This window comes from Candidatus Nitrosocosmicus agrestis, assembly GCF_008389435.1.
Classification (GTDB): domain Archaea; phylum Thermoproteota; class Nitrososphaeria; order Nitrososphaerales; family Nitrososphaeraceae; genus Nitrosocosmicus; species Nitrosocosmicus agrestis.
In genome coordinates, this window is sequence record NZ_VUYS01000019.1 from 13,352 (window position 1) to 71,022 (window position 57,671).

Annotated in this window: 61 protein-coding genes and 2 tRNA genes (1 of these 63 cut by a window edge); 27 read left to right on the forward strand and 36 right to left on the reverse strand. The window is 34.7% G+C overall.

All coding sequences use genetic code 11. From position 1 onward, the window contains the following. The 4 genes from F1Z66_RS15890 to purD all read left to right on the forward strand — a co-directional run. Positions 1–301 (forward strand): hypothetical protein (locus tag F1Z66_RS15890; RefSeq protein ID WP_230207536.1); only part of this gene is annotated, 301 nt, incomplete at its 5' end. 25 nt (positions 302–326) lie between these two features. Beyond that, complete coding sequence (locus F1Z66_RS11815) at positions 327–668, forward strand: methionine--tRNA ligase (RefSeq protein WP_149863833.1); 342 nt, start codon at positions 327–329, stop codon at positions 666–668. Between the two features lie 189 nt (positions 669–857). After that, on the forward strand, positions 858–1,169 hold the full coding sequence (locus tag F1Z66_RS11820) for a hypothetical protein (RefSeq protein ID WP_149863834.1): 312 nt from the start codon (positions 858–860) through the stop codon (positions 1,167–1,169). A 21-nt stretch (positions 1,170–1,190) separates the two neighbouring features. Further along, positions 1,191–2,471 carry a phosphoribosylamine--glycine ligase gene (gene purD / locus F1Z66_RS11825; RefSeq protein ID WP_149863835.1) on the forward strand — a complete coding sequence of 427 codons (1,281 nt, stop codon included), beginning with the start codon at positions 1,191–1,193 and terminating at the stop codon, positions 2,469–2,471. A gap of 19 nt (positions 2,472–2,490) precedes the next feature. Here purD and F1Z66_RS11830 read toward each other — a convergent pair whose 3' ends face one another. The 7 genes from F1Z66_RS11830 to F1Z66_RS11860 form a co-directional block, all read right to left on the reverse strand. After that, a complete protein-coding gene (locus F1Z66_RS11830; protein WP_149863836.1) occupies positions 2,491–3,057 on the reverse strand; it encodes a 5-formyltetrahydrofolate cyclo-ligase in 567 nt (188 codons plus the stop codon). Positions 3,058–3,073: 16 nt separating this feature from the next. After that, positions 3,074–3,919: a bifunctional 5,10-methylenetetrahydrofolate dehydrogenase/5,10-methenyltetrahydrofolate cyclohydrolase gene (locus F1Z66_RS11835; RefSeq protein WP_201448624.1), complete on the reverse strand. Its 846-nt coding sequence runs from the start codon at positions 3,917–3,919 to the stop codon at positions 3,074–3,076. Positions 3,920–4,032: 113 nt separating this feature from the next. Further along, entirely contained in the window at positions 4,033–4,854 is an 822-nt protein-coding gene (locus F1Z66_RS11840; protein ID WP_149863837.1) for a sulfide-dependent adenosine diphosphate thiazole synthase, read from the reverse strand. Between the two features lie 253 nt (positions 4,855–5,107). Continuing rightward, positions 5,108–5,731 (reverse strand): DedA family protein, encoded by a 624-nt coding sequence (locus F1Z66_RS11845; protein ID WP_230207537.1) that lies wholly within the window; start codon positions 5,729–5,731, stop codon positions 5,108–5,110. 222 nt (positions 5,732–5,953) lie between these two features. Next, positions 5,954–6,514: a CBS domain-containing protein gene (locus tag F1Z66_RS11850; RefSeq protein WP_149863838.1), complete on the reverse strand. Its 561-nt coding sequence runs from the start codon at positions 6,512–6,514 to the stop codon at positions 5,954–5,956. Positions 6,515–6,599: 85 nt separating this feature from the next. Then, positions 6,600–6,674, reverse strand: a tRNA-Gly gene (locus tag F1Z66_RS11855). 176 nt (positions 6,675–6,850) lie between these two features. Next, positions 6,851–7,111, reverse strand: a complete 261-nt coding sequence (locus tag F1Z66_RS11860) for a hypothetical protein (protein ID WP_149863839.1) — start codon at positions 7,109–7,111, stop codon at positions 6,851–6,853. Positions 7,112–7,256: 145 nt separating this feature from the next. Here F1Z66_RS11860 and F1Z66_RS11865 point away from each other — a divergent pair, with 145 nt between their 5' ends. Continuing rightward, positions 7,257–7,670 (forward strand): hypothetical protein, encoded by a 414-nt coding sequence (locus F1Z66_RS11865; RefSeq protein WP_149863840.1) that lies wholly within the window; start codon positions 7,257–7,259, stop codon positions 7,668–7,670. Between the two features lie 48 nt (positions 7,671–7,718). Continuing rightward, on the forward strand, positions 7,719–8,684 hold the full coding sequence (locus tag F1Z66_RS11870) for a DHH family phosphoesterase (protein WP_149863841.1): 966 nt from the start codon (positions 7,719–7,721) through the stop codon (positions 8,682–8,684). Between the two features lie 52 nt (positions 8,685–8,736). Here the strand turns inward: F1Z66_RS11870 and rpsJ are convergent, their stop codons facing one another. From rpsJ to ileS, 5 genes are all read right to left on the reverse strand, one after another. After that, positions 8,737–9,048, reverse strand: a complete 312-nt coding sequence (gene rpsJ / locus F1Z66_RS11875; protein ID WP_148686504.1) for a 30S ribosomal protein S10 — start codon at positions 9,046–9,048, stop codon at positions 8,737–8,739. 10 nt (positions 9,049–9,058) lie between these two features. Then, on the reverse strand, positions 9,059–10,372 hold the full coding sequence (gene tuf / locus F1Z66_RS11880; RefSeq protein ID WP_149863842.1) for a translation elongation factor EF-1 subunit alpha: 1,314 nt from the start codon (positions 10,370–10,372) through the stop codon (positions 9,059–9,061). A 229-nt stretch (positions 10,373–10,601) separates the two neighbouring features. Next, positions 10,602–10,946 carry a phosphomannose isomerase type II C-terminal cupin domain gene (locus tag F1Z66_RS11885; RefSeq protein ID WP_230207538.1) on the reverse strand — a complete coding sequence of 115 codons (345 nt, stop codon included), beginning with the start codon at positions 10,944–10,946 and terminating at the stop codon, positions 10,602–10,604. A 183-nt stretch (positions 10,947–11,129) separates the two neighbouring features. After that, a complete protein-coding gene (locus F1Z66_RS11890) occupies positions 11,130–11,492 on the reverse strand; it encodes a hypothetical protein (RefSeq protein ID WP_149863843.1) in 363 nt (120 codons plus the stop codon). Positions 11,493–11,976: 484 nt separating this feature from the next. Beyond that, a complete protein-coding gene (gene ileS / locus F1Z66_RS11895) occupies positions 11,977–15,231 on the reverse strand; it encodes an isoleucine--tRNA ligase (protein ID WP_201448623.1) in 3,255 nt (1,084 codons plus the stop codon). 236 nt (positions 15,232–15,467) lie between these two features. On the opposite strand from ileS, the gene ppa reads away from it, so the two are divergent. After that, positions 15,468–16,004: an inorganic diphosphatase gene (gene ppa / locus F1Z66_RS11900; protein WP_149863844.1), complete on the forward strand. Its 537-nt coding sequence runs from the start codon at positions 15,468–15,470 to the stop codon at positions 16,002–16,004. On the opposite strand, the gene F1Z66_RS11905 is transcribed toward ppa, so the two are convergent. Continuing rightward, positions 15,999–17,309, reverse strand: coding sequence for an AAA family ATPase (locus F1Z66_RS11905; RefSeq protein ID WP_149863845.1), 1,311 nt, complete (start codon positions 17,307–17,309; stop codon positions 15,999–16,001). The two genes, ppa and F1Z66_RS11905, sit on opposite strands and share 6 nt — an antisense overlap. A gap of 202 nt (positions 17,310–17,511) precedes the next feature. Here F1Z66_RS11905 and F1Z66_RS11910 point away from each other — a divergent pair, with 202 nt between their 5' ends. Beyond that, on the forward strand, positions 17,512–18,300 hold the full coding sequence (locus F1Z66_RS11910; protein WP_159357582.1) for a TrmB family transcriptional regulator: 789 nt from the start codon (positions 17,512–17,514) through the stop codon (positions 18,298–18,300). Positions 18,301–18,309: 9 nt separating this feature from the next. On the opposite strand, the gene F1Z66_RS11915 is transcribed toward F1Z66_RS11910, so the two are convergent. Further along, complete coding sequence (locus tag F1Z66_RS11915; RefSeq protein WP_149863847.1) at positions 18,310–19,173, reverse strand: NAD(P)H-hydrate dehydratase; 864 nt, start codon at positions 19,171–19,173, stop codon at positions 18,310–18,312. 150 nt (positions 19,174–19,323) lie between these two features. Here F1Z66_RS11915 and F1Z66_RS15635 point away from each other — a divergent pair, with 150 nt between their 5' ends. The 3 genes from F1Z66_RS15635 (at position 19,324) to F1Z66_RS11925 (ending at position 21,176) form a co-directional block, all read left to right on the forward strand. After that, positions 19,324–19,461: a hypothetical protein gene (locus tag F1Z66_RS15635; RefSeq protein WP_154670561.1), complete on the forward strand. Its 138-nt coding sequence runs from the start codon at positions 19,324–19,326 to the stop codon at positions 19,459–19,461. 106 nt (positions 19,462–19,567) lie between these two features. Beyond that, positions 19,568–19,732 (forward strand): RNA polymerase Rbp10, encoded by a 165-nt coding sequence (locus F1Z66_RS11920; RefSeq protein ID WP_149863848.1) that lies wholly within the window; start codon positions 19,568–19,570, stop codon positions 19,730–19,732. A gap of 235 nt (positions 19,733–19,967) precedes the next feature. Beyond that, on the forward strand, positions 19,968–21,176 hold the full coding sequence (locus F1Z66_RS11925) for an adenosylhomocysteinase (protein WP_255437923.1): 1,209 nt from the start codon (positions 19,968–19,970) through the stop codon (positions 21,174–21,176). A gap of 72 nt (positions 21,177–21,248) precedes the next feature. Here the strand turns inward: F1Z66_RS11925 and F1Z66_RS11930 are convergent, their stop codons facing one another. Together F1Z66_RS11930 and F1Z66_RS11935 are read right to left on the reverse strand one after the other, a co-directional pair. Then, entirely contained in the window at positions 21,249–21,740 is a 492-nt protein-coding gene (locus F1Z66_RS11930; protein WP_149863850.1) for a hypothetical protein, read from the reverse strand. Next, on the reverse strand, positions 21,724–22,533 hold the full coding sequence (locus tag F1Z66_RS11935; protein ID WP_159357581.1) for an NAD(+)/NADH kinase: 810 nt from the start codon (positions 22,531–22,533) through the stop codon (positions 21,724–21,726). The genes F1Z66_RS11930 and F1Z66_RS11935 overlap by 17 nt, the downstream gene beginning before the upstream one ends. A 595-nt stretch (positions 22,534–23,128) precedes the next feature. Here F1Z66_RS11935 and F1Z66_RS11940 point away from each other — a divergent pair. After that, positions 23,129–23,202, forward strand: a tRNA-Ile gene (locus tag F1Z66_RS11940). A gap of 943 nt (positions 23,203–24,145) precedes the next feature. After that, positions 24,146–26,023: a sensor histidine kinase gene (locus tag F1Z66_RS11945; protein ID WP_149863852.1), complete on the forward strand. Its 1,878-nt coding sequence runs from the start codon at positions 24,146–24,148 to the stop codon at positions 26,021–26,023. A gap of 764 nt (positions 26,024–26,787) precedes the next feature. Here the strand turns inward: F1Z66_RS11945 and F1Z66_RS11950 are convergent. From F1Z66_RS11950 to F1Z66_RS11965, 4 genes are all read right to left on the reverse strand, one after another. Next, positions 26,788–27,546 carry a DsbA family protein gene (locus tag F1Z66_RS11950; protein ID WP_159357580.1) on the reverse strand — a complete coding sequence of 253 codons (759 nt, stop codon included), beginning with the start codon at positions 27,544–27,546 and terminating at the stop codon, positions 26,788–26,790. A 71-nt stretch (positions 27,547–27,617) separates the two neighbouring features. Further along, complete coding sequence (locus tag F1Z66_RS11955) at positions 27,618–28,052, reverse strand: hypothetical protein (protein ID WP_149863854.1); 435 nt, start codon at positions 28,050–28,052, stop codon at positions 27,618–27,620. Between the two features lie 86 nt (positions 28,053–28,138). Further along, a complete protein-coding gene (locus F1Z66_RS11960; protein WP_149863855.1) occupies positions 28,139–29,764 on the reverse strand; it encodes a hypothetical protein in 1,626 nt (541 codons plus the stop codon). Beyond that, positions 29,764–30,423 carry a hypothetical protein gene (locus tag F1Z66_RS11965; RefSeq protein WP_149863856.1) on the reverse strand — a complete coding sequence of 220 codons (660 nt, stop codon included), beginning with the start codon at positions 30,421–30,423 and terminating at the stop codon, positions 29,764–29,766. The genes F1Z66_RS11960 and F1Z66_RS11965 overlap by 1 nt, the downstream gene beginning before the upstream one ends. Positions 30,424–30,635: 212 nt before the next feature. Here F1Z66_RS11965 and F1Z66_RS11970 point away from each other — a divergent pair, with 212 nt between their 5' ends. Beyond that, positions 30,636–30,971: a hypothetical protein gene (locus F1Z66_RS11970; RefSeq protein WP_149863857.1), complete on the forward strand. Its 336-nt coding sequence runs from the start codon at positions 30,636–30,638 to the stop codon at positions 30,969–30,971. Between the two features lie 75 nt (positions 30,972–31,046). After that, entirely contained in the window at positions 31,047–31,955 is a 909-nt protein-coding gene (gene cyoE / locus F1Z66_RS11975) for a heme o synthase (protein WP_230207540.1), read from the forward strand. A 36-nt stretch (positions 31,956–31,991) separates the two neighbouring features. On the opposite strand, the gene F1Z66_RS11980 is transcribed toward cyoE, so the two are convergent. From F1Z66_RS11980 to F1Z66_RS12010, 7 genes are all read right to left on the reverse strand, one after another. Beyond that, a complete protein-coding gene (locus F1Z66_RS11980) occupies positions 31,992–32,204 on the reverse strand; it encodes a hypothetical protein (RefSeq protein WP_149863858.1) in 213 nt (70 codons plus the stop codon). Between the two features lie 81 nt (positions 32,205–32,285). Beyond that, positions 32,286–34,493, reverse strand: a complete 2,208-nt coding sequence (locus F1Z66_RS11985) for a CDC48 family AAA ATPase (RefSeq protein ID WP_149863859.1) — start codon at positions 34,491–34,493, stop codon at positions 32,286–32,288. A 24-nt stretch (positions 34,494–34,517) separates the two neighbouring features. Next, positions 34,518–34,799, reverse strand: coding sequence for an elongation factor 1-beta (locus F1Z66_RS11990; RefSeq protein WP_149863860.1), 282 nt, complete (start codon positions 34,797–34,799; stop codon positions 34,518–34,520). A gap of 5 nt (positions 34,800–34,804) precedes the next feature. Continuing rightward, entirely contained in the window at positions 34,805–34,984 is a 180-nt protein-coding gene (locus F1Z66_RS11995; protein WP_134482821.1) for a zinc finger domain-containing protein, read from the reverse strand. A gap of 25 nt (positions 34,985–35,009) precedes the next feature. After that, positions 35,010–36,200, reverse strand: a complete 1,191-nt coding sequence (locus F1Z66_RS12000) for a geranylgeranyl reductase family protein (RefSeq protein WP_201448621.1) — start codon at positions 36,198–36,200, stop codon at positions 35,010–35,012. Between the two features lie 83 nt (positions 36,201–36,283). Beyond that, a complete protein-coding gene (locus F1Z66_RS12005) occupies positions 36,284–37,471 on the reverse strand; it encodes a phosphoglycerate kinase (RefSeq protein WP_159357579.1) in 1,188 nt (395 codons plus the stop codon). 469 nt (positions 37,472–37,940) lie between these two features. After that, positions 37,941–38,438: a 50S ribosomal protein L16 gene (locus F1Z66_RS12010; protein WP_149863862.1), complete on the reverse strand. Its 498-nt coding sequence runs from the start codon at positions 38,436–38,438 to the stop codon at positions 37,941–37,943. 50 nt (positions 38,439–38,488) lie between these two features. On the opposite strand from F1Z66_RS12010, the gene endA reads away from it, so the two are divergent. Both endA and F1Z66_RS12020 read left to right on the forward strand, forming a co-directional pair. Further along, a complete protein-coding gene (gene endA / locus F1Z66_RS12015; protein WP_149863906.1) occupies positions 38,489–39,175 on the forward strand; it encodes a tRNA-intron lyase in 687 nt (228 codons plus the stop codon). A gap of 53 nt (positions 39,176–39,228) precedes the next feature. Beyond that, the gene (locus F1Z66_RS12020) at positions 39,229–39,651 is read left to right on the forward strand and encodes a DUF6659 family protein (RefSeq protein WP_149863863.1); all 423 of its coding nucleotides are present in this window, start codon (positions 39,229–39,231) and stop codon (positions 39,649–39,651) included. A gap of 879 nt (positions 39,652–40,530) precedes the next feature. Here the strand turns inward: F1Z66_RS12020 and F1Z66_RS12025 are convergent. After that, complete coding sequence (locus F1Z66_RS12025; protein ID WP_149863864.1) at positions 40,531–41,883, reverse strand: hypothetical protein; 1,353 nt, start codon at positions 41,881–41,883, stop codon at positions 40,531–40,533. A 65-nt stretch (positions 41,884–41,948) separates the two neighbouring features. After that, positions 41,949–42,344, reverse strand: coding sequence for a peptide-methionine (R)-S-oxide reductase MsrB (gene msrB / locus F1Z66_RS12030; RefSeq protein WP_149863865.1), 396 nt, complete (start codon positions 42,342–42,344; stop codon positions 41,949–41,951). Between the two features lie 190 nt (positions 42,345–42,534). On the opposite strand from msrB, the gene F1Z66_RS12035 reads away from it, so the two are divergent. Continuing rightward, positions 42,535–42,846 carry a translation initiation factor eIF-1A gene (locus tag F1Z66_RS12035; protein ID WP_134482826.1) on the forward strand — a complete coding sequence of 104 codons (312 nt, stop codon included), beginning with the start codon at positions 42,535–42,537 and terminating at the stop codon, positions 42,844–42,846. A gap of 237 nt (positions 42,847–43,083) precedes the next feature. On the opposite strand, the gene pheT is transcribed toward F1Z66_RS12035, so the two are convergent. Beyond that, complete coding sequence (gene pheT, locus F1Z66_RS12040) at positions 43,084–44,781, reverse strand: phenylalanine--tRNA ligase subunit beta (RefSeq protein WP_149863866.1); 1,698 nt, start codon at positions 44,779–44,781, stop codon at positions 43,084–43,086. Continuing rightward, a complete protein-coding gene (gene pheS / locus F1Z66_RS12045; protein ID WP_159357578.1) occupies positions 44,769–46,334 on the reverse strand; it encodes a phenylalanine--tRNA ligase subunit alpha in 1,566 nt (521 codons plus the stop codon). Before pheS ends, pheT begins: the two co-directional genes overlap by 13 nt. Positions 46,335–46,402: 68 nt before the next feature. On the opposite strand from pheS, the gene F1Z66_RS12050 reads away from it, so the two are divergent. Both F1Z66_RS12050 and F1Z66_RS12055 read left to right on the forward strand, forming a co-directional pair. Next, positions 46,403–47,659 (forward strand): tryptophan--tRNA ligase, encoded by a 1,257-nt coding sequence (locus F1Z66_RS12050; RefSeq protein ID WP_149863868.1) that lies wholly within the window; start codon positions 46,403–46,405, stop codon positions 47,657–47,659. A gap of 10 nt (positions 47,660–47,669) precedes the next feature. Continuing rightward, a complete protein-coding gene (locus tag F1Z66_RS12055; RefSeq protein WP_149863869.1) occupies positions 47,670–47,960 on the forward strand; it encodes a hypothetical protein in 291 nt (96 codons plus the stop codon). A gap of 30 nt (positions 47,961–47,990) precedes the next feature. Here F1Z66_RS12055 and F1Z66_RS12060 read toward each other — a convergent pair whose 3' ends face one another. Both F1Z66_RS12060 and F1Z66_RS12065 read right to left on the reverse strand, forming a co-directional pair. Continuing rightward, the gene (locus F1Z66_RS12060; RefSeq protein WP_149863870.1) at positions 47,991–48,323 is read right to left on the reverse strand and encodes a hypothetical protein; all 333 of its coding nucleotides are present in this window, start codon (positions 48,321–48,323) and stop codon (positions 47,991–47,993) included. A 70-nt stretch (positions 48,324–48,393) separates the two neighbouring features. Further along, complete coding sequence (locus F1Z66_RS12065) at positions 48,394–48,876, reverse strand: phosphopantetheine adenylyltransferase (RefSeq protein WP_149863871.1); 483 nt, start codon at positions 48,874–48,876, stop codon at positions 48,394–48,396. A gap of 96 nt (positions 48,877–48,972) precedes the next feature. Here F1Z66_RS12065 and F1Z66_RS16105 point away from each other — a divergent pair, with 96 nt between their 5' ends. The 4 genes from F1Z66_RS16105 to nadX all read left to right on the forward strand — a co-directional run bounded on the left by F1Z66_RS16105 (position 48,973) and on the right by nadX (position 52,437). After that, positions 48,973–49,626 (forward strand): 4Fe-4S dicluster domain-containing protein, encoded by a 654-nt coding sequence (locus F1Z66_RS16105; protein WP_230207542.1) that lies wholly within the window; start codon positions 48,973–48,975, stop codon positions 49,624–49,626. A gap of 65 nt (positions 49,627–49,691) precedes the next feature. Further along, the gene (gene purK, locus F1Z66_RS12075) at positions 49,692–50,888 is read left to right on the forward strand and encodes a 5-(carboxyamino)imidazole ribonucleotide synthase (protein ID WP_230207543.1); all 1,197 of its coding nucleotides are present in this window, start codon (positions 49,692–49,694) and stop codon (positions 50,886–50,888) included. Between the two features lie 152 nt (positions 50,889–51,040). Continuing rightward, positions 51,041–51,544 (forward strand): 5-(carboxyamino)imidazole ribonucleotide mutase, encoded by a 504-nt coding sequence (gene purE / locus F1Z66_RS12080; RefSeq protein WP_438502946.1) that lies wholly within the window; start codon positions 51,041–51,043, stop codon positions 51,542–51,544. 53 nt (positions 51,545–51,597) lie between these two features. Then, positions 51,598–52,437 carry an aspartate dehydrogenase gene (gene nadX / locus F1Z66_RS12085; protein WP_149863873.1) on the forward strand — a complete coding sequence of 280 codons (840 nt, stop codon included), beginning with the start codon at positions 51,598–51,600 and terminating at the stop codon, positions 52,435–52,437. A 22-nt stretch (positions 52,438–52,459) separates the two neighbouring features. Here nadX and F1Z66_RS12090 read toward each other — a convergent pair whose 3' ends face one another. Further along, positions 52,460–53,080 carry a hypothetical protein gene (locus F1Z66_RS12090; RefSeq protein ID WP_149863874.1) on the reverse strand — a complete coding sequence of 207 codons (621 nt, stop codon included), beginning with the start codon at positions 53,078–53,080 and terminating at the stop codon, positions 52,460–52,462. A 56-nt stretch (positions 53,081–53,136) separates the two neighbouring features. On the opposite strand from F1Z66_RS12090, the gene F1Z66_RS12095 reads away from it, so the two are divergent. Beyond that, positions 53,137–53,634, forward strand: a complete 498-nt coding sequence (locus tag F1Z66_RS12095; RefSeq protein ID WP_149863875.1) for a hypothetical protein — start codon at positions 53,137–53,139, stop codon at positions 53,632–53,634. 21 nt (positions 53,635–53,655) lie between these two features. Here the strand turns inward: F1Z66_RS12095 and F1Z66_RS12100 are convergent, their stop codons facing one another. Then, positions 53,656–54,717: a hypothetical protein gene (locus F1Z66_RS12100; RefSeq protein ID WP_149863876.1), complete on the reverse strand. Its 1,062-nt coding sequence runs from the start codon at positions 54,715–54,717 to the stop codon at positions 53,656–53,658. 1,826 nt (positions 54,718–56,543) lie between these two features. Between F1Z66_RS12100 and F1Z66_RS12105 the strand changes: the two genes are divergently transcribed. Both F1Z66_RS12105 and F1Z66_RS12110 read left to right on the forward strand, forming a co-directional pair. Further along, positions 56,544–56,801 (forward strand): hypothetical protein, encoded by a 258-nt coding sequence (locus F1Z66_RS12105; protein WP_149863877.1) that lies wholly within the window; start codon positions 56,544–56,546, stop codon positions 56,799–56,801. 96 nt (positions 56,802–56,897) lie between these two features. Continuing rightward, positions 56,898–57,137: a hypothetical protein gene (locus tag F1Z66_RS12110; protein WP_134482855.1), complete on the forward strand. Its 240-nt coding sequence runs from the start codon at positions 56,898–56,900 to the stop codon at positions 57,135–57,137. A 5-nt stretch (positions 57,138–57,142) separates the two neighbouring features. Here F1Z66_RS12110 and F1Z66_RS12115 read toward each other — a convergent pair whose 3' ends face one another. Then, a protein-coding gene (locus F1Z66_RS12115; protein WP_149863878.1) for a hypothetical protein crosses the window boundary here: on the reverse strand, positions 57,143–57,671 show its 3' portion. The gene runs 395 nt beyond the window's last position; 529 of the gene's 924 nt are visible here — the last part of the coding sequence; its start codon lies off the right edge, out of view; it ends in the stop codon at positions 57,143–57,145.

Sequence of the window (57,671 nt, forward strand, 5' to 3'; positions counted from 1 at the left end):
TGATTCAACAGCTGCTAATGAGACCATTGATTCAACAGCTGCTAATGAGACCATTGATTCAACAGCTGCTAATGAGACCATTGATTCAACAGCTGCTAATGAGACCATTGATTCAACAGCTGCTAATAACGAGAGCGGGTCACTTTCTAATGCTCCATCCTCCCATCCCGACAATGCACCCTTAGCCTCACCAACAAATACAGAGACTTTACAACCAAATCAAACACAAAATCAAACTTCGCCCACCTCGTTCCTTGACCCAATTATAGATCCATTCAAACAATTGTTCGGCATCAGATAACCCTTTTTTGTAAAGTTGTCAAATCATGTCTGAAATTAAGGACGAAATCACATATGATGATTTCAGTAAAATAGATCTCAAAGTTGGCAAAGTACTGAATGCGGAGCAATTGGAAGGTTATAAAAAAATATTAAAACTAGAAGTGGATATTGGTGAAAGAAAGATAGAGATAATGTCAGGTCTAGCTAAGCACTACGGACCTGGTGAGATAGTGGGAAAAAATGTTATCGTGTGTACCAATCTAGCACCTAGAAAATTTGGAGAAAAGACTTCAAATGGAATGCTTTTGGCAGCTACAAATGAAGATGGCAAACCCATTCCATTAACCGTTTTAAGCGACACAAGGGCTGGTTCCCCTATCACCTAACATTAAATTCCAAACTCATTAAATTCAATTTTAAAGTGTAGTAATCAAATTAAAAATTTCTTATTCCGGATAAATTGTTCACTGAAATATTGAATTTAAGAAATACTTGGATCATTGTTTTAGAAAGGTTATACACATTAGGAAGGAATAATTTATCATCTTTTGGTCTTGGAGATACACCCGGATTCATTGGTAGAAAAAAATACCAATATCCCAACTAAACATCTATTTCTTCCGTCGGAGAAGTTCTGGTGGGAAATAAGAAGTAGAAATAATGTAAGAATATATTTTATAGATGAAAAAGGCGAATTTTGTTCATGCATGGGCTATTATTTCAATTATAAGAGAAACGAAGGATGTTATCATTTGGAAAAGATAAAAATGTATGTCGAATTAGGCAAGTATAGAACGATTGTGTATCGAGATGAAGATTATTCAGAGTTTGCTAAAAAAATTGTAAATGAAACAATAAATGAATTAAGAAGGTCTTCAAATATATAATAGGTAAGAATTCTATCGAATATGCATGATAATGAGAATGTCTTAGTCATAGGGTCAGGTGGAAGAGAGCATGCACTTGGTTGGAAGATTTCTCAAAATGAACACATCCAAAAAATATTTTATGCAAACGGAAATGGTGGCACGAATAATAATTTGCCTATTTTACCTACCGAATTTGAAAAATTGATAGATTTTGCTAAGGACAACAACTGCTTTACAGTTGTAGGCCCTGAATTACCCCTGTCACTTGGTATTGTGGATATTTTTGAGTCGAATTCATTAAAGATTTTTGGCCCTACAAAACTCGCCTCAGAAATAGAAACAAGTAAAGAGTTTTCAAAAAACTTTATGACTAAATTTGCTATTCCAACTAGTGAGTACAAAGTTTTTACCGATGCATCCAAAGCCGAAGAATTCATAGAGAAAATAGATTTTAATGTAGTTGTTAAAGCAGATGGATTGGCTGCAGGAAAAGGAGTTTTTGTTACAAACAGCAAGTCTGAAGCTATAAACACAATTGATCTATTACTAAAAAAGAAGATTTTTGGAAAAGCATGTGAAAAAATAATCGTCGAAAAAAGAATCGTTGGTAATGAGGCATCTATTATTGCCATCTGTGATGGAAACTCATTCAAATTGCTTGATCCATGTCGTGACTATAAACGAGCGTTTGATAATGATTTGGGCCCAAATACTGGAGGCATGGGTAGTCATTCACCTGTATCTGATATTACTGAAAATGAAATTGAATTCATTGTAGATAAAGTATTTAACCCGGCCATCAAAGGTATGAACTCTGAAGGAAGACCATTTAAAGGTTTTCTATACGCCGGACTCATGATTGAGAAACATACTGGTAAACCATATGTACTAGAATTTAATGCACGGATGGGAGATCCTGAGTGCCAGCCTTTAATGATGCGAATGGAGTCTGACTTGTTGCAATATTTAGAAGCAGGTGTAAACCAAAGCTTGGACGATGTTAAACCTATTGAATGGAAGAAAAAATTCTCTACTTGTGTTATTATGACGTCAAAGGGTTATCCAGATAAGTATGAAACGGGTTATGCCATCAAAGGAATTACAAACCTTTTCGATCCCGATCTAATGATATTTCATTCTGGCACAAAAAGGACAAATGACGATGAATTAGTCACTTCTGGTGGAAGAGTATTAGGTATTACATCTTTGGGTGAGAGCCTGGATGACTCTATAAATAAAGCTTATCAAACGGTCAATAATATTAGTTGGGGCGACTGCCAACAGCAATTTAGAAAAGACATTGGAAAGAATGTGACTTAACCTTATTTAAATAGCCAATTTAGAATTCTAAAACTCTTTTTTCAGTATACAGAGCGTTTAATTTGACATCGTAGTTCTCAGACTCTATACAATTATCGAGCAATTGGAAGTCATAAGCCAGGCCGATAATATTAATATCGGATCTTTGTTTAGAATGAAAAAACTTATCGTAGTAGCCTTTTCCATATCCCACTCTGTATCCCCTAGGATCAAATGCAATTCCAGGTACTATGACAACATCTAACTTATCGTCTAATGCTACATCAGAAATCTGGGGTTCTTTAATATTGTATGCACCTACCTTCAGGCTTTGTGAGGAAAAATATTTATGGAAAGTGAGATTTTTCCTCGTCACTATAGGTAATGCTATGGTTTTCGAATCACTCATCCCTTTGGTGATAATCCTGAAGCTTTGGACTTCGTTTAAAATAGGATAATAAACACCAATTATATCGGATTGACGGTATATATCTGAATTTAGAAACTTTTTCTGAATTTCCCAACTTAAAAGAAAAGTAGTATATGAAGGTTTTAGTTTTCTTAGTCTCAGATATTCTTTTCGGATTATTTCCTTGCTTAAACACATGTTTCAATTTATTTTGTTATAACATTGCTGCTTTGACAGTATTCTCAAGCAGCATGCATATTGTCATAGGACCAACCCCTCCAGGAACAGGGGTAATGTAATCTACTTTCTCCTTAACAGTTTCAAAATCTACATCACCACAGAGCTTTCCATTTACTCTATTTGTCCCAACATCTATTATTGTTGCTCCAGGTTTTACCATATTGGCGGTTAATAAAAAAGATTCTCTCTTACCTACTGCAGATATCACAATATCGGATTGAGTACTAAAACTATGCAAATTCTTTGTATGAGTATGAGCCACAGTTACCGTGGCGTCTTTCTCAAGTAACAAAGAAACCAAAGGCTTGCCAACTAAATTGCTCCTGTTAATAATCAATACATTAGATCCATCCAAAGGAATATTATAATATCTTAATAGTTCCATTATACCAAGAGGCGTACATGGTACAAGGCTAGCTTGGTTGTTCAACAGTAATCCGGAGTTGATGATTGTCAAACCATCTACATCCTTTTGTGGATCTATGGTATTGATAATTTTGCGTCTATCGAGATGATTAGGTATAGGTAGTTGCAATAAGATCCCATGAACAGAGCTGTCTGAATTCAACCTTCTTATTAGATCTGTCAATTCTAATTGCGAGACAGACTCATCCAACCGGTAATCAAGTGTTTTTATTCCTATTGATTTAGCTGTTTTTTGTTTGTTATTTACATACACCATAGATGGGGCATCATTTCCCACCAAAATAGTTGCAAGGCATGGAATCCTCCCAGTTTGCCTCATACCTGCGATTTGAATTGATAATCGCTCTTTAACCTTTTGTGATACAAGTAAACCATCCATTATTTTAGCAGCCAATACTTAATACCTTGTAGATAAATGTAATTTTAGTTTTCTTAGTACTCTATTTTGATTCCAGGTTTTCAAAAGAGAATTATCAATAATTGAAAAAAATTAAATTAGATATAGGGCTATTTTACCTTCACTTTTAATTTTGGTGAAATTGATTGCGAGTTTAGTTTAGAGATTGCCACTTCAGCAGCTTTTTTTCCAGAGAGTAACATCGATCCAAATGTGGGACCCATTCGTGGCAAGCCATAAGTTTCGGTCACCGACATACCAGCAGCAATAAGCCCAGGATAAACTTCGCCCGTTTGGTGTACTACACCATCTTCTCCACCTTCAACCCACATTGGATTCATACCTCTCCATTCTACCAAACCTCTCTGCATCAATCTTTTCACGGCTACGGAATCGTGCCCCGTTGCATCAATAACGATCTTACTTTCAAATGCAACTGGGTCTACACATGTAATATTTCGAGGTAAAGCCGATACAGGCATCCAATTTACAACTACCCCACTTACTTTTTTGTTCTTCAGCACAAGATCATCAAATTTTGTAAGTTGTAGGAATCTAACTCCTGCATCGCAGGTGGCAGAAATCAATTTTGAACATGCATCAGGTCCCCAAGCGGCAAAAAGGTTTTCATTTACTTTTTTATAAGGAACACCTAATTCATCCCAAACTTTCTGGGCTGGTGCCCTTACTGTTACAGGGTTCATCATGTAACCTCCAACCCAGTATCCTCCCCCCAAATAATTATTCTGTTCAATGATCAATGTTTTAATCCCCTTTTTTGCTATTTCCCTTCCAGCAGATAGGCCAGCTGGTCCAGCACCTAAAATTATAACTTCAGAATCACTGTATTCTTGAATAGTTTCAAAAAACATAGAAGCTATTGAACGAGTAATTTCTTTTTCACTTACATCAGCAAATATTTTTTTTTCCATAAGTAAATTTCTTACTCGCAATATTAATAGATTCTTGACAGTCTAAATAACACATGGATCAGTAGATTCACTAAACCATAATAAGAAATTCCCAGCTAAAAAATTTGAATAACAATTAGTGGACCTTTTTCCTTATCATCGTTAATACCTAAAATCAGCACGTATGTCATTCGGTTAAAGAATATTCGAAAAAAATTTCTATGAAATTAAGTTCTTTACTTTTTTCCAAATAACTTGTAATAAATTTAAAAGCCTATATTTCCTCTTTCCTCTTTCTGATTGAAATTAAGAAAATTGCGAGTATCAAGGCGATCGAGCCAATTATTATGATAGAAATGATCGAAAAGTAATCAGATAATGTTTCTGACAGCAAATCCCAGGAATTTCCAAGCAGATAACCAGCAAACACTAGTATAACGGACCAAATTAGAGATCCCAAGAATGTAAACAAAGTGAATTTCGCTAATGGCATTTTTGCAATTCCTGCTGGCACACTTATTAATTCACGAACGCCAGGAGCCATCCTACCTAATAAGACTGCATAGATACCATATTTATCAAACCATCTTTCAGCAGATTGAATTTTTCGTTCACTTACAAATATATATTTTCCAATTTTGATTATTGCAAGTCTACCTAACTTGAGAGAAATAAAGTAAATTATGACGGCTCCAACGGTTGCGCCTAAAGCCCCACATATAGCCATAAAAAAAGTTTCCAAGTATGTAAAATTCGATTTAAACCCAACAAACCCAGCAAGTGGGAAAATCACTTCACTAGGTATGGGAGGAAACATCGTCTCTGCAAAAGATGCTAAAAATAACCCTAAATAACCATGAGTAGAAACGAGAGAGGTAATGATGTCTATTATATCCAAGTACTTCAGATATGGTTATTCTATTAATTTAATTAATTTTTGGAATTTTGTATTTGCAATTATGTAAGATTAATAAGGTATGTAACGTGATATTAAATATTGAGCTCAAAAAGATGTGCATTATGCATGGAAACCCTGTCTGATAAAACTAGCGTAAGCATTTGTTCAGAGTGTATGAAATGTGTCGATTGCTGTGTGGGTTTAGAAAAACTCTAAATAGTGTCACGATAATGCGACTATTTTTAAGGTATCTGTCAAAGTGATTATTCCAACCACGTTACCTTTTTCACTAACCAACACACATTTTGCAAACCGTACTAAAGAAACTAAAGCCTTCGCAGGCGTGGATTCATCTACAAGCGGTGGTGGAGGCTCCATAACGGTTCCAACATTTACTGTATGAATATCCTTATCGTTATTTTCTATCATGATTTTGGCTAAATCATCTTCGGTTAAAATACCCACAAGTTTACCCCCGCTAAAGACTGGCATCTGACTAATATTGTTATCACGCATCTTGATAATAGCAGCACTCAATGATTCTTCACTTTGTATTATTATGAGATTCTTATTACAAATATCTCCCGCCTTTATTGATGCATTCGTTTCCATCGAAAGGAGAATTTCAAATATTCGCTTGGCAGTGTCATAACTAGGCTTGCATCGTCCTGATTCTATTTGATTGACCATAGATGTACTAATACCACACAAGATAGCGAGTTTTTTTTGTGTAACCCCTAACTTCAGACGGGCTTGTTTGATATAGTCAAGGCGTGGTAGCATTATTATTGTTAAAGTCCTAACAGTTAATAATTTTAAGTGTTATATGAAATTCCGAAAAAAGTTATCAATATTTTTTAGAAATCCATGCGACGGCCGGGATTTGAACCCGGGTTACCAGATTGGCAATCTGATGTCCTAGACCAAACTGGACGACCGTCGCCTTTCTGACATTTATTTTATATTGGTTATATTAATTATTTGGTGCATTTTTTGACCCAATCTCTTCCCCCCCTAGTCAACATATTATACAAAAGGAACCAGATAAACAAAGGTTAACAAAGCCTTTTCAACTGCAAAAAATGGGAACTAGATAAAACATGCCTTTAGCAGAATATATTATATTTCAATCTCGTGGGTCGGCTCGAGTACTTTTTCAGTTCCGGTAGGCTTCTTCATTACATTGTATTCTTCAAAGAGGGCATCTAATGTAACTTTCTTGACAAAAAACTCCTTTTCGATAAATTCTGTATCATGATTGTCATTATATTCTCTGATAAGGACTTTGAAAACACCTTTTTTTATTTCCCGAACCAAAAAGTCAGCGTTTTCACCCTCATAGTTGAAATAAGTGACATACTCAGAAATAGGTACTTCCAATTTCCTCCATGTAAGATCAAAAATAAACCAATATTAGTGTATCAAATAATAAATGGCAACACATATAACCTGCAAAATAAATTTTATATCTTCCCCATTTCTAATTTCGATTAAATCTTATATACTCATATTACCCTCTTAATTTATGCAAAAGAAGCATGCTGAAAAGCCTCCAATGGTGCTTATTTCAGGATCCTGCTTAAATTTTGATAAAGAAAGAAATACTATTCTTGATTTAGTTGGAGAATTGGAATGGGGATGCCATTACCAATCGAATTTTGAATGCTCATCGGTAGGGAAAACCATGGGTTGGGATTTCTTCCATATGTATTTTGAAATGGATTTTATTAGGACGTTAGCACAGGTCCATCCAAAAATCAATAAAGAGGAAGGAAATATATTGGAACAACAATTTTTACTTTGGCTAGAAAAGAGGCTAAAGAAAATGAATAAAGAGTATCACTTAAAACTCGTAGAAACTCCATATGAAGAATCAAAAGGATTTAGAATTGATCCAGAATTTTACAGGACAGAAGAAAATCTGTGGGACCTAAGATAAAAACCAAAGAAAAACATTATTCAATTTCAGAAAATATCCGACTATACTTTGAACATCATCATAATATCTCATGAGTCAGATGTAGACGGAGTTTTTTCTGCTGCAATTGCGTTACAAAGGTACCCTCAAGGAAGAGTTTTCTTTACTTCTTATGGAAAGGAGAATTTTAATAGAGTTTTTGATCTTGTATATGGAGAAGTCCTTAAGTCGACGAGCAAAGGAGTGGTAATTTTTACAGACCTTGGATTAAGTGAAGAGTTAGTCGAAATTACATCTGAGCTTTTTAGTTTCTTGCACTCCAACTCTTGGGAGGTTTTGTGGATTGATCATCATCCTTGGCCTTTGAAATCAATTGAATTGTTCAATTCAGAAAAGGAAACGAGCAGACTAGTTTTAGACAGTTCAGGGAAAAAATGTGCTGCAGAACTGACCTACGATTATATGCTTCCTAATAACAACAAAGCAAAACTGCTTGCCTCAATCGCCCATACATCAGATTTTCTTTTAAATGATCAAATCTATCCCCCTCTCCCCGAATTAATTATCTACTACAAAAATATTCCAAACTTTTATTCCAAACTCACAGAACTTGCAATAAAAGTATCTAATGGCGTTCTTTGGGATTTAACAATGCAACAAGAATATTTGCAATACTGCAAATATAGAGACGAATCGAAAAGTGAATCAATAAAGAAAATGCAGGTTGTGGAATTAAGTAATGGCATGAAAATGGCAGTTATTCCATCAAGTCCTTATATCCAAGCTAGTTTATTTTCAGAGGAGATATTTCGAGAATCAAGTATTGATGCTATTTTTTTCTTAAGTGATGAAGGTAAAGTTAGTATACGAAGAAACAATCCCAATATCAAATGCAACAAGATCGCTTCAAACTTGCTTGAGGGGGGAGGTCACGAGTACGCAGCGGGAGGACACATAAAGTCCGAGCCTTCGAAGATGCACATGGTTATCATGGAATTAAAGAACGCACTAGAGAAATCTTTAACAAAAAAATGACAACATTTACAATTAAAATTAATTAAAAATACTAAGTAAAATCAAAAAAAAATTATTGGGTCAAAGATACCTCGATGTATACATCTTCAGGTATTTTTAAACGCATCAGTTGCCTTATTGAACGGTCATCAGCCCCCAAATCAATTACACGTCTATGAACTCTCAATTCGTATTTGTCCCAAGTATTGGTGCCCTGACCACATGGTGATTTTCTAGTCACTACCCTCATTTTCTTTGTAGGCAATGGATGTGGTCCTTTTAATCGAATACCATTTTTTTCTCCTATATCCTTTATTTCAGTGCACACGTTTTCAAGAGTAAGCAAATTGGTGCTAGTAAGTTTTATCCGAGCTTCCTGAGGCATCTAAATTCACTTATTTCTTGTTGGGATCGTATTTTTCAGTAATGCTCTTTACAATACCGGCAGCAATCGTTGTTCCCATATCACGTAAAGCAAATCTACCAATTTCAGGGAACTCTTTGAAAGTTTCAATTGCCAATGGTCTTACAGGCCTTATTTTGACAATAGCAGCATCACCAGTTTTCAAAAATTTGGGCTTCTCCTCCACGATACCACCGGTTTTTGGATCGATTTTTGCTACAAAATCAGATATAGTAGCCGCAACTTGAGCAGTGTGAGCATGAAGAACGGGTGTATAACCTGGTGCCATGGCAGTAGGGTGATGAATGACAATTATTTGAGCCTCGAATTCCTTCGCCACACTTGGAGGACTATCAATATTTCCAATGATATCACCTCTATGAATTGCCTTCTTATCCACCCCTCTCAAGTTAAACCCAATGTTATCACCTGCTTCTGCGTAATCCATTTGGGTATGATGGGTTTCTATAGATTTTATCTCACCAGGAACACCAGAGGGCATAACTATTACTTTTTCGTTCGTTTTCATCTTTCCAGTCTCAACTCTTCCAACTGGCACAGTTCCCACTCCTGTGATAGTATAGACATCCTGTACTGGAATTCTTAAGGGCTTGTTGATTGGTTTTTCTGGAGGTGTAAAGGAGTCCAGTGCTTCTGCTAGAGTAGGTCCCTTGTACCAGGGCATATTTTCAGACTTCTTAACTAAATTGTCACCCTTCCAAGCAGAAACAGGAATAAAACTGACCTTGGAAGTGTTATATCCGACCATTTTTAACATTTTTTCAACAATTTCTTTAACCTCGTTGTACCTTCCCTCACCATATCCAACATCATCCATTTTATTTAGAGCAACAACAATCTGTCCAACTCCTAGTGTTCGTGAAAGGAAAGCATGCTCCCTAGCCTGTCCACCTGGTTCTGTTGCAGCTTCTGTTTCGCCTGGTTTTACAGATACCACAAGAATTGAAGCATCAGCTTCTGATGCTCCAGTGATCATATTTTTGATAAAGTCTCTGTGACCAGGGGCATCAATTAGAGTATAAAAGAATTTCGGGGTTTCAAATTTCTGAAATGCAAGATCGATAGTAATACCTCTCTCTCTTTCATCTTTTATGCTATCTAAAACCCAAGCATACTTGAAGGTATCACCCTTTCCTGTAGCTTCCGATTCCTTAGCAAAAGAATCAATAGTTCTCTGATCTATTACACCTAAATCGACCATCAAATGTCCAACGGTCGTTGATTTACCATTATCGACATGTCCAGTAACCACCAAATTCATATGTGGTTTTTTACTTGCGCTCATAAAAGATAAAAATCATGCAGGGGTTTATTTGTATTTCGCTATCTTTTTTTTAATAACGTTTTGCCCACCAATGGAGAGTCCATGGAATATGAAATAAATAAACAAATTTCAAAGGTATTGATGACACCTATTTGCAAGTATTCTCTATGTCTCATTTATAAGCTTTATTCAGAATTGAACGGCTCATTTTAAGCATTAATAAACTATTCGCATATTTTTGAAGAAAATATCACACTCTGTTATAGATATCATCGATTCTCACGATATCACTTTCTTCAAATTGACCCAAGGAAATTTCAAGAATGATTGAAGGTTTATCCAAGTTAATGGCTCTATGTTTACAACCTTTTGGAAGGTAAATCGTATCATTTTCACTTAATGTAGTCCTATTATCATCAACCTCTACTGTCACACTTCCTTTTACTACCTTCCACCATTCTTCTCTCTTATGATGATATTGTAAGCTAAGCTGGGCGGCAGGTTTTAAATGTAATAACTTTACTGTACATCTTTGATTTTCAATAAATTTTTCAAATCTTCCCCACGGCCTTTCTTCCTCATAAACATCGATCACAATAATATCATCGTAAAGATAATCTCCATATTATTTAAAATTAGAGTAATGGAGTTATTGGAAAGATCATTACAACAAAAAATAATTAGGAAACAATTAAAATGAATTGTGGGTGGACACTGGTTAACTTTAAACATATTCATAAGAAATCATTTAAAATTTATATGATGACAGCAAGAGGAACTATCGAATTGAAAGTAAGTATTCATTTAACGTCTCAAGACACTGATTGAATAAATTGCTACTCCTACCATACATATAATTTGAAAATTCTTCAAAAGTAAAAACCCGCTGATGCTGTATTCCTATAGGGACATATCCTCCAAATGTTATAACTTGAATTACTACAAAATTCTCATTAACTATAGCAAGTTCTTGCTCACCGTAGTCATTCACTTCGTCAAGTAAAGAGGTGTACAGTATTACAGGTCTGCCCGTTTTTGCTACGTTTACTGAAAGCATTGTTAGTTTGTCTTTGAAATTCTCTATGATACAATTTTCAAAGGACAACTGTTTACCTTCCTGCAGACCTTGTACTTTTTTCAAGCAATCTAAAATCTTGAAAACAATTTATCTATATTGAAGATCATTACAATTGACTTATTGACCAATGTTTATTAATCATCATTTCCACTGCTTATCTTCTATATCGATAATTATTGGATATGAACCTTATTTAGTCATATACTATCTAATGTATTTCTAAATAATACTCCTATTTCTTTGTTAATTACATACAAGATAGATGGTAGATATTTAAGATTTACGTATTGTATTGGACTCTAACTATTTGTCTTAAAATCAAGTATCTAGGATGTTATGGAAACAGTTTCTCAACAATTTTAACCCACTTGGCAGCTCAAAATTATAATTCAAGGAGATAGACAAGTATTGAAAGTAATTTTTCCCTTACAAATTACGGAAATACGATTCGTTGTTTAATCGTAATCTCCTGATTCCAATTTCCTTTTCTTATTTTAGATAAATAACATTTTGTATCTGTGAATTGAGAGGCATAATTGATATATGGTTAGTGAACATATATCAGGATTTTCTTACCATCGAGATCTATCTCTTTGCTGTTGAAATTTCTTAGTTTATGGATATCAGAAAATTCAATAGAGTTGACCCTAACAAGGCCTTTTAGTTCAGATTCATAGATTTTAATCTTTGTTGATTCTTCCTCGCTAAAATTGGAAATATATGCAGCCTTCAGTATTTCAGTAGGTAAATAACCTAATTCCTTTCTGAGTTGCTGAATGTTTCTCGCAAGGTCCTTGACCAATCCTTTCGTAATAAGGTCATTATTTCTTAAAGAATTTAAAAAGATCACGTAGTTATCTTTTTCTATAGATGAAAATGAGTTTGTAGCCTCATATTCAGCAATTATATCATCTATGGTTAATTTAAATAACTTATTTTCAGCATATTCAAATTCATAATACCCATCTATAACAATTTTTTCTAATAATTTTACCTTGTCAATATTTTCAAAATTTGTTACTAGATTACCGATATCACTTTTTACTTGCCTGGCGACAGTCTTTTTATTTATCGAAATCACTGGGGTTATAGGGGCCTTACATTTGATCATATCAAGTATTTTGGTAACCTCATTTGTAAAATCTATCTTAAATATTGAGAGTTTTTCAACGTTTATTTGATCTTTAAGCAAATTATCTAATCCATTGATGTTCAAAAAATTAGTATCCTCGCAATAAATTTGGACTGACTCTAATGGCCACCTTCTTTTGAGTTTTAATTTGTTTCTGAGTGCAAAAGACAATGATGAAATATTCTTGATTTTGTCAAATCCATTCTCAATTTCTTTATTATAGACAGAAGTTAATAATTTGGGATCGGTTTTTTTTTCCATCAAAATTGAATCAAACCTTTTGAAGCAAGTTTGGTACAAGTATTCGGTAGTAAAAGGACAAATTGGATGTATAATTAAATCAATTGTTAACAAACAAGAAGCTAGGACCTTGTAAATGGTAAACCTTCGGGCCCGGTTGTCCAAATCATCACTCCATAGATCATAGCGGATCATCGGCACATAAGTCTGGCTCAATGAGTTTATTACAAAGTCTTCAATTGCGTGTGCAGCCTCGTGAAACCTACAATCTTGGAACAATTTTTCTGACCGGATAATCAGATCAGATAGCTTGGTAAGAATCCAAACATCTTGGCTTTTCAACAGTTCGCCAGAAAATTTTATTTCTCCAAAATTATTTAGTTTAAAGAAGTCAAACTGATCATACTGAGAATTCTGATTATAATAAACATGTAGAAAGTACAATGTACTAAGTACCTGGTGAGGACGGGCATTCATTTCTTTCAAATCAAAGTTAAGTGGTTCAATTGGTGAAGATTTCCACATTAAATAGAATCTTACCAGATCTACGGGGTTTAATGAGAGTAAAGAATATGCATCAATTACATTGCCCAAACTTTTGCTCATTTTATTTCCTTTTTCATCCAACACATGACCTGTAAAGAGGAAGGACTTGTAAGGAGATTCGGCCCGTGATTTCAATATAACATTCAACATGAGCAATGTATAAGCCCAACCTCTGGTTTGATCGATACCTTCTGTTAGGAATACAGCAGGAATCAAATTTTTGAATTCATCGTCATCAAGAGAGGAATATGGCGCACTTCCACTATTATGCCATGTGTCCAAAACAAAGGGTTCTCGATTCATAACTTCACCGCATTTATTGCAATGAATTTCAATCCTATCGATCCATGGTCTATGCAATTCGAAAGCCGCACCATCTGGCAACTTAGATGCCCTTTTAATAATTTCCTCCCTTGAAAACAAACCCTCCTTAAATGAACATTTATTGCATTTCCAAATCGGTAACGGGGTCCCCCAGACGCGCTCTCTTGATATACACCAAGGAACTTTTTCTTTTATAATTTCGATGAACCTGTTTTTTGGGGGTTCGTAATAGTATTCAACTGCCGATGCCGCTTCATACGGTTTATTGCCCAATTTATCTATCATATAAAAATACTCTTTTTTTGCCATCCAAATTATTTTATGATGTGATCTCCAGCAAGTCGGATATTTGTGAATAATCTTACCTATCTTTACAACCGAGGCCTTGGCAATCATATCATTTATTATATCTGTTTCTGCATCTCTTACAAATTTACCCTGATATTTGCCCGCATCCTTGGTAAAGTAAACCTTGTCATCTATGGGAACAAAAATGGGCAATCCCCTTTTAGTAGCTATTTCAAAATCTTCCTCACCATTGGCTGGTGATAAATGGACTAACCCACTTCCAGTGGTCAAGTCAACAAAATCTTCTGCCACTACAAAATGAACGTTCCTATCACGTGCCAAGGTACTAAGGACAGGAATATTATCCAACAAAGGATGAATATAGCGTAGACCTTCAAGCTCTTTGCCTTTTGTAGTTTTTAACACTTCAAAGTTTTCAATTCTCAACTCTTTCATTAGACCATCAAGTCTGCTTTCTGACACTATCCATTTCTCAACTTTGTTACTGTGATTAACTCTGATTGTAAGATATTGAGCTTTTGGATTTACCCCTACAAGTTCATCCGTAATTAAGGTAAATGGCATAGTTGTCCAGACAATCAAAAATTCATCAGAGTTTTCTAATTTTACTTTGTAATAAAACGATGGATCTTCAACCTGCTCATAACTTTGATTAATTTCAGCATTACTAAGCGAAGTTTGACAGGAGGGACAATATGCAATAACTCGAAACCACTCCTTGAGTATCCCATCTTGATAAGCTTTCTTTACATATGACCACTCTCTTTCGATGTAAGAATCCCTATAAGTCCAGTATGCCTTTTCGTAATCAAATGACATACCAATTAATGAATCTACTTCTCTCCATTTTTTGTTGTACTCGGAAATAATTTTTTTACAAGTTTCCACAATTTTTTCAATCCCAACTTTTTCAAGATTTTCACTCTTATTCCCTTTAAGCCCCAAGACTTTTTCTGCCTGCAGTTCAACCGGTAGACCTTGTGTATCCCATCCTGCGCGAAATATCAAATTCACCCCGTTCAAGAAAGACTCTCTATACCAAAAATCTTTAATAATTCTCCCCCTAATATGACCCAAATGAGGTTCTCCGTTCATCGTTGGTGGTCCTTCAATGAATCCTATTTCATTCTTAGAAAAATTACTCTTATCTGAGAAGTTTTTGAGACTATTCTTTACCTGAGTATCATTATGATACACCCTGATTTGATTCTCAATCTCTTTCAAGTCAAACTTGTTCCCCAGATTCATCATACATTTGAATCCATCTGCTTGACCTCTCTTATATTTTTGGAAATGCATTGAAAAGCATACAGTGGATATTGTGCAAATTAACTCGATATTGATGCTTTGAGAATACACGACTTTTTACTAAGAATCATCAGTAGAGAATATGTGTCATTAACAAATGATTAGAATTTAGTTCTCAATAAATAAACGATTATAGTTCCAGCCATAGAATTATATTAAAATGTACTAATTTTCACAATGTGAATAAATTTGACCAGATAGGTGCAGGCAAGAATCCTCCCAGTAATGTAAATGTAGTAATTGAGATCCCTCAGAACGGCAATATCAAGTATGAAGTTGATGCAGACTCGGGTATTCTTTTTGTAGATAGAAAGCTGCATACATCGATGGTTTATCCTTTCAACTACGGTTTTGTCCCTATGACAAGAGAAGAAGATGGTGACCCAATTGATATATTGGTAATGAGTAATGACGCCTTTTCCCCATTGTCTGTTGTGAGATCAAAACCGATAGGCGTATTAATTATGGAAGACGAAGAAGGGCAAGATTCAAAAATTATCGCAGTCCCAAATGAGAAGATCGATTACGATTACTCCAGATATTCAGAAATAGGTCAAATCGATCCTGTGATATTGGATAAGATAAAACATTTTTTTGAACACTACAAAGAGCTTGAAAAAGGAAAGTTCGTAAAAGTAACTGGCTGGAAAGATAGAAAAGCAGCAGAACAAATTATCCTTGATGGAATTGAAAGATTTAAGAAGAGTCAATCATAATGCCTTGAATTGTTCACTCCACCGCATATAAGCTCTTATCATTTCTGGACTAACGCTGGGTTTTCTCACCTTAAACATCTCTTTAAAGTCTAATAAGCTTAGTTCTCTAGGTAGAATCGAGTGGTCTAGTGGCTCCCCTCTTTCAAATAATTCATTTACAACTTTTAACTGTGCAGATTGACAAATATCTTTTATATCACTGGCACTGTATGCTTCAGACAGTTTTGCCAAATCATCAACCTTAACAGTCTGATCATTTGTTAATTTAGATACATATTGTTTAAATAGATTCTTCCGAGAGGACACGTCAGGTAAAGTTACATAAATCCTTTTCTGAAACCGCCTTAGAAAACCAGATTCCAAACTCCATGGCTTATTCGTAGCTCCAATTACATATAGAAATGAATCCTTGGCCTTTCCATTGATGCCATCCATTTCTGTTAAAAATTGGTTTTTGACTCGCACCTCACCACCCACTTCGCCATTTCTAGTCCCAAGCAATGAATCGATTTCATCTATAAATAGCAAGATTGGAATTTTTTCTTTTTCATGCAAAGCCCTAGCAAAAGTAAATAGTTTGGAAATATTCTTCTCTGCTTCCCCTAGCCACTTACTCATCATAGAAGCCGCATCAATATTGATAAAATATCCATGAATCTCAGCAGCTGCAGCTGCAGCCAATAAGGTTTTTCCACATCCAGGAGGTCCAAAAAGTAATATTCCTCTTGGCCAACCAAGCGGAAATAAATCTGCTCGTTTAGTAGGATAAACTATGGATTCTCTAATCGCACGTTTAGCATCTTCTAATCCAATTACTTCGTTCCAAGTAACCATTGGTTTTTCTTTGAGAATGAGACTTTCCAACTCTTTTCCTAAATCCTGAATTATGTCGGTACTTGGCGTATGTCCATTCTTAGGAGGATACTGAGAACGTGGGTTTTGAGAGAGGCCACGTTTTACTGAAGTTTCAGTCTTGTTTATCAGATTGCTCGAATTTAAATGAGAATCTTTATTTTTTAAGGAATCTCCAAAATCTTTGACATCCAAAGAGTCTTGTTTACCCTCCTCAAGAATACCATTAGCCATCTGTATTGCTTTAATTCGATTTTGATAAGCACTTGCCCTTTCCAAATATACCCTATTTAATTTGTATTCGGGATAAATTTGAACTAGTTTTATGAGAGCCTCGCTTGCTCTTTGGTATGAGTTAATTGCAGACGAATGTGATCCCTGAGAATCAAGCTTTATAGCATCTGCTGCAAATTTACTTGCAGTATTCTCCAATTCCTGTGGTGCAAGTGTCATTATATACTATTCTCATTTACAATCTTCAAAGTGTTAGAAAGAATATAGGGTAAATAGAATTTTTCAAAAGGATAAAAAAAAATAGACTAATGTATTGTAGGTGACAAAGGATGATCAGGATGCTACTTTCATTTATTTTAATTATTAATTCAATTAATTTGACTCATGTCCTTACAACTATTACAAATCAAGAATGAAAAAGATGTCAGAGTCTTTAGCGTGCAATGAAATTCTAGGTGGTTTAGAGGAATTAGGATTATCAAAATATGAGGCATCTGCTTATTATGGGCTACTTGGTAAGGGTTTAATATCAGCAAATGATTTAGCTTATAGTTCAGGTTTACCCAGAACAAAGATTTATTCCATATTGAAAAAGCTGGAAAGAAAAAAACTCGTAATTATCAGCAATCAAAAGCCCTTGATGTTTAGAGCACTTTCACCTGCTGATTCCTTCAGAAATCTCTTATTAAAACATGAAGAAAAAATAAGTGGGCTACGCAGGCTAATTGAAAGATTAAAGGTTATCAATGATAATGGACTCCGGAATAAAGGGATAGATGAAAAACACTACCTCCTATTGAATCAGTCTTTAACGGACAGTAAAATTGTGGAACTCATCAAGTCTTCAAAGCAATCTATCGAAATAGCTTTAAACTCCTGGGGAAATGTTTTGTTTTCAGCCATACAGGACAATATTTTAAAAGCAGTAATAAGGGGTGTGAAAGTTGACCTGATAATTGATAAAAATTCGGACATTGACACCTCAATACTCCCCATTGCTATCAACCTAAGAAAAAATACCATTACTTCAAACATCTTTATATTTGATAAACACTTGATACTCCTAATGAATACTGACGGAACGAAATCAATTGTAATTGATTCGGTTGATATCATAATGCCAGTACTTATACGTCAATTTGAAGATTTATGGAAATCAGAAAAATCGATAAAGATTAGTAGAAAAGAAATTGAATCAATGAACGCCTAATCATTGTATTCATTTCAATATGTCGAATTCTTTCATTACGAAGGGCAATTCGACCAACAGGTCAGATGATACCATATGAAGACCAGTTTTCGCGTAAACATTTAATGCCGCGGTACCATTAAAGAAGAGTCCCATTATGCTTGCCACGATGGGATCATATTTGGTTAGGTAACCTGCTATAAGCCCTGAAAGGATGTCTCCTGTACCTCCAACTGTCATTGCAGGAGTGGTTCGTTGCATAACAAATACATTCTCTCCGTCTGAAACAATGTTCCAATATCCTTTTAATGTTACGGTGATTCCAAATTCTTTCGCCGTGTCCGAAACTATTTCAATTTGATCATTTAATTTTTCAGGCATGGTTAATCCAAACATACGCTTAAACTCCCCAGCATGGGGAGTTACAACGACTTGTGAGTTAGTAATTTGGTTCAGGATTTCTGGGATAAGCGCCCCTGCATCAACAATGAGTTTAACATCTTGATTTAGTAAACCTTGGATTAGAGACGACAATGCTTGAGGTTTTGCATTATTCAAACCCATACCTATCGCCGCCGATTGTATTTTTTTTGGAATCGATTTTAGCAACCTGTGTACTGCTCCTGCGGTCAATTTATCATCCGGAAATGGGATCAATATTAAGTCAGCCGAAAAATTTCTGGAAGGTATGATATTAATTTTAGGAACTGCGGTATAAACCAAATCGACACCGCTTCTCAGTGCTGCCATGGAAGCTAACAAAGGTGCCCCGTGATAGATTCTGCTACCTCCAACAATTAATGTAATTCCATTATCACCTTTCCTCGATGTCACTTCCCTAGGAAGGATAAATTTCTTGATCAAGTCAGAATCGACATTGGAATAGGATTTCATTTTGGAATACTAATAAACCTTATAAGCACACTAATTAGTTTTAGCATCAAACAAATAATATAGTCGAATTACCTACATGATTATGTGAGAAGGGATAAAAAGCTTGATTTTTCAAGACTTCACCCCAATACTGAGAAGTTTGTATCTGTTGTGCCGTTAGAAATCGATACGCATTACCAAATGTTTGGAAAGCATATGTGGGAGGTTGAGTATAATGAAAGGTGTCCCCGATGTGATAAGAGGATAGATGAGTATGGGTTTTGTGCCTGTAACGGGGTTGCAGAATAGTTTTTTACACGGATTAAATAAAATTAAATATATTTGGTACAAATACGACCAAATATATTTTACATTTTCGAAAATAATTAAATACCATTGATGCAAAAATGTATTTATGAGCAGCGAAGTGATGGGTGCAGTAACCTATGAATGTATGTCTTGCGGTACTAATGTAACTGCAGAAGAATTGTCTTATCTTCCAGAAATAAAATGCATTTGCGGTTTCAGAGTGTTTAGAAAAGTGAGACAGCCAATAATTAAGCAACTAAAAGCGATTTAGTTGAAAATAGTCTGTCCTGACTGTAAAAATGCCGCTTTTTTGGCCGATGATTTTTCCGTAGTGAAATGCGACAACTGCGGATTCGATAAGTCCTACGGCGAATATGTAAAGTACGTTGCCTACAAAGATAAGAGATTTTCAGATATATTGAGCGACTACAAAAAAGATTGATCATTTTCCTTAAAGAACAAAGCATTAATACTGTAATTACCTTAAAGCAAAAATAAACAATAAAATAAAAAATAGTAACCAAAATGGGCAGAAGAAGTATTTGTGGGCTAAAAATCAAATGCCCATTTTACGCAAACTAGTACAGAAATACTCTCAAAACAATACTCTAAAGGGTTTAGACATAGGAGTATGTCTTCACATAACCAAAGAAACATCTGTTTTAATAATGGGATTAAAGGAAACTGGTGCTAACGTATCTCTATGCTCTGCTAATCCTTTATCAACCAAAACTGAAGTTAGAGATTTTTTAAAGGAATCTGGTATTCGTATTTTTACAGATAAAAACTACAATTTAGATTCTTTTTATTCGAATATGGATAAGGTTCTCGACACAAAACCTCAAATAATTATTGATGATGGTGGTGAATTACACAAAAAGGCAATAAGGAGAAAGGACCCGATTCGAGGTGGTACAGAGGAGACAACATCTGGGGTAAATAGATTAAGAGCATTAAGCGACATCCCTTATCCCGTGATTGCCGTAAACCAATCCATTACGAAGCATTTATTTGACAACACTTTTGGAACTGGTCAAAGCATTATGGAATCTATAATCAAAACAACAAGTGTGTTGATTGCAAGTAAACGAATTGTAGTATGTGGTTATGGTTGGGTGGGAAAAGGTGTTTCAAAATATGCTCGAGGTATGGGAGCGAAAGTTAGTGTTACTGAAACAAACCCTCTCAAGGCAATTGAAGCATATTTGGATGGCTTTGAGGTTGCTAGACTAGATAAATTATTATCGCATAATGATATTTTCATTACATGTACTGGTCAAATAAACGTAATAGGAAGACAACACTTTGATTACCTAAAAGATGGTGCAATTTTATGCAATGCCGGTCACTTTGATGTGGAAATTGATGTTAAAGCACTAGATGCTATTGATCCAGACGCTTTCGAGCCTGTACAGAACGTAACGTGCTACAAAATCAGAGATGGCCTGAATAAGAAAAAAGTATTTTTGCTTGCTCGGGGTAGAGTAGTAAATTTGATAGGTTCAGAGGGCAACTCCCCCCAAGTAATGGATCTCTCATTTACTAATCAGTTTCTTTCCATAATCTATTTGTTTAAATATATGGAGAAGCTACCTAAGAAGGTATCACCACCACCTAATAAAATTCAGAATCAGATATCAAAACTTGCGTTACAAGCGTTTGGTTTGGATATTGATAATCTTACATTGCAGCAAAAAGAATATTTTAAGAGTTAGATTTGAAAATGTTAAAATATTCTTTGATATCTTTCACAAATACAATAAAACACAAGATTTAACAAATTAAGTTTATCTTGTCCTTTTCAAAATTACTTTATTGCCACAAATATTGCAATAAGGCTCGTGTGTATCAGTGAAGGATTTGCATATACTGCAGTAGTGTTTTAGAGATTTAATTTTGAATTTATCCTTCCCCGGGATTATTACTTGCAGGTTAAGTTTTTTGGCCAAGTTAGCCAAAGTATAATCAGTAGATATAATTGGATATTTAACTTCCTTTCCCAACGCTATTAAAGACAAATCAGCATCAGACAATTTTGACACTTCAAATCTGTTATTTGATTTTTTCAAGTCGTTAAATGATTCTCTAGAAGGATTTAAAATAGATACTCTCCCTGCAGAAATTAATGTTTCTAGTCCATTAATATCCTTCAAAATGTGTTCTATTTCATCATAAATGTGACTTGTAATCATAAATGAAACATCAGAAGAACTCTGAAAAGGAATCCCCATATAAAAAACGTTGGAATCAGCTATATAGGTTTTAGATATTGTATCCAAGTTTGTTCAGCTGTCTAGTATTATTTTTTTTAAATCTTAAGAAGACTGCATCGTAAGCGTACTTTACTATTTTGATTTCAGTATTTTTAGGAATCTCTTGAGTTATCTGGCCATCCATAACAAGTTGGGTATCATGACTAGCGCTGATCGTTATGCGCTCCATTGGCAGTACAAAAGGAGGCATTCTGTTCACAGATGCAATTGGTGTAAGTAGCAAGCATTCTAGATTTTCCTGTATAACAGGACCATTGTTTGAGAGCGAGTGGCCAGTCGATCCTGTAGGGGTCGAAACTATAATTCCATCCATTTTCTGACCAAAGGAATCACCATTAACACATATGTGGAACATAGGTGTCTTATTTAGTTCCGATCTCATTAACACAAAATCATTTATAACCGGAACAGAAATCCTATTATTGTAATGAGCTATAATCCGTATCCTTCTATCAGTAAAGTATTTTCCATTAATTAAGGGATCTAGTATTGATTCTACAAAATTTTTTGAGACTTCTGACAAAATGCCTCTCGTCCCGCCAGCATTGATACACAACACTGGAACGTTATGTGGCAACAACCTGAACGCCTTTATAGTAGTCCCATCACCTCCAACTGCTATGGCCAAATCCAATTTTTCATCCACATCTGATCCCGGAAAATCTAACTTATCCTTCCTGAATTCAATAACCTCAATACCTTGCCCTTTTATCTTTTCCTTCAATAAAGAGGTAACTGTTTTTGCTTCCTCATTATTTCTTTTAGTAAAAATGGCAACGCATCGAATTTTATGATTCAAACACTTTATGATTATACAATGGGGTATATTTTTTTACTTATATTCATTATTGTAAATTATGAATATTCACGGACCTGATGGGCCTAATTATCACATTCTCGGCAGTCGCATTTTATCGGGCGACTAATTTTATTTGTTCCCTCTATAGACCCTTTTTGTAGTGAATTCTTGCCATTAACCTCACATATGGTTCACAGAGACGCATTAGCTTATAATATAGCACTAATATAGAATTAAGTTTGTTCCAAATTACTAGTGATTTTCAAACCATATATCAAAATTTGACCTTTCAAGTTAATCAGCATTCTTTCCTTTACTGACATGTATGGTAATCTCTTCGCAGAAATTGACAACTTTGGATTTGGTACGAATCAATGGATGAAAATGCAAACCAATTAGTCCTTAGATATTGACATAAATAGCCAGAAAAAGATCTTTTAGAAAAATTATGAGGCTAACTACTCAAGATAGGCCTTGCCTCGCCTACCTCGACACGCTCTTATAATCGACTTTACCATTTTTTAGATAAAAAACATCAAGAGATTTTAAATTACATTTATATTAGAAAAATAGGGCCTTTAAAAATTAGCAAAAGGGGCCGATAGCTCAGCTTGGTGGAGCGTTCGACTGATAATCGAAAGGCCGAGGGTTCAAATCCCTTTCGGCCCATATGGAAATACATATTTGATAAGGACAGACATTATACTCGTCGGCTGCTAAAGGTTTAGTTTGTGATCCCAACGATAATTAATACGACTTTGATCTCATATCTAAAAGGAAGCAACTAAAGCATGTTTGATTTAAACGTTCAATTGATAACTAGATAATGATTTGCCAGATTTATTTCAGAAATTGAGTCAAATTTTATTCTGATTTTTGAATAAGATTTATGCCAACTTAATTTTATTTACTGTGGTCCGATGTTGGATACATTTGGACATTAATTGACAGTATAAAATTTGAATAAATTCTTATGTTCATTTTTCTGACTTCTGGATTATATGTGCATGAATTTCGCAATTGGCTAGTGGAACGATGAATAAAACTGAAGGAGATAACAAAGTCAAATTCACATTTATCTGATAGAAATATAACTAAAGATAAAAAGCAGTACATTCAAGTTTCCAATCGGAAATTTTTCCGTTTTACTTATTTTGTTCAGATACAGAATTTATGTCAGATGCTATTTTGAAGCTAGGGTATGTAGATCGAGTGATACGATATACTTTGAAAAGTTTTATTATGCCAAAGATATAATTTATCCAATTCATCTTTACATAACTTGACTTAGACTAATCCATCAAACCCAATTCAATCGACAAAGTTAGGAAAAAAAGGTTTGAAATAATTAAGCATAATATTAGGTATCACAAGAAAATACAAAAACGGTAAGTGTAGTCAATATAAAGCATTCACAGGTTATTTGAAACCAAAAAAGTATTTTGCAGGATCATTTTTTTCCGAAATGCTCACCTTACTATCAAGATTATCAGATCTAAGATTACATAGCAATCTATTTAATATTACTTGTATTATTTGGAATTGAACGATCACGAAGATAGCAACTAATATTTTGATCTTAATTATCCCATTAATCGTTGGTTCTATAATTATGACATCAATACTTTCTCTCCAAAACATGTCAGGATTCAGAGCAAAATATCTTGAAATCTTTGAAAATTCAGGGAATCAATTGGTAGACAGGATCTTAGGTGAGATCAATAAAATGAAGTTTGATGTAATTTATCTTGCAGAACAACCAATACTTACTCAACCAAATGGATTGGCCAAGGAGCAGCTTGATTTGTTAAATAACTTTATTAAATTGGGGGAATCAAAATACGCTTCTGTAGCAATTTACAATTTAAGTGGATACAAGATCTTAGATACCACAGGAGAAGATCCCAACAAGAGTATTTCAAATACAAACATTTCAACCAGTTCAATCCCAAATAGGGTTTTTTTTAATAGTACAATTGATAGAATATCAAATTACCAGAATGGATTTCATTTTACAGCACCGCTGTACAACAACCAAGATTTATTAACAGGATTAGTTGATGTGAGAGTATCAGATACTTTTATTTATAATATTGTCAATAACACGTTATTTTCCTTGAATAAAGAAGGAAACATTTACAAGTTTTCAATCGACTTGATCCATGACAACGGTGCTTTAATATTTTCTACCAGATCAAATATTTTTGAAAGCCATGATTCGGGTATTTTGATGAATAATTTCAGTTTATCCGATAAGTCTAGCTTCGATGGTAACTTTAGTAGAGGCAAATCTACACTGATATCCATTCCAATTCCAATAACATTAGCCAATCTCCAAACAAATGGAAACTGGACTATGTTACTAAATAGCCAAAATATATCTTCAATGGAAGAATTTAATAAAACAGTAGGCGATTTTTTGATCGCTTCCTCAGTTATATTAGTTAGCGCGATATTAGTAACAGTGATACTAGTAAATAAGATTACATTACCCATTACCCAGTTAAAGAATGTCGCGTTAGAATTAAGTAGAAATAAATTTGAAAAGGAAATCATGGTTGAAGGATCAAGTGAAGTAAAGGATTTGTCGATTAGTCTAGAAGTAATGCGCAGAAATGTTGAAAACTCCAAAAAGAACCTAATACGTAAGGTCAAAGAACGTACCAGGGACCTTGAGAAAGCCAATGAACATTTGATAGCCAAAGAATCTGAAGTCAACATGATAAACGAGGAGCTACTAAAATCAAACAAAGCCAAAGAAGAGTTCCTCTCCATGGTTAGTCACGAGCTTAAAACCCCTATTACACCAATGAAATTATATATCGAAATGATGCTTAAAGGCAACAGAGCTGATGAGCTAAATGTATTTCAGAAAAAAGCTCTAGGCATAGTTCACAAAAATATTCTAAAATTAGAGACAATAATTAACGATATATTTACAGTATATCGAATGGAATTAGACACTTTTAAAATTAGCAAGAAAATTACAAATGTTACCGAATTGATCGATTCTAATATGTCAGCTCTTTCTCCATTGATGCGAGATAAGAACATACAATTCAATTCTTCAGTGAGGACAAACAAGAAAGTATTATGTGATCCAGTGAGAATCAGTCAAGTATTCTTCAATTTAGTAAATAATGCTGTTGACCATGTCCCACAGGAAGGAGGAAGAATTGTCATCAAGGCTGAAGACGAAAATCAAGGTCAAACAAATATCCAAGCAACACTTGGGACAGACAACATAAACGAGAACGGCAAAGTGATATTCACTGTAGAGGACAATGGCATAGGAATCGCGGAGAGTAATATGGATTCACTTTTTAAAAAATTTTATCAAATAGATACTGGCCTCAGTAGGAAATACGGAGGGACTGGATTAGGTCTAGCGATATGCAAAGGTATTATAGAATCACATGGAGGAACAATTTGGATTGATCCATTTTACAAGAACGGAGCCTCATTCAAATTTACCCTTATTTCTGCATAGTGTGAAAGTTTTACTACAAACCGCATAGAATCATCCATTTCTTCAAGTGAAGGTATTGATTGAAGATGACAATGAGAGTATAACCTATGCAGTTAAAGATTTTTGAGACAAGTTATATTAATTATAAGAGATCATCAATAATGGTAAATCAGGGTTGAAGGAATACAGAAATTATTTTATGATCTAATCTTTTAGATATAGATATTCCAAATTTTACGGATTTAGAGATGTTAAATTGGTTAAAAAATGGAGTGGATGAAAAACAAAAATACTACATTTTTGCAGCATCTGCTTTCAATTTTAATTTAGTATCTGAATTGCTGCAAATTGGAGTAAGTGATGTTTTAACCAAACTGGTTTCTTTAGATAAACTAGATAAAATTAAAAGGAAATACCTGAATGTTCAAAATGAATTTTCATTTCATTTTAAGCAGATCAATTTGAAAACTATACTAGTTATGTATACATACCCTAAAACAATTATTTGGCAGGGTTAAAAGGCTAAAATGATAAAATTATCAAAGTTTTTTTATTATAGGTAGTTTGTGTTAATAGAAATATACTTTTTGAACCTTTATACAGATTCCAAGAATATAGGCGATAAAGCAATAATACACATGTTACTATTTAAGGGGAAAGTGCATCTAGATAATAAAGAGTCAAAATAAATTGGACAAAGTTCTGTAGATATTTGATTGTTAAAATCAAACAATAGTTAAAAAAAATTCTTAATTGAATGTATGTTCTTAAACCTAAGATCGGCTTCATAAAGTATTGTTTAGTAATTGACCTATTACATCATCAAATACCTTCATAGGTTGCGCACCTTCTATCGCCGCAATTCTTGTAGAATTGTCTTTAAGGATAAGAAATGTTGGAGTGCTCGCCAAACCTAGACCTTTTGCGAACAAATCATTTTCAGCCACTAATTTGGAATATTTGTGAGAATCCAAACAATTTGTAAACTCAGATATGTCGGTCATGTTAACATTCTTGGCAAATGTTATCAGGCTTTCCTTTGAGACCCAACCAGTATTTTCACCTCTGGAATTTCTGTATACCTCGTCGTGATAGTCCCAATATTTGTCTTGATCGGCTGCACAATAGGATGCTTCTGCCCCCAATGTTGAGAGTCTATCTTTTGGAAGATCATTTATTACCAAGTCTTTGAATCCGAATCTTACTATACCGGTATCAACGTATTTGGATACAAGAGTCTCTTTAGTCTCCGCGTTAAACCTTGCACAGAATGGGCACTGATAATCTCCGAATTCAACTATATTTATTGGTGCATCTGGCTTCCCTAAGGCGGTAGCGCCAGGGATTACAGGAGTAGTAAGATTTGAGATTAGCTGTTGAATATTTTGAGGATTAGCCTCAGTTGAGGATTTATTCTGTTTTCCATAGTTAGAAAATGCTGTGATAGAACCTCCAACGAGGAGTGCTCCAAACAAAACAGCCAAAATTAAAAATTTACGATAATTAGTCTTTTTGCCTTGCGATTTCCTAATTCTTCGCTTCAAGTTGTGAACACATAAATGAAAGTTAATCGGTTATTTAAAACCATAATTTTACAACGAAAGTCCCATAAAGATTAACTTTTATTGCTTTCAGGTAATTTAGATACTATGAGATTGTAGGCATGTATTGCCTGATCCTTTCTTGGGAGCTGTATAAAAAACACATTGGATTCCGAGGAACCAGAAGGAGATATACCAATCATCCCTGTAACGGACAAAGATTTGAAAAAATCTAGCGTCTCATTTGCATACAGAAGAAAATCATAATCCAAAATACGGTTCATAAACTTTATGTTTATATTTACAAATACATGGACTCCATCATCAAAAATATTAAGATTTGTATCAATTGAATTGGGTCTTCCCTGCGACACCTTCATTATGTTTTCAAACTCGTTTGGATCCATTAATAAACAAGGAACTCGCTCACCGGCAAAATTTACAAGCATGTAACCTAATTTATGAACATTAGATACAAAGTCTTCCAAGGAATTCAAATTTTTTTTCAATAATTACTAAATGGTAGATAGAGTTTTAAAAATTAAACTTATAAAAAAATAACAGACTTAAAGGTTTAAGATGGGTCTCGGGTCTGTTAACAAATTTGAATAGATTTTGCCAAAAGTATTGCTTTTTGTGGATCTTCGTTGCTGAATTCATGACTGTCGTACTTCTTATTAAAATAAAGAAGATCAGCAAGTTTCCACTTGTCAATTGTGACAAATGTAGTTCCCGTCCTTTTGATATTTGTCATATTGGTAGTAAGTATAACCAATTTGTCCACTACAGATGTCTTCTTAGTGCTCATGACAATTTTGTCAAAATTTTTGTTCTTGTCAGTGTCTACAGCTATTGTTATGCCTATTCTCTTACCCATATGATCATTGTAAATAGCATCCAGACAATCAAGATCGATTTTATCCTGGTTCTTCTTGACGGCACCCATTTCTTCAAAATAATTTATGAGGTTTTTAACTGCTTCTCTTATACCAATTTCAAGCCTATCTTTGTCAATCGACAGTTTCCTCATCTTTATAAAATCAGAAATGGGAATTCCCATTATACTACCTCTCAATCGAAGTCCAGGATAAACGCTCTTTAATGTGTCTTCTATAGATTGTTCATCTATAATATCAGATTTCTTACTCAATGCAGTATCAAATGCATGGCTAATCACATTTAGGATGGATCTAATATTCCTAAAATCAGGAAACTCATCGTAAATAATCCGGATTTTAGAGGATAAATCCTTTCTTTCTGAAGAAGACAATTTGGGGTTGTGATGCAAAATGTATTGAAGTACTATTCCATCAATTTCATCAAAGGAGTTTGATCCGGCAAGATCGATTTTATAATTGGCCTTTTCCAATCGATCAAATAAAGAAGGACTCAGACGTGATATTTCTGAGTAATAGGATGGAGTCGTAACAATCATTAACATGGCATATGAGATGTGTGAGTTTATCAAACCTTTCATATATTCTAATGAAGAAAGATTTGTGTCAAATTCATCAATCTGAAAAATTGTAATTTTGTTTAAGAGTTTGATATTAATGGCCGCGAGGGCTTTTAAAACCATTACCAGGTTTTCAAAGGTTTTTAAATCAGAATAGTTTAACGTTCCTGTCCGGATAATCTCAGATACCAAATGGATCTCCATTTTTGTAAAATCTTTTGACATCAACTCAAAAAGGTGTTCAAAAGACAAGGTTGATTTTTTTTCTGTCAGTCGCTCAATCTTGTCAGAAATTGAATTTCCATTTAAAGAGTCAAAAAAACCATATTTTATAATTTTTTTAACTAACTTAGGATTCTGTTTGTAAGATTCTTTAAGATATTGCATCAATTGAGTTCTTATGAGACTGAAATATTCTGATCCAAAACCAGATATTATTGAGTGAAAGAAATTGTCAATATCTCTTGGCTGTACTTGAGTAAGGTCCGTATAGGTTATGACGGATTTGTCTCGTATGTCGGCAATAGTTTTCAAATGTAAGGTTAAATGGGTCTTTCCAGAACCAACATCTTGAATTATTGTTACTATCTTAAATAAATCATCACTCTGACCTGCGTTTAACTTGGATTTTGATTCAAGATCAATTATACATTTTTTTATGGAATCAACAGCTTCGATGTGTCGCTTGCCACCAAGGATTTTGGAGGTTGTTATAGACGGGGTTGGGGTACTCGGGAAAGGATTATTTTCAAGTCCATAGGGCATTATGCGATACACCTCACAAACCCATGGATGATTCCTCTCAGGACTACCCCTTCATACCCCCCTGATGAGAGTTCATAGTTTTCAGGGTACAATTCAATCAATTCTGATACCAAGGTATAAAACTCGTTACTGGTAATGTTGCAGCTTTCACATATATCTTCCTTAATAACAGAAAGCTCAACCCAGCCTATGGATTGTGACTTTTCACCTATAGCACTATCAAACCTACTCTTAAAGTCTTCTATAGATAATGAGCTACTTGTTGAAGTAGTCAAAAGTGAATCTGGTTTTAGGTTATTAATTTTTTCTTCGAAACGTTCAAAAGAACCTTTCATATCTGAGAGTTCACAGTCTATTTTTTCCACGTATTTAAACAAGGAATCAGAATAATTATCTAACTTACTCTGAATACCTGTTATAGAATAATATAAGAATTTAAATTTAATATCAGATGAAAGCAGATACTCTAGATAAGATTGCTTTTCCCAACAATAGACATACGTCCCCTTTTTAGAAATACAAATCTTGTCTGATCCGGCTAGTTGATTCAATTGATCATCAAAATTAACATCCGAATGCTTTTTCTTTAGGTCAGATTTCTTAATTCCAACGGATCCAAAAGATTTAATATCATTGAATATATCATCAATGTTGGACATATTATCAAAAACGCTGAAAAGTGTTAAATAAAAGATTGTGAAAAAAATCTACCGTATTTGTGAAATTAAATAAACAATTATATGAATTAAAAAGCCATCTAAATTTAAAAGGAATGATGATACACAAGTCTGATAAAAGCAATGATGATAGCACTAGGGTATCTGACCACACCTTGATAGATAATGGAGGATAAATAAATTAATAAAAGAAAATGTATAATAGCTATAACAAAGTGTCCGATCCTGATAAATCATATGAAAAAAACATTGGCCAAGATGAAGTGACGAGAAGGACAAATAAATTGCTTGAGGACTTTAAACAAAATTATGTTAAGGGTAGTGGTAATGACTTTGTAAGTGATGCAATTACCAATATGATTGTGTGTTGTAGAACTTATGAAAAAATATTTGAAGGTTTTATAATTGTCTCTCAACTAAATAAATTGCCTCAAGAGCTAATCGAAGGATTTGTGAAGTGGTCCAATGGACAGCTTGAGGAACTAAAAGAAAAAATCCAAGAAATTGACAAAAGACGAGATATGAGATAGGACGATGTAGTATATTTCATCCATCGAATAAGTTAAATTCAAGCAAAGGCACATTATTATTGAATACTTGTGTCTGTGAGTGGTCGTCTGGAATCTTCAATTATTAAAGATTACATTGAGGTATCAAAACCAAGAATTGTAATAGTACTTGTCATTACGGCAGTTACTTCGATGCTCGCAGCTACCAGATTCGATGGTTCTCCCGATGCAGCATGGGATATTTCGGGCTGGAAGTTACTCTTTTTGATAATTTGCGGGTCCTTGTCATCTATGGGAGCCAGTGCAATAAACCAATTTTATGACAAGAATATCGATAACTTAATGGTAAGGACTTCAAAAAGGCCTATCCCCTCAGGTAGACTTAAAGCTAATAATGTTTTGTTTTATGGATTAGCACTCTGTGTAGCATCAGTAGCCACAGCATGGTTTACTCTAAATCCCATGGCCACTTTCATGATCGCATTGGGAATATTCTTTTACGTAGTAGTATATACCCTTGTCCTTAAAAGAAGGAACGTATGGAATATAGTTATAGGGGGTTTTGCAGGTAGTGCAGCTTCTATGGCAGGATGGGCTACAACAACAAACGGGATGGACCTTTTAGGATTTCTTGTAGGTTGGATTGTTTTTATGTGGACTCCACCTCATTTTTGGTGCTTAGCAATAAAAACGAGGGAAGAATACTCCAAGGCTAGTGTCCCCATGCTTCCTGTGGTCTACGGAGATGAAGTCACAGCCAAATATATATTCATAAATTCATTGATTTTAATCCCATACTCAATATCACTGTACTTTTTTGGATTGGGGCTACTATATCTTGTTGTTGCGGTAGGTTCGGGAGTATTAATGACGATATATCACTATAAATTAATGCAAAATCCAAATCCAGAATTCGCTTGGAAGGCATATAAAGTTACGGCCCCATATTTGGTAATAATATTCATAGCCATAGCTTTAGATTCTTTATGGTATATTCGACTATGAGCATACCCAAATAGGAGCAAACATGATAATCATAGTTTAATTGACCAATTCTATTCTTTTTCGTTCCTTAGTTATCCAACCGACCCGAATAAGACCAAAAATTTCCAAGTCCAAAAGAACCTTGTTAAAATCATCTTCTAAAATACTAATGTTATCCTTTTGCAATGAGTTGATTAAATCTAGATCAGTTGTTACACCGCCTAATCGCTTGATTCGTTCAAAAATAACATTTCTAATTGGGTAATTCATACTAATTGATCGAATAAAGAGCATTAATATAGGTTTAGAAAAGGGAGAAAAGAGTAGAATGGATAAATGGATTCAAGGTTTTTATCCATAAAAGATTTTGTCGTTAAACTTTGGAATTGCAGTTGTTAACTTCTTTTCTATCGATGAATACCAATTGTGCACATCGTTTGTTATGGAAGGCTTGACATTATTCAAAGACTCTTCAAAATCTGAATTAAATATCATGTCAGAGTTCTTGTGAATTGCATTAATCGCTGCAAATCGACAAAGGGCTACTAAATCTGCCCCACTGAATCCTTTTGTTAAAGACGAGATTTTGTTGAGATCAACGTCAGATGAAATTGGCATATTAGATGTTATCTTCAAAAGAATATCATATCTAGATAGTTCGTCTGGAGGACTAACATAAATAATGAGATCAAACCGGCCAGGCCTTAACAATGAAGTATCTAACAAATCGGGCCTGCTAGTTATGCCTATTACAATTACACCAAAATTACCTGAATCATCCATCTCCGACAATATCTGAGATAAAACCCTTTCATTGCCTGATAAATCATCAGATGTACGAGGTCTGCCCAAAGAGTCCAATTCGTCGAAAACAACTATGCAGGGCGATGAAGATCTTGCTTTTCTAAAGATCTCACGTATCGCTTTCTCAGATTCACCGACCCATTTTGACAACACTTCAGGTCCTCGAACAAAAATAATATTCATTGAACCTTCATTCGCAAACGATTTTGCAAGTAAAGTCTTGCCGCATCCTGAAGGCCCAAAAATCAGGGCGCCCTTTGCAGGCTTGATACCCATTCTAAGGAATCTTTCAGGCGTCATTATTGGTGACAGCAGATTTTCCTTAAGCAAGCTCTTTTCTTTGACCAATCCCCCCACTTCATCCCATGTAATATTGGTAGGTTCAACGTAAAATTCCCTTAATGCAGTCGGAATAATTTCTTTCATTGCGTTTAAAAAATCATTATTATTAATCCTTATACTGTTTAGAATTTCAGAAGGCACTTGGTTTTGATTTTCCAAATCGAAGTCAGTAAGTGTCCTTCGTATCGACTTCATTGCAGCTTCCCTAGACAATGCTTTAATGTCGGCACCTGTATATCCGTTAAGTAATCTCGCCAGTTCCTTTAAATGAACATCAGAATCTAATGGCATTTCATGGGTATGGATTTTTAAAATTTCATAACGACCATCTACATTATGAATTCCAATTTCAATCTCCCGATCAAACCGACCAGGCCTTCTTAACGCAGGATCCAAACTGTCTGGTCTATTAGTAGCTCCTAAAACTACTACATTTCCTCTGTCAGACATACCGTCCATTAATGCTAAAAGTTGAGCAACTACTCTTTTCTCCACGTCACCGAACGTATCTTCCCGTTTGGGAGCAATAGCATCGATCTCATCAATAAATATTATACTTGGAGCAGACTCCTTTGCTTTTTGAAAAATCTCTCTCAATTTACTCTCAGTTTCACCATAATATTTATTCACAATTTCAGGCCCATTTATTATGAAAAAGTTTGCTTTTGATTCGGCCGCTAAAGCTTTTGCTATCAGGGTTTTCCCACAACCAGGTGGTCCAAATAATAATATTCCTTTATGAGGTTCGATACCTATTTTGGAAAATACTTCTGGATGGCGCAATGGTAATTCAACTATTTCTCTTAATTTAGTAATCTGATTCTTTAAACCTCCGATCTGTTCATACGTAACATGATGACTATCGTGATATAATTTTTCTAATCCTATCTTAATTACTATTTTAGTATTCCTTGCAATACGCACAACCTCCTTTGGCAAAGTATTTTGGACTTTAAACTCAAGCGATGTACCTAAAAAATTAAGCAGAAATTGATCACCTTTTGTTACGGGGTATCCTTCAAATCGGTTATTTAAATATAGGATAAACTCATCTGAAAAATTTTTTGAAGTATTGCAGGATAAGACAAGTTTCTCAGCTGGTTTAGGATTTGCTTTTTTGACTAGAACGTAATCATTCAAGCTTACTCCGGCATTTTGTCGTGTTTGTCCATCAATATGAATGAAATTATTTTTTTTTGATTTATCATCTGAACAGAATACTGAAACAGCAGTAATCTTTTTTCCTGCTAATTCTATTATGTCACCGTCTTTAACTCCAATCTTTTCCATGGTTACGCTATCGAGTATAGCTTTTTTCTTCCCGACATCTCTAATTCTACACTCTGCAACTTTTAATTTTATGGTGTTCCCCTTTTGAACACCAGGATTGGACTTTTCTTTTTTTCTGCTCAACTAAACTTCGGAGTAATAAATTCTCTACTTCATCTTTACGGACTGTCTACTGATATTGATGACTTGCATCTCTCCAGCCCCTTCAACATTTTTTATTGATTCTTCCAATTTTTCCATTTCACCCTCTGCATCCTCTAAAAGAAAATCACCAACCAATGCATTCAAGCCAAAGGCAATTGGTTCTTTAGCATGTGCCTTAAGTTCCATACCAGATGGTATATTGTCCTTTAACGTACTAGCTAGTTTATCAACATCAGTTTCAGAGTCTGCAGGTAAAATCTTGATTCTAGCAACTAATCGGGCCATCTCTATTAAGGTCCCTCAAATCCACAGCCTACGCATTTGTAGGGTCTAGCAAATTCTCGACAACTTTGACATCGCCAAATTATTACATATCCACAATTTGGACAATAAAATCTAACACAAGCATCATTAGGCATGATAGGCCTATTGCATGATGTACATACCGGCAATTGCAACTGCTTTGACATGTAATAAAAAAGTCATAAACCGCATTTATATCTTGCTTAGGTCCCTTACAACTTTTCTATATTCATTTCCCATCAATGTGTAAATTAAATTCAATGTCAGTTTTGTATCCAAAAACTGCTTTAGTGCAATGGAATGGAAATCAAAGTCCCCTGCCGCGGAAATTTTTTCCAAAGTTTTTTGTGATATATCAGAAAATATTTTGTCTAAGGATTTATTATCCAATCTTTCCAATATACTTCTCATCAATCTAAGTCGGTCAAATTCTTTACCGAATTGAGATGTCCAATTGTCTTCGTATCTTCCAAGGTATTTTTCATCATAGTTTTCACCATGCGAATCAGCGATAGCTCTACCTGCAAATATACCACCCATTCCCCCAGTAAAAATACCTCCTGCAGTTGTAGGTTTTGTTTGACCAGCAGCATCACCCACTACAACGTTTTTGCCTATAGAAAAAGGAGTGACATATCCGTCAATCCATATAGGTGCATAGATTTTCCTTATAATTGAGTAAGGTTTTCCACGTTTATTTAGAAAATTGTTTATAGATTCATTAGGATTGATGTTTCTACCGGCCACACCCACTTTGCCTTTCCCTTCACCGGTGGGAATAACCCAAGCAAAAAATCCAGGGTACAAGTCAGCATCAAAGATTACCTCGATAGTATCCTTATTTATCCAAGGTGCATAAATTTCATATTGGCCGGAAGGTAGTATACTTCTTTTCCCTTTGTTTACAAGAGTACCTACACCCCTTGCATCGACAAAATATTTCCCATACAAATCTACTCCGCCTTTTATCTTAACCTTAAAGACACCACCTTCAAAGGTATTTTTCAGGACCGCGCTACTAGTGTTAATTTCAGCCCCAGAAGATTGAGCTTGAAAGGCTAATTCCTTGTCAAATGATCTTCTATCAATAACAATAACTTTTTGATTGGATGAATCTATTTCCAATTCTCTATTTCGAGTCCTAATTATTGCCCTTTTAATTTCATTATCTATAGTTTTAATCCTCGGAATAATTCCCAAGGTTTCAAGGCCCTTTTGGCTAACAACACCGCCACAGTGTTCAGGAGTTCCAATTTCGTGATCTTCTTCAAGAACAATGACCTTCATGCCTTTAGAACTCATTTCACGGGCAGCAAGTAATCCAGAAACGCTGCCTCCGGCGACTATAGCGTCGTAGGTATTTTCGTGATTCTTGTTGAACAACTAACAAATAAAAAACGAATTACGATAAATATTTACGTTGTCTATTCTATTTTACCTTGCAGTTTATCGTGAAAATGCAAGTTTTATTTTTCCCGTAAAATATCAATACCAGGCATTTCATCTCCAGCAAGGAATCTCAAAGATGCCCCGCCTCCGGTAGAAACATGTGTTACTTCTTTTTCGGATACTCCAGCAACCCTCATTGCCTCCAAGGTGTCACCACCCCCAATCACTGTTTTTACTCCTCGCCAATATGCCAAAGCCATGCTTACAGCTACACTTTTAGTTCCATTAGAATACATCTCCTTTTCAAAAAATCCCATTGGCCCATTCCAAAAAATTGTTCCCAAACCATTATTATGTATTTCATAACTAAATTTCTGAATAGTCTTGTCGCCTATGTCAAATCCACGCATTTTGTCAGGTATATCGGTTTGAACTATTTGGTATTGGTCGTCATTTTCACTGCGAGCCACCTTATGATCTAAAGGCAGGATTATTTTTTCACTATGTGCTTGCAATGCTTTTGTAACCCAAGGCAGGTAATCTTCCTCTATAATTGAATCTCCAACTGAAAATCCCTTTGCCTTTAAGAAAGTATAGGAAGCAGCTCCACCAACAAGCACCTTGTCGGCTTTAGGCAACAAGTGATCCAATGCACCAATTTTGTCTTTTATTTTAACGCCACCAATTACCAAAGTAAAAGGATTTGCGGGATTTTCGCGCAATTGAGTCAGATACCGCAATTCCTGAGCTAAGTTGAACCCAGCTATTCTTGTATCAAAATATTTCGCGATCCCATAAGTTGAAGAATGCTTGCGATGTGAAGTGCTGAAAGCGTCATTTACATAGATATCAGCGTATGAAGCCAAATTTTCTGAAAATTTATTTTCATTTTTTTCTTCATCAGGATAAAATCTCAAATTTTCCAATAACAAAACATCTCCCTCCCCCATACTATCGACCATGTTACTTGTTTTTGGTCCCACACAGTCATCCGAGAATCGAACAATGGCATTAAAAGATGATAGCATTTCGGCTAGTTTTTTAGATACTGGCTTTAGGGAATACCTCAAGTCTCTTCCCTTAGGTCTATCAAGATGAGACCCTAGTATCACTTTGGAACCCCGTTTGACTAAATACTCAATGGTAGGAACAGCTGACCTGATTCTATAGTCCTCGCTTATCGCATCATCCTTGACTTTTACATTAAAATCAACCCTGACAAATATTCTTTTATTTCGAAAAAACTTATCATCAAAATCGGTCAATATTTTAATTTGTCCCATGGCCTTATGGAAATAAAATAATAATAGTAATATATGTATTATATACTATCGAGCACAACAGTCAAGCATAAAAGATCAAAAAATGACATCCTAAATATTTATAATTCAAAGGGAACTCCAATGAGTTTTAGTAAGTTAACCGATCTACTAAACCATGGCCGAATTATTTTTTTACCGCGTCTATTATATATATTCAAGAATATAAAAATAAAAATAAAAATAAAAATCATAGTCCATAATACTTAAAGCTTCAAGATTAGACCTTTGAATTTTATTCTCGATTTCAAATATAAAAGATTGTGATGACGTATTATATCCTAACTATTAGAACATAAAAAGATACATAGCCTACAAGAAAACCTAGTTTTAATAAATAAGCTAAGTATGAATCAAATTAGACCGACATTAATCAAAAAGAAAATGAATGTGCCCTATAACTAAAAAATAGTGGTTATTTCTTGATCGGAGTAATTTTGGTGATGGTTGGGCAGCCGACTTTACTTGAGGCAACCTTGAAAGCCTTTTTTGTCAGATCTAGATTTTCTTTGGTTACGTGTGCTTCATAAATGGTTTTCCCAGGTTCAACCCTTGCAGCAAGTCCAGTTGCTTTCCCGAAGGCTCTTCTCATTCCTTCCTGCAACCTATCAGCACCCGCGGTAGCTATCATCTTGTTTTCCCTCAATAATACATGAGGATAAACTCGGAGCCTGGAGAAAAACGTCATATCACCTGCCTGCGCCATGGTCTTATTAGCAGCTAGTCTTGCAGCTTCTAATGAGTTGTGTCTAATCTGGATTCTTTCAGTAACCTTTAGTTCAACAAGATAATCATAATCAGCCTTTGCCTGACCTGAAGCAAATCTAGCGATTTTAATTTGAGGTTTTCCTGCAATGTACTCTTTTCTAACGTAAGGCATTCCCTTTATTTCTCGATAATTTACTCCTTTCATATAACTCCCTTTTAATGATTAAATGTGGCCTGTTGCTGTTTTTATGTGTTATGTCTCCACAGGGTAAAGGTCTATCTTCTGCGAACGAATCCGAGCCAAAAGATAAAGTAAAACCAGAAAAATTTGGCCTTGGAGATACGATCGACCATCAAGAAGCCAAATCAAATAACGATGCAGAATCAGAATCAAACTTCCTAGTTGAAGCGTCATTTCAATCCCAGAAAGGCAAAATCATAGTATATGAACAAAGGCATCAGGATCAGCTTCGAAATAAAGGGTTTGGAGATATTTTTAACAAGGAATTTCTTTTGGATGAACTTGAGGCGCTATATCTTCTTCAAAACAAGAAACTAGTAATAAATTACAACAAAAATAAATCAGATTTTTCTTTTTCAGACTTTTTGAAAATTCTTATAAAGAGAGACAAAAAATTACTTACCAAATTCTTAGTTTATAGAGATTTGCGAAGCAAAGGCTATGTTGTGAAAAATGGATTTGGATTTGGTACCGATTTTAGAGTGTATGAAAGGGGTGATTACGGTAAAAAACCATCTAAATACGTGGCGATTGGCATTAATGAAGGTACGAACATTAAAGCATCAGTGTTTGTGGGAACTCTAGAACAGGTTGAGGCTATGGGAAAAAATGCAGTCATTGCTGTTGTGGAAAGGAGAGGAGAAGTGATTTACTATAAAATATCAAGGGTATCATTTTTTGAAAATAAGGGGTCAAAATAATTCACTAAAAACCGGAGTATAAGAATATAATTCGTGTAAACTTTATTAGAAATATGGATCACAATAATAATAATAATAATAATAATAGAATCCCCGAAGAGAGGAGAAAAGAGATTTGTGATAAAATTTTCAATATTGACAACAATATAAGATTTGTAGGATTAATAAATAGAGAAGGTGAAGTAATTGAGGGAGGTTTCAGAAAGGGTATCGAGCCCTTACTGAATCAACATGAGGAGCAAGACATGTATTTGCAATCGCTGTCTAACATTACCTTTTTTCAATCATTTTCTGAGAAATTTGGTCCAGTGGATTACCTTATCATAAAGCAACAAAAGATTTCTATGTTAACTTTCCCATATTCTGAGGAAATCCTGTGCTTGTCCGCTTCTTCACAATCGAACATTGACAAAATAAGGGATCAAATTCTTGAATTCCTTTCAAATAATTTAATAAAACTTGATAAGGTTAAATAAAGTGCTCTAGAAAGAATTATGTAGATGGAAAAGGTAGTTTGCGAAATTTGTTTTTACAAGGGTAATAAAGGAGAATTTGAGCAAAACAGTGATTACTGTATCGAATGTATGTGCGACCACGCCATGTGTCCTAAATGTAAGAAGCCATATCATGCAGCAATTATTACCGAATAGAAGTCACATTGAATTCTTAACTCCATAAAGTTATATTGTTGTGGGAATACCATATCGTGTTACAAGACGATGATGAATTTGATAGTCCCCCTATTAAGTTGAATATAATTCAACCAATATGAAGAGTATATACCGGACTTCCGAGTTTTGTAACCACATTTTTCTTCCTTTATGGCGTAGATATTCAAAATTAATCGGCTTTTATAAATGGGTTTGTAAACGGATAGTATTTCGTCTATGTAGGGGATCTTTATGAATTAAGGATTACCTGATGTCAAACTAAATTTTAGAAAAAAATAGCAAATGACCACTGAAATTATAATAATTTTTTGTAATGTAAAAAATATAACAACCTTTCGATAATTATATAATTTTTATATATTACATTATAAAATTTATATACTCACGAAGCTATCAAATATTTGAATACCAATGTACAACGAGGAATCTTGCAGGTCTTGTGGTAGAGAATTAACATCTTTGTACAAGTGCAAATACTGTGATGAAACTCGTTGCTGGAAGTGCAGTAGTTGCGATTTTTTGCTACAGAGACTTCACACTCATCCACTAGAAAGTACAATGTTAAATAGGGATCAAAGACAGAATCAATTCCAAAACAAAAATCCCATCATAGGGAATCAAATTACCAAATAGGTTTTGAAAAATAAAAAATAATAATTATCGAATGGTATCGGGCCTTTGTCATCAGTAATGCACCTGACGCATAAGTATTTCATGATTTCCTGGTGTGTAATCCTCCCATGAAACTGAAACTATTTTTTCATTAGGGAGTAAAGATATCGAAGGACATTCAGATATTCCAAGATTTTCACTCAAGTTAAACATTTCTTTAGGCGAAGTTAGATTTTGAGATAGCACGGTAAAAAATATTTCCTTGTTAAACCCCCCTTCCTTTTTCATACCGACGTTCAATGAGGTCGTTGTATTAACGCTTGCCTCAAGTGCCAGAAATAATTTACCCCCATAAGCAAAAGTATCTAAATTTGAAGCATCAAAAATATTGTAAGGTTTTAACGGAATTTCAATTCTTTCAAAGTTGTTGCCATAATCAGCACTCTTTGCTACGTACAGATTTCCGAAAGTTAGTGGAGAATCTTTCTGAACCCAGCTCACATACACGTAGTTGTTAAATGCTGATACCTGAGCCTCACCGTAGCTAAAATCAGATGCATTACTTAGCAGTTGCGGGGCACCAAATGTATTTCCCTCATCACGGCTCATCGTAAAATAAATTCCAGGATTAATTTCTGATGAAATGGCATTGTTATAATTAAAAGGGTCTGACGATTTTATAACATCTATATTCCAGGTTACAAATACAGTTCCATTTTGTGAGAAGATTCTGGGGTATGAATCACTGCTATAGTTTGAAAGCACTTTTTCATCTCCAAATGTTTTGCCAAAATCACTGCTGATTCTCAAGATCACAGATGAACGATCTAAATTTTTTTCTTGCCAAGTTACATATACGAAATTAGATTCAGCGCTAACGTCAACATTAGAGGCCTGGCTCTCGTTACTACTAAGTATGGTAGTATTATAGAAATCTTGGCCAGTGTTTTCACTATGCCTGAAATACACTTGCTTTACGTTTTCTGAATTATCTATCCAAGCAATGTAAGTATTATTCCCAGAAACTGCCATGTGAGGATGTTCTGAGAATCCAGGATTGTTACTCAGATTCAATCGATCATCTTTTATTATGCCGTTAAGGTCAAAATTTTCAAAGAAGATATCATAATTGCGATCTATCAAATTTGACCCTGTAATTTTGAAATTAGAATCTTGCCAAACAAGTGCAAGGTTATTTTTATCAAGTGAAGATATCTGACCATACACGGAGTCATTCTGATTGTTGCTCAAATCATAAGTATCAGAAAAGTTGAATTTGCTATCCGGCTCGATGGAACTAGACCACACTTGATTACCCCCCAAAAGACTAAATGTCATAACTATCCCGCAAAGAAGGATTCCAATCACAAAGAAACGTTTTTCAGAAAGATATTCAAAATCTTTTTGTTCTAAAAGGTTTATCAATAAAACAAATTAATCTATTTTATATATATATAATCTTATATCAGATGGGATTACGATTCAACAAATTAAGTGGATTTCTCAAAGTTGAGAGATAAAGAATTTATGCAATATCTAAGACCGGTAGGCTTTGGACCATCATCAAATACATGACCAAGATGACATCCGCATTTTGAACAAACTACCTCTATACGAGTGATACCTAAGTCGTTATCTATTTTCTTCGTAATATTTTCCTCATTTAGTGGAGCCCAGAAACTTGGCCAGCCAGAATGTGAATCATATTTTTGATCTGAATCAAATAGCATTGTGCCACAACATTTACAACAATAAATGCCTTTATCTTTATTGTACAATAAATTTCCCGAGAATGGTCGTTCGGTCCCTCTGTTAACACACACCTCATATTCTTCACGTGTTAAATAATTTCGCAAGTTTAGTTCAGATGGTACATCAGCCATCATAATAATGAGCCAAAAAAGATATATAAAATTATTTGAGATCAGAAGTGAATCTTTATTCTTACAAATCCCGAGTTTTATTGTTGTGTATCAAAATAGATTGTAATTGCTTCTTGGAGACCTTGAGGAAAGTAGAATTTACGAAAAGATAAAAGTATTTATTTCTTTTTTGGGCACTCAATATTGATTAGAAATAGGTAAGCGCAAAGTTTTAAATGAAGCCCATTTGAAGGAGTTGGTTATGCCTCAAGAAGGGGAGCTGTTTGGAAGAGTCATCAAATTAGTTGGTGGAGACAACATTATTGTAAAGAGTTCAGATGGTAAAATTAGAACTTGCAGGATTAGAGGGAAAATAAAAAGGAGAATGTGGATAAGAGACAATGATTTGGTCTTAATCGCACCATGGGATTTTCAATCTGACAAGGCCGATATAATCTGGCGATATATCAGTGCTCATGCTGATAAGTTAGAACAAGAGGGCCATTTAGAAGGATTAAACAGATAACAAAACAAGAGGAATAAGTCAATCTGTACCCCGCCACTGACCCACATTCGAATCATTGTTAGCCTTACACTATGTGTAAAACTCATCGCGCACTCTCTGACGGGGTTAGATACTATAATAATCAGGCGATATATGAATTAACTTTATTACCTTATAGACTTGGCTAGCCCAACAAGAACCCGATAATAATTATTTGGTGGGGCGGCAATCAAAAAAAATGTTTTGACTTTTGATAATTCACAAAAATCTCCTTTGGTAGAGATCTAGTAATTCAAATGCCGACGATAGATCGATTTCAAAAATACTGACCAATGTTCTCATACTAAAATTTTCTAGAACTTGAGGATGAACTTCTCCTATACAACCAATAGGAGAGTTTTTCAAAGAAACTAGCGCTGAATGGCCTTTAAGCAAAAAAGGTTTAGTTGTGGCCGAAGTTTGAATATCAATGTCAAAACAGAATTTCATCACAGATTCAAGTGTCGATTTTATTTCAGAAAAGTCGGTAAAATCATGTGCTATGGCTGCTACAAGAGACCACCCTTCTGTCACACCTGATCCGTCCTGTTTGAAAACCTTGCCTATTTCAAAAAGTTTCTGAGGATATTTCTCGTGGATATTAACCGATAAAGTATTTACCATTGATGGGTAAAGTCTCATTCTTAACATCTCAAGATTGTTGTTTTCAATACTGTTTATCAATATAGAGTCATCCGCAGCAAGGTCCAAATTTGCTAAAGACATTTTAAAAAGTGTTTCTGACAAAATACTAGGATTAACGATTTCTATGAACCCCAATCCTATCATAACTTGGCGCAATTTTTCAAAAGCCTTGGAGTGGACATTTTTCTCGCCCACCAACTTAGTATATGGATAATCGGGCAATAAATTACGAATTCCATAACCTAACAAGACCTCTTCACATAAATCTTGAGGACCAAATAGATCTCCTCGATAACTAGGTGCAGTGCATACAATACTCTCTGCATCCTTGACAGAGCCATTACAACGACATTTCTCAAGACATTTGATAATATCTTGTGGTGATAGATTTGTTCCTAGTAAATCATTAATAGACGCTATCTTTGCATCCATGATTATAGGTGTTAAATCAGGAGATAACAATTTTCCCTGGTAGGGAGAATCAGTGACAATAGATAATAAACTAAATTCCATGTCGTTGAGTTCATATGCCAAAATTGATATCATTTGTTTTGCGTACTTTGCATTAGTAGCAGTTACCTCGACTAACAAATTTGAAGTACTTGTGTCGACTCTAGTGTAAGAGCTATTTACTATAGGTGGTAGCGAGACGACGTGATTTTGAGAGTCAATTAATAAGGGAACCATTTCCATGCCTTCTAAGATATAAGAATACGTTCTCCCCGTTTGAGTTTGTAGTAAAACATCCTCTATACTTAAGGGGAGCTCTGAATCAAGTGGCTGAAATTTTTTATGTTTATCTGAGAGAATATATCTAAGTGGAAATGTCAATACATCCAAATTGTGTATTCCGATGGAAGCTTTTCGCCTTTTCCGTCCTAAACCGTTATGTAAATCCTCTTGCATTGAAATCAATTGCATTATTTCATCATTAGTTAGAGGGTTAGATCTCTTGGTTGCAAATGAGTAGATAAATGGTCGCACATCTCGCATTGCTTCATCTACTTGTACTACATATTGTGTTGGTTTGATATCATTAATTTGCGGTAGACCTATTTCAGTTTCGAAGAGACCTCTCAAACTTCTTATAATTCCGTTTTCTGAAGAAAAGTCAGGTCTATTAGGATTAAATTCTAGCCTGATGATACCAGCATTCTCATCCCTTCCCTCAATATCTAAACCCAGATATGGCAACTCCTGGATTATTTTATCTATGGTCACATGAGAAAAGGAATTCTTTATCGCACTTAATTTTACATTTACAACAGGCATCTAGGTACACTCTTTAACCATTTCAACTTATTTGAATATAAATCGCGAATATCTTCCAAATCAAACCTGATCATTGCCAACCTTTCAAAACCTCCACCCCAAGCAAGGACAGGTTGTTTGATACCCAGTGGTTTTGTCACCTCTGTTCTGAAGATACCCATACCGAAGAGCTCTATCCATTTATTTAATTTTTCATTATAAACCATTGACTGCATCGATGGTTCGGTATAGGGGAAGAAAGTTGGCCAAAATTTGATCTTGTTTACACCTAGCTTCTTATAAAACTCTGATTGAATTCCAATAAGCTGTCTCAAATTGGCATCTTTACTTGTAAAAATACCTTCTACTTGATGGAATTCTATCAGGTGTTTATAAGTCACCTTCTCGTTTCTGAAGACTCGGTCAATTAGAAATAGCTTGTCGGATGTGGGGGATTTTTGCCACAAATATTGCAGAGTTACGGGAGTAGTATGAGTTCTTAGAACATAAGGTCTAGATTCTTCTTTGTTCCAAAGTGTATTCCAGCATTCTTTATGGACTTGGGAAACAGATTCAATGAGTAATTTTTCTTTTTCCAATGCATACGAAAGGCCTTGATTTGATTTCAAATAAAAGGTGTCTTGCATTTCTCTCGCAGAATGATCCTGCGGAATAAATAGAGCATCAAAATTCCAAAATGAAGGTTGAGTAAAACTGCCTTCTATTTCCGAAAATCCCATTCCAATTAAGATTTCTTTAACTTCATCAATGAAATCAATTAATGGATTTTTCATCCCACAATTGAAAAGTGGTAACGGAGCTTCCACATCAAGTTGCTCAAATTCAATATTCTTCCATTCCCCAGATATCAAGATATCTTTACTCATTTTTCGAGAAATTCTATCGCCAGTTTTTAAAAGATCATCAATATCTTTTGTATTGTCCAAAGATAATTTTATTCTCTTTTTAACAATCTTTTCTAAAGTCAGAATATTTGGTCGCTTTTTTAAATCTTCAAACGAGGCCTTGTCTTTACTATCAAGTTTTGACAAAAGCAACCTTTTTGATGCAAACAGTTTATCAATTAACTGTTCCTCATCTGATTGTTGTAGTACATCGTCAAGCAAACTGATTTTATCGCCTTCAATATGGACCCAGTGGTTTTTCTTTGAGTATCGAATAGCTCCAAAAAGTTCATTGCTATTACCTTTAAAACTACTACTCTTAATAATCTGTGGAATAACACTTGTACCTGCCTGAATCGTATTGACTAGTTTTCTTTCTGGAAGCACAAATTTATCAGCATCCAATACGGATTTGCTTAATGCGAAACTAACATCGTTAAACTCATCAATTTGAATTAAATTTTTATACTTTAGCCATTCTACACCCCTGCGGATTTGATCTAAAGTCAGATTAGATTCTGCCGCCAATTCCTCATCAGTTATCCAATCTTCCTTAAATCGAAGTATGGAAAGAATTTTCCTTTCAATCGGATGTAGGGATGAGACAGAACGTCCACTTTTTTGTTCATCGGGAGATTTATCAACCCTGTCCAGTCTATCCTGATTCACTATAACTAAAAAAATTGAATTAGTCTTTTTAAACGTTTAAACTTTGGAGAGGGAAATAAAAATTTAGAATGTCAGAAGGGGAAAGAAATCAAAAATCAGGATTGGAGAGTAAAAGCAATAGTAATAACGGTTTGGTTTCGCCTTCTCCTGAGAATGATAATTCACCCGTTACGAATCAAGAAAGTGGAGTAAGTGTCACTCCATGGGAAGTTAAAGGCGATATTGATTACTCAAAATTAATTGAAAAGTTTGGAACCTCCGTGATCGATGAGAACCTAATTCAAAAATTAACGGAAATAACTGGAGATAACCATAAGTTCTTGAAGACAAGATTTTTCTTTTCTCATCGTGACCTCGATGTCATACTTAAGCAGTATGAAAGCGGAAACAAATTTTATCTCTATACTGGCAGGGGGCCTTCCGGTCCTGTCCACCTAGGTCATTTAATGCCTTGGATATTTACTAAATTTCTGCAAGAAAAATTCAATTCGAAGTTACTATTTCAGATAACTGATGATGAGAAATTCTTGTTTAATGAATATTCAGACTCTCAAATGATATCCAGATACACTTATGAGAATATTTTAGACATAATTTCGGTTGGATTTGATCCAAAAAAAACTAGAATTATAATTAATACCAAAGACATCAAATACCTGTATAAGGTATCGATTGAAATTGCAAAAAGGATAACATTTTCTACCGCAAAGGCGGTATTTGGATTTACCAATTCCACTAATCTCGGCATGATAGGGTTCCCCCCTATTCAGGGTGCGCCTTGCTTTCTACCTTCATTGATTGAGGGCAAACCTACACCTGTTCTGATTCCTGCAGCAATAGATCAAGATCCATATTGGCGTATTACTAGAGATATCGCTGAAAAGTTAGGCTATCCGAAACCCGCTCAGATTCACAGCAAATTTATTCCAAGTTTAATGAGCGGAGGTAAAATGTCATCATCAAAGCCAGATACGGCCCTGTTTACGACTGATGAACCCGAAATATTGGAAAGAAAGATCAAGAATATGTTTACGGGAGGACAACCAACGGTATACTTGCAGAGAAAACTCGGGGCTAACGCAAGGATATGCCCTGTTTATTGGTATCTGAAATACTTATTTGATGACGAAGAGGAATCTAAACTTAGATTTGAGGATTGTACTACTGGTAATTTGCTCTGTGGAGAATGCAAAAGTGATTTAATAAAAGGCGTAATACCATTTATAAAAGATATACATCGCAAAAGACAGGAAGCGAAAAATCGAATTGATGAATTTATGATAGATGGTAAATATAATAATGATGAAAAGATAGGATTTAATTGACATCCGACCTATGGAAAGCAATAAAATTGAATTTCGCTGTTTGGACTCTTATGAGGCTGAGAAACTTGCAAGTATCTTTTCAAAACAGAAGGATGAATCGATTTTTGTGTCTGAAATAGTAAAGATTATCGATTCTGAAATTGTCGTGAGGTTGAGGGATGGATCGCATCATAGTATTCTTTTAAAGAATTTCGAGACTGCAAAAAAACTACATAATTTCTTTAACATTGTAACTGAGGACAAGGTAAATGTCTTGCATACGAACTACGAACAAGACAGGGCCATATTTTATTTCTCCTAAAACGAAAAATATTTTTTTAATACTAACTCATTATACATAATCTTTGTTGTATTCATCTAGTATCAGTTGATAGACTTTTTCAAAGTATAATGATGTTGAATACGGCATAAGAGGGATATACTGACGAATTATATCTAACACCAACGGTACTGCTCTTTTTGAAACACGAAGGTCAAATTTCATCCACAAGATTCTGTCTTGCTTAAAAATTATTTTTTCTCCGATCTCTTTTGAACAAACTTCCTTTGCTTTGTCCTCTATCCTTTTATACCAATAGGCAAGAATTTCAGGCTCCATTCCTGCGCTTAAATTTGAGAGGTTATTACAATAATCTACAATTAGGTCATCAATTCCATTTTTCATGATTCAATCCATAGAAGTTTTTTTTTCTAACATTTTATTCTGGCAGATCAACTATTATTTATCAGAAAGATTATTTTTTCGAACCCAATACCTTACCATAAGGATTTATTTCATGGTTTCTTATTCTAGTAGATGAAATTGGCAGACCATCATCGGCCATCCGTAATCCCACTGTAATAATATCTATAGCATCTAAACCTTTATCTGTTCTAAGTTTATTGATCAGCTCCCCTTTTTTACTAGTCTCAGAACTCGCTACCAAACAATCAATCTTGTTGGATAGTATTAAAGGTCCAAATTCTTCTTCTAATTTTGTGATTTCAAAAGATGTTGATCCTATTTCTCTAGTAATCAGAGCCTTTAAATTATTTAAACGAATTTCAAAAGGATTTTTCAAGTTCTTTTTCAACCTTTCTTTGGCAAAATAATCGGATGTTAATCCTATTACAACGTAAAACGAAATATCAAATGCCTTTTTTAAAAGGTCGAGATGACCGAGATGCAAAACATCAAAAGTTCCACCCATTGCAACATTTCTGTATTTCTTCTTCAAAATAATCCTCCTCCGAAGCTAAATAAAACGTTTTAAACACATGGGAATACTTTGAGGTGACAAATTTATAAATATGTCGCGGAAGAAATAGATTTATTGACAGCTGCAGTCACTGAATATGTTTGTGAAGATTGTGGATCTCTGCTAACCCATTTGAATCCAACTACGTTACAAAGTATCATTGAAGTTCACTCCCAGCTTTGCCCGGTTAAACGTCAAAAAATTTTGGCAGCAGTCGAAGCGGAAAAGACAAAACGAGTGGCTGCAACAAGAGCATCAAATGTACCCGTTCAAGCTGTGCAGACTGCAGCAGGAGCCCCTCCCAGCGCTGCATCTATTCCGCAACAAGTTTCAACACAGAGTAATGCTCCCGCTTCTATGGATTCCTCTAATCTTCCATTAACCGGTACTGGAACTAATCATACCGCCGCTGAAGGTCCTATAGATGTAGGGTTTAAATCCTCCAGACAGCCTGCCGGAAAGTTTCAGGGAATTCAAGTATGGGGACCGTACGATGCTCCGGGTCAGTTAGGTATTTGGGGAACAGATGTTTGTGTAGATTTTGATATTTGTGTATCAGATGGTGCTTGTATTGACGCATGTCCTGTTAACGTATATGAATGGTTGGATACGCCAGGTCATCCTGCATCAGAAAGAAAGCCATTTATGATTAGAGAAAAAGACTGCATATTTTGTCTGGCTTGTGAAAACGTGTGCCCTCCTCAGGCAATAAAAATATTTAAGAAATAACCGATCAGCGGGTACGATTATCGGAACAATTCTTACCTTTATAAAAAGGTGAATTTTTCTTAAATTTGTTGACTCTGATCGATGGGAAGTTCGCAGTCGGCCATCCAATTATACTAGGCATAATTGGAGGTGGCCAGCTTGGTAAAATGATCGCAATGGAGGCGAAAAGAATGTTTATGAAAGTCATTGTGTTGGACCCAAGCCTGGATTGCCCTGCTTCTGGAGTTGCCGATATAGTAATGGAAGGACATTTTTCAGATCCAGAAAAAATTTACGAATTATCAAAAAAAGTTGATATTGTGACTTTTGAAATCGAGCTAGCAAACGTAAAGGCTTTGGAGAGACTAGAAGAAGAGGGTAAAATTGTTTACCCGTCATCAAAGGTATTGCAAATAATACAAAATAAATACCGACAAAAAAAATTCCTTAGGGATAATAAAATAAATGTACCTGATTTTGAAATAGTTGAAAATGAAGAACAGGCAAAACGGGTTTGCAAATCCTTCGAATTTCCGGTTCTCCTCAAAGCATGTGAGGATTCCTACGATGGCAGGGGAAACTATCTGATTCGTTCTGAAGGTGAAGTAGGCCAGGCGTTGCAGTTTTTTTCAGGGCGCCAGTGTATGCTAGAAAAGTTTGTCCGATTTAGAAAGGAAATTTCTATCATGATTGCTAGGAACCCATCTGGATGTATTTCTTATTTTCCTGTTGTTGAGAATATTCATGAAGATCATATTCTCATAACTACAATCGTCCCAGCCAGAATAGACGACAAAGTAAAACGGAAAGCAATCGATATGGCCGTTAGGACTGTGGAATCACTTGAAAGTGTAGGCATCTTTGGGATTGAAATGTTTGTCGACGATAATGACGAAGTGATGATCAATGAAATTGCTCCCAGACCTCACAATTCGGGACATTATTCTATTGAAGCTTGTTCAATATCCCAATTTGAACAACACTTGCGTGCAATTTTGAACCTCCCGATGCCAAAGCCTTTCTTATTGTCAGATGCAGTAATGATGAATATATTGGGACCCCATGACCTTGCTGGCCCATATGCAATAAGTGGCATTAGAGGACTTTTCTCTATACCGGGTTGCCATTTACACATTTATGGCAAATTAGAGACCAAACCGAAAAGAAAATTAGGACATGTAACGGTTGTTGGAAGTAATCTGGACCCGACATCTTTAAAATATACAATAGAAGATGCCATTCGAATTGAGTTACTTCATCAGGTTTCTAAATGTTCAAATTGATGGCATAACAGTTGTATGATCGTTATTTGATGCGATCAAAGAAAAATGTTAAGAATTTAGCAATTCCCAGGTCGAGCAGTACTTCAAGCAACGATCATCTGCTAAAGGGTCATGAATCTAATTCTTCCCCAAGCCCGGTCGTTGGCGTAATAATGGGCAGTGATTCTGATTTGCCAGTCATGCAAGAGAGTTTAGAAATATTAGAGGAGTTTGAAATTCCATTCGAATTAAGAATTGTGTCAGCGCATAGATCACCAAACAATATGTATGAATATGCCGAAACCGCCACAAAAAGGGGATTGAAAGTAATTATTTGCGGGGCAGGAGGATCTGCACATTTACCAGGCATGGTTGCTTCCCTCACTACTTTACCAGTAGTGGGCGTTCCGATAGGTAGTTTGAAAAATACCTTGGGAGGAGTTGATTCATTGTATTCTATAGTACAGATGCCACCGGGTATTCCTGTAGCAACAATGGCAATCAATGGGGCCAAAAATGCCGGCATTCTGGCTTGTTCAATTCTTGCTACCTCTGATCCTGAGATTTTAGACAAACTTTTGGAATATAAAAAGAAAATGAGAGATGAGGTTGATTTAAAGAACTCTAAATTAGCAGATTTAGGGTATAAAAATTATTTTGGTAACGGATCATCTTAACATGCAATAAGAAGTTCATAAATTGCATGATTGCTTTTTCATATTAGAACAAAGTGACCAAAAATATTGCGATTATAGGCTGCGGTGCGATAGGAAGTCAATTGGCTCACTATCTAAACGACGGCAAAATTTTAGGTTTTAGGTTAGTTGCACTATACGACGAAGAAGATGAAAAATTAAACTTGTTAGAAAAGAATCTGAAAAACAAACATATTGGACTCTACGCAGATTTTGACAAGTTTATCACTTCAAAAGAGTTTAGAGATACACATCTTTTAATAGAATCTGCATCAATTGCTGCAGCCAAAGCATATACAAATTCCATATTAAATCATGATAAAGATATGATGATTATGAGTATCGGGGCTTTTTCAGACCCTGACTTTTATGAAACAACGACAGAGATAATGAAAAAGAAAGGTAACCGAGTTTATTTACCCACCGGGGCAATTGGAGGTTCAGATATACTCAGAACTATTCGCGATTTTATCACAGATATAACTCTTATCACTACGAAACCAGCTAAATCCCTTAAAGGAGCACCTTTCTTTCGAGAAAGAGGAATCAATGTCGAATCATTCAAAGAAAAGACAATTGTATTTGAGGGTGATGCACTCGAAGCTATAAAACAATTCCCCTCAAATGTAAATGTATCAGCCCTAGTAAGCCTAGCAGGTGTTGGCTTTAAAAAAACAAAGGTAATGGTTTGTATTGATCCTTCCTATGAGAGAAATCAACATGAAATAGTTGTAAAGTGGAAGTTTGGAGAGTTCCTCATAAGAGTAAAAAACGATCCCAGTCCTGATAATCCTAAGACCAGTTACCTTGCTATACTATCTGCCATAGAATGTTTGAGATCAATATCGGATAAGGGATTTAAAATTGGTTCTTGATTATGATATTGGCAATTGAATTTTATCTAACAATTAGCAGTGTAGTAAATCCCCTGCTCTCCATTACCACATTATTATCTAATTCCTCAATTTTCACGGTAATAGATATAGTATCTTCAAAATCAATATTTTTGGGTTTAATTATTATGTATTCATCTAAATAATCAGATAAATCAAAGCTCTTATCGCTATAACTAATATCCACGGGAGAAGATGAGTTTAAAAGAAAAATATTGTCTTTATCATAATTTGTCATTTTTACTTGTCTATTATTTCTGGGATAAGATTTTAAATTCAATTTAATTGGTTTTTTGTCATGCATGATGTATCTACTTTGATCTAGGGCAGTAATTTCAATTTTGAAGGGGTAACCAGCAGTTGACTCAGCCATTTTATTAATCCCATCGTTCATAATAATATCAATTTTTTTGATTGAATCCCCATATTGATAAATTAATTTGTTTGTATTCTCTACCATATAATCAATTACCCTTCTTCTTTTTGCATCCTCTTCAGGAGCAAGTTGATATCTCTCCACCCAGTCTTTGTAGTCCTTGCTTATATCTCTAATAAATTCGCTGCAAGTATATTGATAATCCTCTATACTGGTAGCTCTTTCAGAATCTCCATCAGATGCGAACATACCAATTATTTCTATCTTTTTAACTTATTTATTAAACTTTAAAAGGTTATTATATATTGAATGAGTTTACAAATTTGCTTTTAGATTTAAGCAATAATCTCAACACAAATAATGATTTCTTTATTTCCAGAGTTAGAAAGAACCCTCAGATGGTGTTCGTTAAAGTCAACGAGTTAGCTCGATTCGTGGGATCAAGGTACGGACTTACATTGGAATTACACTTTCCTGATCAAAACAAGATTTACCAAGTTCAAGATTATGGATCAGAGAACCTGAGTCTAGTATTTGACAAATTTAGTAAAAAATTTCCTATTGCAAGAGAATTGATTAAGGAAAAGGCATTTGAGGTTTTTGATAGTCAAATTGGTGTATATGATGCATACATGTATGAAGGAAAAGAAGGAGTTCGAATTTTGTTTAACAAGAACTCGATTGGAAACGATAGAATCGAAATCCTACCTGGCTCGTTGCACCTCTGGTGTAAAATTGATTCTAAAGTACAAGATTTTTCAAACTGGTTATTGGAAAATATTTATCCCCATAGAAAAAAATAGCTATTGATACGAGCCATTATGCTAGCTTACAACTAGCATAAATGTCGCAGATTCTACAAACATTCCCATATCTTGTCCTGATGCAGTATCTATTGATACTCGCAGATACTTTGTACCCGGTGTATCAAACGTATATGAGAATTGTCCGGTACCGTCATCAGCTCTCTGGCGCTCCTGTTTATCTATCACAGTTCTGTTTTCATCCATTACTGTGTAACTAAATGTGGAACGCGGTACGATGTTGTCCCTGTCGTCAGTAAATACCACACCGAAATTTGTAGCGTTACCTGCTTTGATATCCACTGGTTCCCACAACAATTGAATATTATAAGTACCCCTCGGTGTCTTTATGGTTAATGGTGGTTTTGGAGTCTCTAGAACACTCGTAGGAGTTGGTGGTTCGCCTTGCCCGGTGGCTTTAAGTTCAAATGCATATTGAATCGGTGGGTTACCTGAAGTCACATCTGCGAAAGTCTCTGCCTTTACTGGAAAAGGCATGTCCTTATTTATGTATATATGATTGTCGACTCCCTTGTGCCATGTTATAACTCGCGTATCAAAAGAACCAGCAGGAGTTGTTACTTTTGCTGAATCAGATGGCGCAATTGCAGAACCCCCAATAGCGGCTATCTTACCCCAATATGGAGCATTGAGAGACAAACCAGGTTTAGGGACAAATGCGGATAGCCACGTTAAAGTTACAGCATATGCACCCCTGTATTCTGCCATTTCCTTTGGAATTGGAGAGGACCCCAATGCAGTCATGTCCAAATCGCTAAGGTATAAAGTTCCGTTGTAGACCTGACCACGGTCAACTACGAAAGTAGGAGCAATCCAATATTTACCAGTTTCATTGTACTCTTTTAAATAAATAGTCATAGTAAATGGTTGACCTTGATTCGTATCAGCATTCTTAATTTCATAAGTATAGTAAGTATCGGCTTTAGCACCTTTTCCTACGTACCAAGCATCCCCCTGAGCAAAAGCAGTATTCAGAAATGGATTCAAATGTAGTGCGGAAATTCCAAGCATCAAAATCAGAAAAAATACAGTTAAATTACTTAGACTTTTTCTTCTATTCATTTGTACTAATATGGACAGATTACTCTTTAAATGTTTACCAGTGTTGAAAAGTCGTATATAGGGAAAAGATAAATTGGTAGACAACACAATAGACTCAATATATGTGCAATTGCTCAAAGATTCATTTTTATGATGTGGATTTTAAATTGTATGGGATGAAAGTAGTTCCAAGTTGCAAAAACTGTGGTGATCCTCTGAGCGATGACCAAACCACAAAATTTGAGAAAGATCTCATGAAATATTGGGGCTTTGAAGAAAAAAAATGAGTGATTGATAATTTCTCTTATTATAATTATTGAAAATCAAACAAAATCATCATGAATTTTGCATACACATCTCTTCTTTCCTAATAAAATATTTGTGCTGACACGATCAAACCTACCCAAATGTTTGTTCCAAAATGGAATTGCTTAGTCACAAATACTAAGATATAAACAGATCAGAATGTATACTTTTTCCGATTTATCATCATAATTGCGTTTGATTTTTCCGACCTTACAGTCGGCTCTACTATTTAATATTTAATTAAGTCAATCAGATAAAATCTGTAATATAGAGCATCAATTTTATCCGTGTGACGATAATCTAAAATCATATTTACCATTCTTAATAAATGAGGCTTACCCATCCAACTCATGGAAAATTAGCAGTCGATACCCCATTTGTATCCTTTTGATATTGGAACTCACTTTTTTTCGGTCTTTCCCTACCTATTGAATTTGAGTTAATAATTTAGATGAAATTGACAAGGTATTGATAAAATGATTAAACCTAAAAAGTGGTATTTTGATATACCTATCTTTTACAATTATCATATAACAAACAATGTCATTTTCAAAGAACCTTGCAAAAATTTTACTATTTTTTTCTTCTAAACAATAGAGGGACTATATTACATTTATAGAGGCCGAATATTAAGAATAAAAATACAAAATTTCCTTTTTTTGAATTAGTATCACATTATTTCTAAATTATTCAGTAACCCTTAAATACTATGAGGAAGAACTTATAGATGCACTGATATCTTCTATCTATGATATCTATAGATAGATTCATTGTTATTTAGGATGAGATATAGAAAAACAAAAAAGTTCTGTCACTTGCGACACATTTATTTAATTAATTTTCCTTAATATATCTATACACCATAAGCTTTATAAATGATAAGCAAGGATTGACAAGAAATTAAATGTATTGAATTAGTAATTTAAGTATGGATCACATGTTTGGTGAATTAAATCAATTACTAATACTTCCAATTACTTGGATCTAAAATGTAATTTACATAACTCATTTAAAGCCAATTGTTTCAAGGTATATAACATACTTTGTAGATATTTTTATAAAATATTTGTCTAATTAGATTTTAAATATACGTGTTTAGATACTAATGAATTGATATGGTACTAAATATATCGGCCCATTGAGGCTACTTATTATATTCCTCCACAAATCTTAATTTTAAAATATTTCTTTCCCTCAACAGCAGTTCTATTGGAAATTTTTTGGGAAAGTGAATTGTACAAGTATTACGATTTATGGGATTACAGGTGCTTGAAAATCCGACCCAAATGAACTACAAAAAAAACCCATAGAAGTTATTCTCCATAACATACTTTTGCCTTCGTTTTTTGATAAATCAAGACCCCTTTCTAAAATTATTATTCTGAACCTTATTGTCTTAATATATGGATTCAAGCAAGATAGCAATTAAACTATAAGGAAACAAATAGTGGATAAATGTTTGAATTGTTTAATTTATATGATCTGATGAGCCTACGGCACCTTTATAAACATCCTAATTAAAAAAAAAGCAGTGGTATAAGATGACCAAGATGTTTAATGTGAATATAGATGCAGAGGGATTTGATCAAAACGAAGCACAAGAATGGGTGAATGAAATGGGAAACGTTTATGCTGATATGGAAGTTTCAGATGTCAATGTCTCAGGCAATAAAATTAGTTTCAAAGCGGGATTTTCCGGTATGGACGATACATCTGAAGATGATATCAGAATGAAGCTAGACGAGTACATGACAATGCATGAATTGTTTCAAGCAAAGAACGTTTCTGTGACCGCTTAAAAAATCCATTTTTAATTTTTTAAATGCTTATAAATATCTACTGAAGCTTATATAAGTTTATAAGGAAGATAGGCGACATTTCTATGGTTTTCAAGTATGACTTGTAAAGGTATTTGTATCAGACACAAAGCTCAAAAGCCTGTGGGATCGGGGCGTTATGCTAGCGGTCAAAAAAGATGTCAAATTTGTGAAATATTCATTAAGTGGGATGGTCTATGGTGTCCATGCTGTGGATACAGATTAAGAACAAAACCAAGAAACTTAAAATACAAAGCTAAGCTTAGAGCAAGAAATAAAACAGTTGAACCACTAGAGCAAGCAATAGTGATTCAATAATTACTTTATAGTAGATTTTTGTTAAACTTTAAAAGTAGTTTCATTTCTTTCAACCAAGTTATTTTTTCTTTATTTTGCACATCAATAGCACGTTTTAACACCTCATTATATCGGTCGCTAACAGGGGTTTTTTGATAATATTGTATTGCGAAATCGTACACTAGTAACATCGCATCAAAGTGCTTGCCCTTTAATTTAAAATAATTTATTTTTTCTGCAATTAGAGATGGCTTTGATTGTTTATCTTTGTTTAATAACATCATGATGGACCTTTCACTTCTTGATATGGTGGACTTGTTTATCCTCTCCGAATCAATGATATCCAGTATGCAGGTGATTGCCTCCGATACTTTTGAATTTTCATTTTCTAAAACGAGTTGGATTTGCTCGCGCATATGTGAGGGTCTTAATTCCTTCTTTAGGTACCATTGTAAAAGACTTGTGAGAGTCAAAAGTGAGCAAATTTTGATATCAAGAGATAGTATATCTGTATTGCTGTTCTCCTTATTCAGATCATGTATTACTTTGCTAATG

Excerpts from the sequence above, each read along its gene's own strand:
- F1Z66_RS11815 (WP_149863833.1), top strand. The coding sequence starts at position 327 with ATGTCTGAAATTAAGGACGAAATCACATATGATGATTTCAGTAAAATA.
- purD (WP_149863835.1), top strand. The coding sequence starts at position 1,191 with ATGCATGATAATGAGAATGTCTTAGTCATAGGGTCAGGTGGAAGAGAG.
- F1Z66_RS11830 (WP_149863836.1), bottom strand. The coding sequence starts at position 3,057 with ATGTGTTTAAGCAAGGAAATAATCCGAAAAGAATATCTGAGACTAAGA.
- F1Z66_RS11840 (WP_149863837.1), bottom strand. The coding sequence starts at position 4,854 with ATGGAAAAAAAAATATTTGCTGATGTAAGTGAAAAAGAAATTACTCGT.
- F1Z66_RS11850 (WP_149863838.1), bottom strand. The coding sequence starts at position 6,514 with ATGCTACCACGCCTTGACTATATCAAACAAGCCCGTCTGAAGTTAGGG.
- F1Z66_RS11865 (WP_149863840.1), top strand. The coding sequence starts at position 7,257 with ATGCAAAAGAAGCATGCTGAAAAGCCTCCAATGGTGCTTATTTCAGGA.
- rpsJ (WP_148686504.1), bottom strand. The coding sequence starts at position 9,048 with ATGCCTCAGGAAGCTCGGATAAAACTTACTAGCACCAATTTGCTTACT.
- tuf (WP_149863842.1), bottom strand. The coding sequence starts at position 10,372 with ATGAGCGCAAGTAAAAAACCACATATGAATTTGGTGGTTACTGGACAT.
- ileS (WP_201448623.1), bottom strand. The coding sequence starts at position 15,231 with ATGATGAATCTGGGGAACAAGTTTGACTTGAAAGAGATTGAGAATCAA.
- F1Z66_RS11905 (WP_149863845.1), bottom strand. The coding sequence starts at position 17,309 with ATGACACTTGCACCACAGGAATTGGAGAATACTGCAAGTAAATTTGCA.
- F1Z66_RS11910 (WP_159357582.1), top strand. The coding sequence starts at position 17,512 with ATGTCAGAGTCTTTAGCGTGCAATGAAATTCTAGGTGGTTTAGAGGAA.
- F1Z66_RS11915 (WP_149863847.1), bottom strand. The coding sequence starts at position 19,173 with ATGAAATCCTATTCCAATGTCGATTCTGACTTGATCAAGAAATTTATC.
- F1Z66_RS11920 (WP_149863848.1), top strand. The coding sequence starts at position 19,568 with ATGAGCAGCGAAGTGATGGGTGCAGTAACCTATGAATGTATGTCTTGC.
- F1Z66_RS11945 (WP_149863852.1), top strand. The coding sequence starts at position 24,146 with ATGACATCAATACTTTCTCTCCAAAACATGTCAGGATTCAGAGCAAAA.
- F1Z66_RS11960 (WP_149863855.1), bottom strand. The coding sequence starts at position 29,764 with ATGCCCTATGGACTTGAAAATAATCCTTTCCCGAGTACCCCAACCCCG.
- F1Z66_RS11965 (WP_149863856.1), bottom strand. The coding sequence starts at position 30,423 with ATGTCCAACATTGATGATATATTCAATGATATTAAATCTTTTGGATCC.
- F1Z66_RS11970 (WP_149863857.1), top strand. The coding sequence starts at position 30,636 with ATGTATAATAGCTATAACAAAGTGTCCGATCCTGATAAATCATATGAA.
- F1Z66_RS11980 (WP_149863858.1), bottom strand. The coding sequence starts at position 32,204 with ATGAATTACCCAATTAGAAATGTTATTTTTGAACGAATCAAGCGATTA.
- F1Z66_RS11990 (WP_149863860.1), bottom strand. The coding sequence starts at position 34,799 with ATGGCCCGATTAGTTGCTAGAATCAAGATTTTACCTGCAGACTCTGAA.
- F1Z66_RS11995 (WP_134482821.1), bottom strand. The coding sequence starts at position 34,984 with ATGTCAAAGCAGTTGCAATTGCCGGTATGTACATCATGCAATAGGCCT.
- F1Z66_RS12010 (WP_149863862.1), bottom strand. The coding sequence starts at position 38,438 with ATGAAAGGAGTAAATTATCGAGAAATAAAGGGAATGCCTTACGTTAGA.
- endA (WP_149863906.1), top strand. The coding sequence starts at position 38,489 with ATGTCTCCACAGGGTAAAGGTCTATCTTCTGCGAACGAATCCGAGCCA.
- F1Z66_RS12020 (WP_149863863.1), top strand. The coding sequence starts at position 39,229 with ATGGATCACAATAATAATAATAATAATAATAATAGAATCCCCGAAGAG.
- msrB (WP_149863865.1), bottom strand. The coding sequence starts at position 42,344 with ATGATGGCTGATGTACCATCTGAACTAAACTTGCGAAATTATTTAACA.
- pheT (WP_149863866.1), bottom strand. The coding sequence starts at position 44,781 with ATGCCTGTTGTAAATGTAAAATTAAGTGCGATAAAGAATTCCTTTTCT.
- F1Z66_RS12050 (WP_149863868.1), top strand. The coding sequence starts at position 46,403 with ATGTCAGAAGGGGAAAGAAATCAAAAATCAGGATTGGAGAGTAAAAGC.
- F1Z66_RS12055 (WP_149863869.1), top strand. The coding sequence starts at position 47,670 with ATGGAAAGCAATAAAATTGAATTTCGCTGTTTGGACTCTTATGAGGCT.
- F1Z66_RS12060 (WP_149863870.1), bottom strand. The coding sequence starts at position 48,323 with ATGAAAAATGGAATTGATGACCTAATTGTAGATTATTGTAATAACCTC.
- purE (WP_438502946.1), top strand. The coding sequence starts at position 51,041 with ATGGGCAGTGATTCTGATTTGCCAGTCATGCAAGAGAGTTTAGAAATA.
- F1Z66_RS12090 (WP_149863874.1), bottom strand. The coding sequence starts at position 53,080 with ATGTTCGCATCTGATGGAGATTCTGAAAGAGCTACCAGTATAGAGGAT.
- F1Z66_RS12100 (WP_149863876.1), bottom strand. The coding sequence starts at position 54,717 with ATGAATAGAAGAAAAAGTCTAAGTAATTTAACTGTATTTTTTCTGATT.
- F1Z66_RS12105 (WP_149863877.1), top strand. The coding sequence starts at position 56,544 with ATGACCAAGATGTTTAATGTGAATATAGATGCAGAGGGATTTGATCAA.
- F1Z66_RS12110 (WP_134482855.1), top strand. The coding sequence starts at position 56,898 with ATGACTTGTAAAGGTATTTGTATCAGACACAAAGCTCAAAAGCCTGTG.